At 41.1% G+C, this 57,671-nt stretch carries 33 protein-coding genes (1 of these 33 only partly in view); 18 read left to right on the forward strand and 15 right to left on the reverse strand.

Features of this window, described 5'->3' with window-relative positions:
• The 5 genes from V7K85_RS35390 to V7K85_RS35410 all read left to right on the forward strand — a co-directional run.
• Positions 1 to 548, forward strand: partial view of a sigma-70 family RNA polymerase sigma factor gene (locus V7K85_RS35390; protein ID WP_334821237.1) — the 3' portion only. 106 nt of this gene lie to the left of the window's left edge; the window shows 548 of its 654 coding nt (coding positions 107–654); the start codon falls outside the window, past its left edge; the stop codon is at positions 546 to 548.
• A 50-nt stretch (positions 549 to 598) separates the two neighbouring features.
• A complete protein-coding gene (locus V7K85_RS35395) occupies positions 599 to 1,516 on the forward strand; it encodes a DUF1822 family protein (protein WP_334821239.1) in 918 nt (305 codons plus the stop codon).
• A gap of 26 nt (positions 1,517 to 1,542) precedes the next feature.
• Entirely contained in the window at positions 1,543 to 3,915 is a 2,373-nt protein-coding gene (locus V7K85_RS35400) for a CHASE2 domain-containing protein (RefSeq protein WP_334821241.1), read from the forward strand.
• Positions 3,916 to 4,342: 427 nt separating this feature from the next.
• A complete protein-coding gene (locus tag V7K85_RS35405) occupies positions 4,343 to 5,122 on the forward strand; it encodes a DUF928 domain-containing protein (protein WP_334821243.1) in 780 nt (259 codons plus the stop codon).
• 14 nt (positions 5,123 to 5,136) lie between these two features.
• A complete protein-coding gene (locus tag V7K85_RS35410; RefSeq protein WP_334821245.1) occupies positions 5,137 to 7,845 on the forward strand; it encodes a CHAT domain-containing protein in 2,709 nt (902 codons plus the stop codon).
• Between the two features lie 118 nt (positions 7,846 to 7,963).
• Here V7K85_RS35410 and V7K85_RS35415 read toward each other — a convergent pair whose 3' ends face one another.
• Positions 7,964 to 11,965, reverse strand: coding sequence for a two-partner secretion domain-containing protein (locus V7K85_RS35415; RefSeq protein WP_334821247.1), 4,002 nt, complete (start codon positions 11,963 to 11,965; stop codon positions 7,964 to 7,966).
• Between the two features lie 1,038 nt (positions 11,966 to 13,003).
• On the opposite strand from V7K85_RS35415, the gene V7K85_RS35420 reads away from it, so the two are divergent.
• Together V7K85_RS35420 and V7K85_RS35425 are read left to right on the forward strand one after the other, a co-directional pair.
• Positions 13,004 to 13,408 carry a response regulator gene (locus tag V7K85_RS35420; RefSeq protein WP_334821249.1) on the forward strand — a complete coding sequence of 135 codons (405 nt, stop codon included), beginning with the start codon at positions 13,004 to 13,006 and terminating at the stop codon, positions 13,406 to 13,408.
• A gap of 8 nt (positions 13,409 to 13,416) precedes the next feature.
• Positions 13,417 to 13,590: a hypothetical protein gene (locus V7K85_RS35425; RefSeq protein WP_334821251.1), complete on the forward strand. Its 174-nt coding sequence runs from the start codon at positions 13,417 to 13,419 to the stop codon at positions 13,588 to 13,590.
• Positions 13,591 to 13,733: 143 nt separating this feature from the next.
• On the opposite strand, the gene V7K85_RS35430 is transcribed toward V7K85_RS35425, so the two are convergent.
• Positions 13,734 to 14,225, reverse strand: coding sequence for a DNA/RNA non-specific endonuclease (locus V7K85_RS35430; protein ID WP_334821253.1), 492 nt, complete (start codon positions 14,223 to 14,225; stop codon positions 13,734 to 13,736).
• A gap of 177 nt (positions 14,226 to 14,402) precedes the next feature.
• Between V7K85_RS35430 and V7K85_RS35435 the strand changes: the two genes are divergently transcribed.
• Complete coding sequence (locus V7K85_RS35435; protein WP_334821255.1) at positions 14,403 to 14,564, forward strand: hypothetical protein; 162 nt, start codon at positions 14,403 to 14,405, stop codon at positions 14,562 to 14,564.
• A gap of 168 nt (positions 14,565 to 14,732) precedes the next feature.
• Here V7K85_RS35435 and V7K85_RS35440 read toward each other — a convergent pair whose 3' ends face one another.
• Both V7K85_RS35440 and V7K85_RS35445 read right to left on the reverse strand, forming a co-directional pair.
• Entirely contained in the window at positions 14,733 to 14,921 is a 189-nt protein-coding gene (locus V7K85_RS35440; RefSeq protein ID WP_334821257.1) for a hypothetical protein, read from the reverse strand.
• Between the two features lie 592 nt (positions 14,922 to 15,513).
• On the reverse strand, positions 15,514 to 16,863 hold the full coding sequence (locus V7K85_RS35445) for an FAD-dependent oxidoreductase (RefSeq protein ID WP_334821259.1): 1,350 nt from the start codon (positions 16,861 to 16,863) through the stop codon (positions 15,514 to 15,516).
• A gap of 1,067 nt (positions 16,864 to 17,930) precedes the next feature.
• On the opposite strand from V7K85_RS35445, the gene V7K85_RS35450 reads away from it, so the two are divergent.
• From V7K85_RS35450 to V7K85_RS35460, 3 genes are all read left to right on the forward strand, one after another.
• On the forward strand, positions 17,931 to 21,644 hold the full coding sequence (locus tag V7K85_RS35450) for a two-partner secretion domain-containing protein (protein ID WP_334821261.1): 3,714 nt from the start codon (positions 17,931 to 17,933) through the stop codon (positions 21,642 to 21,644).
• A 70-nt stretch (positions 21,645 to 21,714) separates the two neighbouring features.
• Positions 21,715 to 23,697: a ShlB/FhaC/HecB family hemolysin secretion/activation protein gene (locus tag V7K85_RS35455; protein ID WP_334821263.1), complete on the forward strand. Its 1,983-nt coding sequence runs from the start codon at positions 21,715 to 21,717 to the stop codon at positions 23,695 to 23,697.
• Positions 23,682 to 26,537, forward strand: coding sequence for a CHAT domain-containing protein (locus tag V7K85_RS35460; RefSeq protein WP_334821265.1), 2,856 nt, complete (start codon positions 23,682 to 23,684; stop codon positions 26,535 to 26,537). The genes V7K85_RS35455 and V7K85_RS35460 overlap by 16 nt, the downstream gene beginning before the upstream one ends.
• A gap of 22 nt (positions 26,538 to 26,559) precedes the next feature.
• Here V7K85_RS35460 and V7K85_RS35465 read toward each other — a convergent pair whose 3' ends face one another.
• The 11 genes from V7K85_RS35465 to V7K85_RS35515 form a co-directional block, all read right to left on the reverse strand.
• Positions 26,560 to 27,528, reverse strand: coding sequence for a DUF928 domain-containing protein (locus tag V7K85_RS35465; protein ID WP_334821267.1), 969 nt, complete (start codon positions 27,526 to 27,528; stop codon positions 26,560 to 26,562).
• A gap of 29 nt (positions 27,529 to 27,557) precedes the next feature.
• Positions 27,558 to 29,216 carry a CHASE2 domain-containing protein gene (locus V7K85_RS35470; protein WP_334821269.1) on the reverse strand — a complete coding sequence of 553 codons (1,659 nt, stop codon included), beginning with the start codon at positions 29,214 to 29,216 and terminating at the stop codon, positions 27,558 to 27,560.
• A 143-nt stretch (positions 29,217 to 29,359) separates the two neighbouring features.
• Positions 29,360 to 30,268, reverse strand: coding sequence for an effector-associated domain EAD1-containing protein (locus V7K85_RS35475; protein ID WP_334821271.1), 909 nt, complete (start codon positions 30,266 to 30,268; stop codon positions 29,360 to 29,362).
• A gap of 130 nt (positions 30,269 to 30,398) precedes the next feature.
• A complete protein-coding gene (locus tag V7K85_RS35480) occupies positions 30,399 to 30,533 on the reverse strand; it encodes a hypothetical protein (RefSeq protein ID WP_334821273.1) in 135 nt (44 codons plus the stop codon).
• Between the two features lie 560 nt (positions 30,534 to 31,093).
• Positions 31,094 to 32,371: a glycosyltransferase gene (locus V7K85_RS35485; RefSeq protein WP_334821275.1), complete on the reverse strand. Its 1,278-nt coding sequence runs from the start codon at positions 32,369 to 32,371 to the stop codon at positions 31,094 to 31,096.
• 509 nt (positions 32,372 to 32,880) lie between these two features.
• Positions 32,881 to 34,140, reverse strand: coding sequence for a glycosyltransferase (locus V7K85_RS35490; protein WP_334821277.1), 1,260 nt, complete (start codon positions 34,138 to 34,140; stop codon positions 32,881 to 32,883).
• Between the two features lie 102 nt (positions 34,141 to 34,242).
• The gene (locus tag V7K85_RS35495) at positions 34,243 to 34,710 is read right to left on the reverse strand and encodes a DUF2141 domain-containing protein (protein ID WP_334821279.1); all 468 of its coding nucleotides are present in this window, start codon (positions 34,708 to 34,710) and stop codon (positions 34,243 to 34,245) included.
• Between the two features lie 78 nt (positions 34,711 to 34,788).
• Entirely contained in the window at positions 34,789 to 35,772 is a 984-nt protein-coding gene (locus tag V7K85_RS35500) for a glycosyltransferase family 2 protein (protein WP_334821281.1), read from the reverse strand.
• A gap of 275 nt (positions 35,773 to 36,047) precedes the next feature.
• The gene (locus tag V7K85_RS35505) at positions 36,048 to 37,052 is read right to left on the reverse strand and encodes an NAD-dependent epimerase/dehydratase family protein (RefSeq protein ID WP_334821283.1); all 1,005 of its coding nucleotides are present in this window, start codon (positions 37,050 to 37,052) and stop codon (positions 36,048 to 36,050) included.
• A gap of 202 nt (positions 37,053 to 37,254) precedes the next feature.
• A complete protein-coding gene (gene devC, locus V7K85_RS35510; RefSeq protein ID WP_334821285.1) occupies positions 37,255 to 38,433 on the reverse strand; it encodes an ABC transporter permease DevC in 1,179 nt (392 codons plus the stop codon).
• Positions 38,434 to 38,486: 53 nt separating this feature from the next.
• Positions 38,487 to 39,695, reverse strand: a complete 1,209-nt coding sequence (locus V7K85_RS35515; RefSeq protein ID WP_334821287.1) for an efflux RND transporter periplasmic adaptor subunit — start codon at positions 39,693 to 39,695, stop codon at positions 38,487 to 38,489.
• Between the two features lie 551 nt (positions 39,696 to 40,246).
• Between V7K85_RS35515 and V7K85_RS35520 the strand changes: the two genes are divergently transcribed.
• The 7 genes from V7K85_RS35520 to V7K85_RS35550 all read left to right on the forward strand — a co-directional run bounded on the left by V7K85_RS35520 (position 40,247) and on the right by V7K85_RS35550 (position 57,578).
• Entirely contained in the window at positions 40,247 to 40,510 is a 264-nt protein-coding gene (locus V7K85_RS35520) for a hypothetical protein (protein ID WP_334821289.1), read from the forward strand.
• 699 nt (positions 40,511 to 41,209) lie between these two features.
• The gene (locus V7K85_RS35525) at positions 41,210 to 41,488 is read left to right on the forward strand and encodes a hypothetical protein (RefSeq protein ID WP_334821291.1); all 279 of its coding nucleotides are present in this window, start codon (positions 41,210 to 41,212) and stop codon (positions 41,486 to 41,488) included.
• A 203-nt stretch (positions 41,489 to 41,691) separates the two neighbouring features.
• Complete coding sequence (locus tag V7K85_RS35530) at positions 41,692 to 47,172, forward strand: beta-ketoacyl synthase N-terminal-like domain-containing protein (RefSeq protein ID WP_334821293.1); 5,481 nt, start codon at positions 41,692 to 41,694, stop codon at positions 47,170 to 47,172.
• Positions 47,173 to 47,452: 280 nt separating this feature from the next.
• Positions 47,453 to 49,180, forward strand: coding sequence for an SDR family NAD(P)-dependent oxidoreductase (locus V7K85_RS35535; RefSeq protein WP_334821295.1), 1,728 nt, complete (start codon positions 47,453 to 47,455; stop codon positions 49,178 to 49,180).
• Positions 49,181 to 49,376: 196 nt separating this feature from the next.
• Positions 49,377 to 54,143 carry a PfaB family protein gene (locus V7K85_RS35540; RefSeq protein WP_334821297.1) on the forward strand — a complete coding sequence of 1,589 codons (4,767 nt, stop codon included), beginning with the start codon at positions 49,377 to 49,379 and terminating at the stop codon, positions 54,141 to 54,143.
• Positions 54,144 to 54,378: 235 nt separating this feature from the next.
• Positions 54,379 to 56,052 carry a PfaD family polyunsaturated fatty acid/polyketide biosynthesis protein gene (locus V7K85_RS35545; RefSeq protein ID WP_334821299.1) on the forward strand — a complete coding sequence of 558 codons (1,674 nt, stop codon included), beginning with the start codon at positions 54,379 to 54,381 and terminating at the stop codon, positions 56,050 to 56,052.
• Positions 56,053 to 56,054: 2 nt separating this feature from the next.
• A complete protein-coding gene (locus tag V7K85_RS35550) occupies positions 56,055 to 57,578 on the forward strand; it encodes a thioester reductase domain-containing protein (protein ID WP_334821301.1) in 1,524 nt (507 codons plus the stop codon).
• Positions 57,579 to 57,671 lie beyond the last annotated feature (93 nt).

A 57,671-nucleotide genomic window follows, 5' to 3' on the forward strand; every position in this document is an offset into this window, starting at 1 on the left:
GTGAGATAGTTAGAGTTGTGATGAAATCCGGCAAACTATGGAAGGAGAACACAGCTTACTATAATGATGCTCTGCAACAAACTTGGTTATATTTCTGCCGAAACCCAGAGCAGTATAACCCCCAAAGTTGTAGTGTTATCACTTGGCTAGACAATTGTCTTAAATGGCGACTGCAAGATTTCCGTTCGTCGGAAGCGGAAAATCTAGCCAGAACTGTTCCTGTCTCTATGCTAGGAATTGAAGAAATAACTAAAACAATTGAAAGCTTGCCAGCTGCTGCCGAAATTCCACCAATTTTGGAAGAAACTTACCAATGGGCCTTTACAGATCCAGAGAAGGACTTAGCCAGCACTTATATTAAAGGACGCCCTGACGTAACTTGCCAAATCCTGATCCTGCGACGCTTGCCTCCAGAAACCTCCTGGAAAGACATCGCTAAGAAATTCAACTTACCCCCATCAACTGCACCCAACTTCTATAAACGTGAATGCTTACCCCGGTTGCGAAATTTTGCTCTCAAGCAAGGATATCACGAAATTTTGGATTAAGGCAGAGATATCTAAAATAGAGGATTATCTATAAAGTGGAAGGACAACTTATGATTCATAGCATCAAGAACCTAGAAGAAAAATCCATTCCGGTGGCTATTACCCAAGCAGCGCTAAAAATAGCATACAAGTTTGCCGATGAACAGTTGACATTAGAAAAGAAAAAGCAGGTTTATCTTAATACGTTGGCTGTATGTGCGGTAAATGATTACATGGAAATGATGAACATTCCCACAGATCCAAAGGCTAGCGATAGTTGGAATTCAGCCATGCGCTATTATGCAGATGTGGCAGACCTAAAGTTGAGTGGATTGGGTCACTTAGAATGTCGCCCCGTCACCTCTGGTAGTGTCTGCTATATTCCACCAGAAGTACTGGATGACAGAATCGGCGTAGTTGTAGTTGAGCTAGACATAGAGCATCAGCAAGCAACTCTAGTGGGGTTTGCTAAAACAATAAAAGCTGGTGAACTTTTTTTTAATGAGTTACAGACTATTGAGAACTTACTTGCATATCTTGATTCACTCGAAAGTAACCCGAAGGAAGTCAAGTTGAGCTATTGGTTGGAAAATATTTTTGAGGCAGGTTGGCAGCCGATATCAGAAATTTTAGCACCAAAAATACCACAATTTGCTTTTCGCTATAGTAACGGAGTGACGCGGGGTAAGCTGATTGACATGGGTATACAACTCCCTAGACAATCGCTGGCACTAGTTGTTACACTCACACCAAAAAATTCGGTAGAAATCCAACTAAAATTGCAGGTGCATCCATCCGGTGAGCAAGCCTACTTACCCAACAATCTGATCGTCAAAGTGCTAGATCAAAAAGGCGTTACTGTTATGGAAGCTCATGTTATAAGTGGCAGTACTCATGTAACACTAGAGTTTAATGTTCAAAAAGGAGAGCGTTTTAGCGTTAACTTAGAGTTGGGAGATACTAATATTACTGAGAAGTTTGTTGTTTAAGCACATATACTTGTCAATTGCTAACCATGCAAAAGTTGGTTGTTTTAAATCTAGATGGTGATTTGAATCAGGGGGTAAAAGTCACGCTGGAGATTGGCGCAGAAGGCGATCGCGCCAGTATAGAAGTTCAAGGCTATCTGACCCCAAAGCCAGAGATAATTGCAGATTATAAGCTTTGGCGAACAACCTATCGCAGTTTAGCAAATTTTCGCCTTACACCTGTGAGTATTAATGTCGGAAGTTCTCTTAATGAGCATCTGAACAACTGCCGCAAGTTAAATAACAAGTTAAGTCAGCAAATGAATAGTTGGCTCAACTGTAACTCGTTTCGTCCACTGAAGGAGAAATTACTCAAACAGCTAACGTTAAATGATACAGTCCGCGTACTAATTAAAACGAGTGACACTTGGCTACGTCGTCTTCCGTGGCATTTATGGGATTTTTTTGAGGATTACTCTCAAGCAGAAGTTGCCTTAAGCGCCCCAGAGTATGAATATCTGCCAAAATCAAAAACAGATATTATTAAAGGGAAGGTAAAAATCTTAGCAATTCTGGGTAATAGTCAAGGAATCTTGATTGAGAAAGATAGAAACCTATTGGAGATGTTACCAGATGCAGAAACCACTTTTCTAGTAGAACCACAGCGCAGCCAGTTAAATGAACAACTTTGGGAACAAGACTGGGACATTTTATTTTTTGCCGGACATAGTTCTAGCCTTGAGGATGGTAAGAGCGGTAATATTTTTATTAATGAAACAGATTGCTTGACAATTTATGAGCTAAAGTATGCTCTGAAAAAAGCTGTAAGCAAGGGGTTGCAGTTAGCTATTTTGAATTCTTGTGATGGCTTAGGACTAGCACATCAGCTAGAAGACTTGCACATTCCACAAATCATCGTTATGCGGGAGCCAGTGCAAGACTTGGTGGCACAAGAATTCTTAAAAAATTTCCTCAAAAAATTTTCCAGTGGCGAGTCTATGTACTTAGCAGTACGAGAATCAAGGGAAAAATTACATGGCATTGAAGATCAATATCCTTGTGCGGTTTGCTTACCTATAATTTGTCAAAATCCAGCGGCAGTGCCACCAGCTTGGAAAGATTTTTTTATAAACCCACAAATAGAAACTAGCAAGCTTCAAGTAAATAAATATAGAACTCCAGTGCAGTTTTGGTGGCGTAGTGTTCAAGTAGTGCTGTTATCCAGTTTGATTATTACTGGTTTGGTAATGGGGGTGCGATCGCTTGGTTTATTGCAGCCATCTGAACTAAAAGCTTTCGACCAGATGATGGGGCTGCGCTGGGAGGAAAAACCAGATTCGCGTTTTTTGATAATTACTATTGATGAAGCGGATATTCAGTATCAGAACCGCATGAAGATGAATATGCGATGGTCACTATCAGACCAAGCACTCGCACAATTATTAAAAAAACTAGATCAGTATCAGCCAAGATCAATCGGCTTAGACATCTATCGTGATTTCCCTGTAGACTCCAATAATGCAGATTTAGCAAATAGACTACAAAAAGATAAACGCCTTTTTGCCGTATGTAAAGTTTCTGCACCTCTTGATGGTGCGCCAGAAGGCACTCCTCCAGCTCCTGAAATCCCAGAACAACGCTTAAGCTTTAGTGATTTTGTTGCAGATGATAATGACGTAGCCCGCCGTCAGCTTTTGCATTTAACACCTCCTTTAACATCTCCCTGTGCCGCAGAATATGCTTTTAGCCTCCAAATAGCGCTTGATTATTTGGAGGCTAAAGGTATCAAATCATATATCAACCCAGAAGGGAACTTGCAGATTGGCAATGTTGTATTTAAGCAATTAAAATCTCATACTAGCGGCTACCAACAAGTAGATGCATCGGGTTATCAAGTCTTGGTCAATTACCGTTCGCTTTCTTATCCTCAAAACATTGCTCAACAAGTATCTCTCAGAGATGTTCTTAATGACCGGATTAACTCCGAATTAGTCGAGTTGTTGAAAGGGCGAATTATTTTGATTGGTGTTATTGCTCCAACAACTACTGATTATTGGAAAACTCCTTATAGTGCTAAAGTCGTTCCTAATCAAAAGCTGATACCAGGGGTCTTTGTCCAAGCTCATATGATCAGCCAGATCCTTAGCGCGGTTCTAGATCATCGACCTTTGCTTTGGTGGTGGCCTACTTGGGTTGAAGGACTCTGGGTATGGGGATGGTCACTATTAGGAGGAATTTTAGCATGGTATATACGGTCTCCACTGCGTCTTGGGGTGGCTGGAATGATAATGCTATTGTCATTATCTAGTATATGTTTTGGTATTTTTACGCAGGCAGGGTGGATACCACTTATTCCAGCAGCATTGGCATTAATGGCTACACAAGTAGCGGTTGTGTTCAGAGATGTTCGTAATCGTTAACTTTCGTAAGCAACTTTCTATATATTTTAGATTCATAATATTATATCAGTATTTACACAGCTAAAAAAATTACAAGGACTCATGTTGTGTTGCAAACAAATATATAAGTTGTCATTCCCAGCCGATTAAAGGATTTCTAGAATTATTTACTTCACTCCAAATTATATCTTTCTTTGAGCGCTAATTAAATTAAGCATTTTTAAGTTTATGTTTTCCGTAATCTGATAACTTTTTATTGTAGTTAACATTAGGAGATTGCTAGAAATATAGTAAATCAATGAAATGTCTTTCATAGCTAGTTATAAGAGTTTAGTGTGTTCCGAACTTATGATGATCACTGCAAAGCTAAAGTTAGTTTCTTCTCTGTGATTGACGTTTATATTCCTTTTGCAAAAGGACTATTTTTTTGATGAAACTTACTTGCATAGTGACTTTAGCACTTCTTGGACTCATAAATTGCCCTTCATTAGTTTTGGCATATATCGCTCAATCAGTTAACAAACACCTTGTTAATATGCGTAGCCAATCTGAGCGTCCAAAATTTCCAGATAACGGCGCACCTACAGGTCGCCGTAAAGGAGGTACAAGCCGTGATGGTTGTACCCCTTTAAATATGCCTATTACTGCCTTAGTGCCTGGTGAAGAAATTGCAGAGGAATCAAAATCCTTTTTGACTTTTACAATTTTTGAATATCCAACTTTTTGGGTGTATGTGCCGGAATTACCTCTAAATGCTCACTTTGGCGAGTTCTTACTTCAAGATGAAAATGACGAAAATATCTATCGAATATCTCTATCATTACCAGAAAAGGCTAGTGTTGTTGGCATTCCCTTACCGCAAATTCCAGAATACGCTTTAAAAACAAACAAAAACTATCAATGGTATTTTAAACTTTTTTGTGGTGATCCCCGAAAAACACCAGATTATTTTTATGTGAAAGCATGGGTACAACGTGTCCCACTAACTTCTAAACTTCAAAGTCAATTGAATATAGGACAATCAAATTCCTATACTACTTATGCTGCCAACCAGCTTTGGCAAGACGCCATAACAAATTTAGCTAATCTCCGTCTGACTAATCCAGACTCACACATCTTTCTAAAGGATTGGACGCTTTTATTAAAAGATATTGGCTTATCAGAACTTGCACCAGTACCGATTATGAAACTTGATAAACTACAAAAAGGTGTTCGGCAATCAAATTAATATTTAAAATCAATATGACAAAAAAATACTGGATGTTTTTCCGCTGGTTACGATGGGTTTTTAAATTTTTTAAATTTTCTTCTTTAGCGCTAGTAACATCTCTACTATGTAATCTTGTCCCACCTGTTTTAGCAAACCTTATTTACCCCAATCTCAAACATCCACAAACTCAAATTCAACACTTAGTAACTCACACTCAAAGCTTGGTAGAGCAGGGTAAAGCTTTCTATGAAGCAGGACAATTTGCAGAAGCGCTCAAGGTCTTGGAAGAGGCTGCTATCGATTTTAGAAATACTGGAGATCAACTCAACCAAGCTATGGTGCTGAGTAATCTTTCCCTCACTTATCAGCAACTTGGTCAGGTAACAGAAGCAGAAAAAGCAATTACCCAAAGCCTCAATCTGTTACAAAGTTTGGATACTTCAAAAGACTATTTTGCAATTATGGCACAAGCCTTGGATGTACAAGGAAAGTTACAATTAATCCAAGGACAAACTGAGGCGGCATTGTCTACTTGGCAAAAAGCTGCTGAAATTTATCAGCAAATAGGTGATAAAGAAACATTAATTCGTAATCGGATTAACTCTGCTCAAGCTATGCAGGCTTTAGGTCTTTACCATCAAGCACAAAAGACCTTAATAGAAGTTGAGCAAACCCTTACTAGTCTGACAAATTTATCCACCAAGGCGGCTGGGTTGCTTGGTTTGGGAAATGTCCTGCGATCTGTTGGTGATTTAGATAAATCTAGAACTATTTTAGAGCAAAGTTTGGTTGTAGCAAAGCAAGTACAATCTTCAAAGGCTATAGCTGATACGCTACTTAGCTTAGGTAACACAGCCTTTACTCAAGGCAAAAGTCAATTAACCATAGGCAACACAGAATTTGCTCAACAACAGATTCAAGCTGCCTTAAGATTTTATCAGCAAACAGCTACAATTGCACCACCTACTACACGGCTTCAAGCACAGCTAAATCAGCTAAGTCTAATTTTAGAGGTTCTTAACAACAAGTCAGACGAAAATACGTTAAAAGAAGCTTTGGACTTGTCTTCTCAAATCCAATCAGAAATTAACAAATTACTTCCTAGCCGAAATTCAGTATATGCTCGGATTCAGTTTGCATCCATTTTAAAAAAATTAAGACATCAAACAAGCATAAGTGGTCTCTCGAATTTGGATATCGCTCAACTTTTATCTACTGCTGTACAGCAAGCCAAAAATTTGAGAGATCAGCGAGCTGAATCTTATGCCCTTGGGTTTCTTGGTGGGCTATATGAAAATAATAAACAGTTATCTGATGCCCTAGCATTAACTGAAAAAGCTTTGTTTATAGCGCAGAGGATTAATGCATCGGATATTATTTATCAATGGCAATGGCAGCAGGGGCGTTTACTCAAGCAACAAGGAGATGTAAAAGGTGCAATTTTTGCATACGATGCGGCTTACAAAACTCTAGAATCTCTGCGCGGTGATTTAGTTACTGCTAGCCAAGACGTTCAGTTTTCTTTTCGTGAGAGTGTGGAACCAGTGTATCGAGAGTTAGTTGAATTGCAATTACGAACAGAAAACTTAGAACAGGGCACACCAGAGAGCAGTCAATACAAGCTCAAACAAGCTCGTCAGGTAATTGAATCACTTCAGCTAGCAGAACTGAACAACTTCTTTCGTTCACCTTGTTTAGAACCAATTGTTGAGATTGACAAAGTGGTTACCCAGGACAAAAAAGCCGCAATTATCTATCCAATTATTTTGCCAAACAGCTTAGAGGTTATTTTAACCTTGCCAAACCAACAATTACGTCATTATACAAGCAATGTATCCCAAGAGAAGGTGGAGAGTACTATAGCTTTGCTGAGTAAATATTTACCTGATGTGGCTGCGACTGCTGAAGTCAAGCAACAATCACAGAAGATATATGATTGGTTAATCAAACCAGCCCAAGTAGAATTGTCTAATAATGGTATTACCACCTTAGTTTTTGTGCTAGATGGTGAATTACGAAATATTCCAATGGGGGTTCTCTACGATCAACAGAACAAGAAATATTTAATGGAGAAATATGCCATTGCTCTAACTGCTGGGTTACAACTCCTTGACCCTAAACCTTTGCAAAAGGTGCAGTTAAATGCTTTAATTGCTGGAGTAGGAGAAGCACGTTCGATAGAAGGGCGAAAATTTTCATCACTGAAAAATGTCGCAGGGGAATTAAAAGAAATTCAGATGGAAATTCCTAATAGTCAAGAATTTTTAAATCAAAACTTTATTGACAATAATCTCCGAAAAAAACTGCAAACATCTGCTTTTTCTGTAGTTCACTTAGCAACTCATGGAGAATTTAGTTCTGATCCAGAAAGAACTTTTCTTCTGACTTGGGATAAGTTATTGAAAGTTAAACAATTTGATACATTACTGCGGGTTAGTGATAAGAGGTCTAGCAGTATAGAGTTACTTGTCTTGAGTGCTTGCAAAACTGCTCTTGGTGATAAGCGAGCTGCTTTGGGATTAGCTGGAATCGCCGTGCGAGCAGGCGCACGCAGTACATTAGCAAGCTTATGGTCAGTGGACGACCAGTCTACTGCCCAACTCATGAGTGAGTTTTATCGAGAGTTAAAAACTGGAATCAATAAAGCACAAGCACTCCAGCGTGCTCAATTAGCTGTATTTGCTAAAGAAAAAAGCCCTTATTTCTGGGCATCTTATGTCCTAGTGGGGAATTGGCTTTGATAAGAGGCAGGGGGACTCGTGGCCCCCTCTGGGGATAGGGGGAAGAGGGGGCAGGGGGATAAGGTACAAACCTCGCCCTTCTCTACGAGACCCGTATTTGAGCGATCGCAACGCGCATCTACTGATGAGATCCAGAAGCACTGCAAGATACAGCGTTTTGCCATGAACTACTAGCGGTTTTATTGACTTGGGATGTAAGTACCACCTCTCCCTTTTCGTTTACCGCCCATCCACTTGCTTCTACAATAGGTTCTGGTGTTGTTGTTACTGGCCTAATAGTAACAGGGGGAGTGTGGCGATCGCTGCTAGAGTTGAGCGATACCCAAGCTACCTCCACTGTGTCAGGAGTGAGAACATCCTTGGTGGGATTGGGAGGCAAACCACCGCGTCCGGTGATCACAAAACTGCTTTGAGCATAACCTGGACTATCGCAAACTTGTGCTACCTCAGTGTCAACTGGTATTGTTGGTAACTGTACTAAACTCCTGCTGGGGTCAACGTCAGGTGTGTTAAGTTGGATAGTGCCATTGAATTGAGAACTTGCTCCTGTGGCAGTGATGTCGCTTTTTGCAGTTGGTGCATTCCTCGGCTGAATGCCAAAGATCCCTTGAGCGCTGATTTCGACTTTTCCACCCCGAAAGTCAGCAGAATTAGCACTGATATCACTATTTTCTTCAGGAATAGCAATGATAAAGCCATCTTTTGCATCAATTTCGATGTTGCCGCCAGGAATACCAGAACCTTTGGCATTGGTGGTGATAGAACTTTGATTGCGTAAGAACAACAAGGGCGATCGCATAAAGATATTTCCGCCTCCTCCTGTAGTGTCAGCAGTAATTTTGGCAGCGTTGTTGAGATATATCGAGTTAGCGTTAACTTTTAAATCACCCGCACGCCCTGAGCCTGCGCTATTTACAGTTATTTTCGCTCCATCCTGAACTGCCAATTTTCCTGTTGTCAGTGTCAAGTCACCGCCTGCTCCTTGTCTTGTCGTCTCAGCCGAAATCACTGAGCCGTTACCAGTGAGATTAATAGATTCAGGAGCATTGACATTTAGGGTTCCTCCTTTACCACTACCAGAGCTAGCAGCCGATACTGTTGCTCCTCCAGTAAAATTTACAGCTAAGGTTTGCCCATTGTTATTGGGTTGAATTGTCAAGTTCCCGCCTGGTGCAGTTCCTGTCGTCCCAGCTTCTAATCTGCTGCCGTCTGTCAAGTTCAATTGTGCAGCTTGCACAGTTAGATTGCCACCATTAGCTGCGGGGTTAGTAGAATTAGTAGCGGCTGAAACGCGCATTCCATTGGCGATAGTTAGTTTTTCAGTCCCAAGAAGCACATCTCCAGCTTGTCCACTACCATCACCTTCAGATGTGGCTGCCAAAGTTCCACTACCACTAAGAGTTATAGATTCAGGTGCAAGGACTGTAAGATTTCCTCCCTTACCACTACTTGAAGTGGATACTGATATCTGCGCTCCGTCAAGAAAATTAGCCGTTAAGCTTTGTCCTTGCTTTCCAGGTTGGAGAGCTATATCTCCAGATAAACCTGTACCAGTTGATTGCGCGAATAAACCGCTTGAAGAGCCACTGAGATGGATTTCTGAAACATTTGCTGTAATCTTACCTGCTTGACCACTGGCAGAGGTAGAGGTGCGGAGTTGCCCGCCATTAAAAGCACTTAAACTATTTGCATTAAAGGTAACGTTACCCGCATCTCCCTGTCCACTTGTGCTGGCACTGACTTGAGCGCCATCAGCTACAGTTAAGTTAGTTGTATTCAATTCTATAGTCCCGCCATTGCCAGTGGAGTTTGTAAATGTATTGGAGAACAGTCCACTAGCAGGACTAACTGGATCAACAGTAAAACTATCAAATTCAGCTAGTCGTTCAAAGTAGGTAGGGTCACTGCCAGAGAGGGTAATGCTGTCAGTAGCATTGACATTAATGCTGCCTGCATTGCCACCACTCAAGGCAGTTGCGAGTATTTGCCCACCACCACTAATCTTAAGGGTGTTTACGTCAACTGTGATATCTCCGCCCTCAAAGTCACTTCTGCTTTTAGCACTCAAAACTGCTCCATCTAATATATTTAATGCACCTGTGCGGATTGTTATATTACCACCGCGATCGCTTGCTCCTTCTTCGGTGTTTGTAAGCAAGCCACTAGAGAATCCTTCTAGGCTAACTCCAGAGATAGTAACAAAATCTTTTGCTTCAATTTGAATATTCCCAGCGCTTTTGCTCCCTTGTGTTGTGGCTAAAAATTCAGCACCGTCATTAAGAGAAAGTGATTGTGCCAAAATTTGGATATCACCTGCCTTGCCCTTTCCTTCAGTGGTGCTGAAGATATAGCTATCATTTCTGAAAGAAACATTATTATTTGTTTGAATCGAGACGTTGCCAGCATTTCCCTCTCCAGTAGTGGAGTTCTGGATATAGCTATTATTTCCGAAAGAAACATTATTGTTTGCTTGAATAAAGACGCTGCCAGCATTCCCCTTTCCAGGGGTGGAGCTTTGAATATAGCTACCATCTACAAAAGAAAGATTACCATTTGCTTGAATGAAGACGTTGCCGGCATCTCCGTCTCCAGTGGTAGAGTTATCAATACTGCTACTATCTGCAAAAGAAATATTACCATTTGCTTGAATTGAAATACTAGCAGCATTTCCTTGTCTAGGAATACCTCTGCCAAATTTATCTGTTCCAGAGGTTCCGCTTTCAATTAATGTATTAGCAAAAGAAATATCACCATTAGCATACATTAAGATGTTTCCAGCATTTCCTTTTCCAACAGTACCAGCGGAGATAAAATTTCCTATCAAAAATAAATCGCTATTATTGCTATTATTTAGAAAAGAAAGGTCGCCGTTCACTTGGAATGAAATATTTCCGGAGTTTCCTTGTATGGCAGCACTAAAAATGGAGTTATTTGTAAAAGAACTATTTCCATTTGCCTGAACTGATATCTTGCCAGCATTCCCCTGCCCAAAGTTTTCGATTAGCAGTACAGCCGAATCCATTACCAAAAATGACCCAGATTTAAGATTGATATCACCCGTATTACCAGTACTACCAGAATTAACCTTATTAATAAATTGAGTCGTTCTAATCGGATTTGTTTGCCCGATTCTCATGGCTTCTGTAGTATTAAGTGTAATATCTCCAGCTTGAGAATCAACTGTCCCTTCTCCCACGATTCCAGTTGCAAGGATACTATTAAAAATTTCTAGGTTCCGGGCGTTAATGGTAATATTACCTCCATCTTGAGCTAATACATCAACTATTGCTTCCTTAGTAAGAGAAACGTCAGATCTGCCTAGATCATTAGGAAAGCTTAAATATAAATTGTTGTCATCTCTATTCAAATCTATTGCTCCAGAACCTAAAGCTCCTCCCAACTCCACGCGACCACCTGGAGCTTGTAAAACTCCACCATCTAAGCTCACATTGCCGCCCACGAGTAATAAACTTCGACCATTAGAAACTTTTAGACCCTGATAAGCAGGCTCTAAAAAATCTGGATCTGGAGAAGTAAGAGAAGGAGCAAGTCCTATAGCTCTACGTGATCTGACAGTGATCGGAGCAGCAGCAATCTGATTAAACAAAAAAGCAGAAGGATTTACATTCAGAAGTCCTTTTGGAATAGGCTCAACCGGGTTAGCGCTGAAAATTTCACCATTAGCCAATCCAATGGCATTTGCTGTTGTGACGACAAATGAACCATTTATATTTAAACTAGCGTTCGGTCCGAAAATGATCCCATTAGGATTAATCAGGAATAAGTTGGCTGTACCATTAGCTCGGATTAATCCATCGACATCAGAAATAGACTTGCCTGTTACTCTACTAATAATGTTCTGAATATTCCCAATATTATTAAAGGAAGCAGTATCGCCAGTCGGGACAGAGAATTCTTGAAAGCTGTGAAACAGGTTGCCGCCGACTTGTGTTCCACCATTGATGTTAAAGGTGTTACCTTCTTTTATAATGTTAGAGTTAGTGGGTAAGGTGCGATCCGAGCTAATTTGAGCGATCGCACAATTTCCAGACAAAGCGCTGACACTGATCGCAATACCTAGCGCTGCACCCCAATAATTAAAATCCCAACTACCAGACATTGCAATCCTCCACAAGTATTACCAACACCAAAGTTTAGTTAAGCACATATAGGACTCCTATTTGATTTTTGAATAACTAAGCTGCCTATAAGCTAATACGCTTGGGTTAAGGAAATTTATCCGTTAAGGCAGGCTGTTCTTGAGCAGGGGGAGCAGGGAAAGCAGGGGAAGCAGGGAGAGAGAAAAAAGGCTTAAGTGAACTGTATTGGCCTATAGCTTGACATACAAAGCTTTACTTCTCAGTATACTGAGCAAGATTCAAGTAGGATTCCTATATCAAGATAATTGCTACTTATTGCTTAATAACAAGACATAGCCCAATCACGCCATCTAGCGCTGTTAAAGTTTGAGTAAGCAGTGTCTGCATAAAAAATTGCAAGTTAGTAAAGGGAGTTCTTAAATAAGCCGTTATTGCCACATCATCTCAAAACACAAATTTTTCGCAATAATTTCAAATTATTACAAAAGTTTGCATTTATAATCTTTAAATCACCGCGATAGCCCAAAGAATAGTATCGGCGCAATCGTACTCAAACGGGACAAACTTAACCCAATCTTGCTTAATAACTGGGGGTTCGCCCATTTTTTTTGAAGTTAGAGAAATTGGTAAATAATGTAGTCATAAGGGTTTGTCAGAAATCAGGTTTTTGGATGGTGGCGAGTGGTGAACCAATACCCAAAATTAATTAGCTCTCTCGCAGCGATAGCGTTCGCGTAAGCGTTTGCTCTGCAAAAGCGCCGACCTATCGGTTCGCAATCTGGGACAAAGGCTATAACCGAATGGCGCTCTTGTAAAGGTGAAAATTTGTGCGAAGTGGTCTTGCAGTAGGAAAATGGATGAAGCGGTAGTGGTCACCAAGCTATATTTTTGGAATTATGGTGTTGAATCATTTCTTGTTAAAAGAGCCAGCTTCGGTATCTCATGAACACTCAGAGTAGATCAATCTACTTTTGTCAACCCAAAATCTGCTCTAAAAAAGCTCTAAATGGGGTAAAAGACTGACGCCTTTATTCTTTTCGGATAAAAAGTCATTTATTATGCAACCTTCTGGAACTCTTGCTGGTTTAGATATCCTAGTAGTTGAGGATGATAATGATACTCGTTTTTTCATCACTACTGTATTGGAAATGGATGGAGCAAAAGTTATAGCAGTGATGTCAGCAACGGAGGCACGCAAAGTATTATCCGAATTGCAACCCGATGTTTTAGTTTGTGATATTGGGTTGCCTGAGGAGGATGGCTACACTTTCATCTCCAAAATCCGTGCGCTCAAACCAAAGAATGGTGGACGAGTCCCGGCTATTGCTTTAACAGCCTATGCTGATAGTGAAGCTCGGATTCGTGCCTTGGAAGCTGGCTTTGACACTCATGTATCTAAACCGATTGGTCCAGAAGAACTAGTTGAGATAGTTGCTAGTTTGGTTGCTTCTTGTAATTGGTAATTATTGTAGTGCTTGATGTAAACCCAGAAGTGCGATCAGCTTTTATGGGTGTCTTTGATGCCTGGGTCGCTGAAGTTGCCGTTGAAGGTAATGGCAGTCCCTTAATTTGTTGTGATGTCTGCACCAGCATTGACTTTGGGAGCGACGTTTTTAACATCCAGCAAAAGTGTTTCTACGGTTGACACGCCTTTTGTATCGGTGAAGGTGAGGATGGCAGTGTAAGTGCCGTTGTCGGCGAAGACGTAATTTATGGTTTGTCTTGTAACTAGATTGCTATTTTTCGATTTTTCGATTGGTTGACCCTTAACCGTGACGTATTCGCTGCTTATAAAGCCAGTTTGGGCTTGATTTGGGCTTGATTTTTGTTTACGTTAGGCAAATAAAGAGCAAGAGCAAAAGCAAGAGTATCGTTAGTTACATCTGAGATGCCTTGACCTGGCTTATCTAGAACTAATACAACCTTCCAAACATTTTTGGTAACTATAATCTTGTTACTAAGTGGTGTAATGGGAACACCATATTTGTCAACAGCTTGCCCATCTCCACCCGCAACAATGTATATTTCCTTATTTTCATCCTTGACCAAATTAGTTAAAAAGGTCTCTAATCCTCCCCATCGCTTGTTTATATTTTCTGGCTGAGGAATAATATTAGATGTTAAAAACGTTGCCAAATAATCTTGTTGATTACGATTGCGGTGTTCCCCAGTGCCCATGTGTCCTCTAGTATAACCAGTGGAATCAGTCGCAAAATCATCATGCTGAACTTTTTCATTAAAAGGTAGTTTTGGATCTTCTAAAAAGTGCAGGAATAGCAACCTGTGCTGGGATTAGGAGATTATAACAAGATCGCATTGCTCCGGATCAGCTTTGCTGCTGCGCTTTGCACAATCGCACTTGTTCGGAGGCTAGTGATTGAGTCGGGGAAAGCAAAGCTTTAGACAAAACTATAATCGCGCTTTCTTCTTAATACTAGAAGCGATCGCACCCCCCCTTTGTCGGGTGTAGTACTGCTGTTCACCCAAAGGCAGGGGAGAGCGTGTGTTGCTCTAGGTGGAGTAGCAGGGGAGATTGCTGGGGAGGAACTCGACAATTCCTTCGACAATTCCTTCGAGATGCGGTTGTCCAAAGCCGTGGTGTTGGGAGTGATGGTATAGTTATGTGAACTTGGCTGTGCTGATGATTGCTAATGTTTGGTGAGAGCAACCGCAGTATCTATGATGGAAGTGCGATGTCTCTTGAGCTACCGCTTGGAGCGTCTACCCATTGTCAAAGGAGAGCATTGACCTGGCGACGATTAATCGAATCAATTTTATAAAAAGCTATTAGCCAGTCAACTTAATCACACCTTGGTTCACTAGAGATTCAAGCTGAGAATGGTGCTGTGTTTGCTCTCGCAGCAACTTGAGTTGCTCGTAGGTGAGAATGTGTAATCCTGGACGGACAACATAACCTTTAATGGTAATGCTTTGCGGCTGCTGGCTGTCGGTGCGATTGTAGGTAATAGAAGGCATATTTGCAATCATACAAGTGAGAACTGATCACTAGAAGAGAGTTTAACTCTTCACTCTATTACAGCACACAAGTTCCTCATAAAGGGTGAGTATAGTATGAGCGAATGCCGAAGCGCATAGGAGATTCCCAAAAGAAGCGATGCTTGTAGGGTGCGGGTTTTGTGAATAGGGAGGAGCAAAGGATTACGTTACGATAGATGGGAGCAACAAAGCCGGATGCTCACAACAACGCTGGCATTTACTGGCATTTAATACAGCAGTTTGCTTTTTAAGTGAGGTACAAAATGCAGGACTCACGCATCAGATATAAAGAGTTTCTACCTTCTGCCGCAAGCTCGAACTGCCTATTGCCCATTTGCTGAACCGAAGCTGCCATCACGTCCAAGTCCTGCACTGGCTGCTTGGGGTCGGTAGACTGCTGCATACAAAAATGTGATCCAATGGATCACATTTCAAAAGCAAATCAGTGAATGGTACAAAGCATTTGTTGGGGCGGTAGATAAAACTACTGAGGATTTGTAATGGTGTACGCCCGCAAGGGCAGTGCATCAAGGGCAATCGCATGATTCATATTCTGATTCAGCAACGCCAATTATTCAATAAATAACCGTGCAAGACTGGGCAATGCTTCGCCATAAGTAGGATGGATGTGAACAGATTTTTCCAATAATTGCCAAGTTGCTTTTGCTTCCATAAGCGACAGAAATACATGCACGATCTCAGCCGCTTCATAACCAACCAATGTTGCTCCTAAAATCTGATCAGTTTCTGTATCTATTACCATTCGGTAAAAGCCTAAATCATGCCCCCACTCAATAGCACGAGCAATATCGGACATTGGCAGGGTCACGTAGCGAGCATTAATCCCCTTTTCATGAGCGTTTGCAATTGTCATTCCAACCCGTCCAACTTGTGGCTCAGTATATATGGCATAACCTAACACACGGTCGTTGCGAGTCCGGTTCTCACCACGCAAGATAGCCTTTAGACGCCGATAATCTTCCCAAGAAACATGGGTGAAGGCAGGCTGTTGAGCAACATCTGCGATCGCATATATATCTGAGCATGTTGTCCGAAATTGCTCGTCAACTTTAACATAACCTTGTTCATTTAGCTCAACACCTGTGGCCACCACATTCAAAGCACTGGTGTTCGGCTTGCGTCCAGTTGCAATTAACAGTGCCTCACCTTGGAGTTTCTGACCATTATCTAATTCCAGGGTAAACACATTATTGTCGTAAATAACTTTCTGAGTGTTGGTATGAAAGTGAATTTGAATGCCATCTCGCTTTAGAGCTTCTGCTAAAGTTTCACTCACATCAGGTTCTTCATGATCGAGGAGGTGTGAGCCTCGCACAATTATGTCTGTTTCACTACCCAAACGTGCTAATCCCTGTCCAAGTTCCAAACTAATGTAACCAGCACCAATGACAAGCAGCCCTGGTGGCAACTTTTGTAAGTCAAAGAAATTGCGGTTTGTTAAGTAAGGTGTGCCTGCTAAACCGGGAATGTTAGGGATGGCAGCCGATGTCCCTGTATTAATAACGATTAGTGGTGCTTGAACGGTGACATTACTGCCTGTAACTGTTCGCTCTCCAGTAAAGGATGCTTCTGCATACACCACCCTCACTCCTGCTTCATCCAAGCGTTTCTGAACTCCTTGATGCCAGCTATTGCGAATTGAACGTACCCGCTCCATCACAGCTGGAAAATCAACCTCAACTTCAGCATATATCCCTAAATCTTTAGCTTGACGAGCACGACCCGCAGCATGAGCGGCTGCTAAAAACGCTTTAGAAGGGGTGCAGCCATAATTGATACAACTCCCACCCAGTAAGTCTTTTTCAAACAAAACAACCTTACGGCCTTCTTTGGCAAAGTCAGCGGCCAGAGGCACACCTCCCTGACCACTACCGATGATAATCACATCTGCTGTTTCCATACTTGACTCCCTGTAAAATCAAACGGTGGAATTAAACCAGAGTATTTATTTGCCCGGTGGAATATCTACTAACTGAGTTACTTTGCTGTAACCTTTAGATTAAGCACTTACCAATAATAAAAGCAAGAGCCGTCGATGTAAGCCCTTCCCTACGGACGCTGCGCGAACGGGCGAAAGCGCTAAAGATATAACAGTGTGCAAATATCCCTGATCCGGTGAGGCAGCGCAGGAACATTTTAGCTTGACGATGAAGACCAAAGAAAGCCAAAGCCAACTATGGAGTTCCCAACTGGAAAGAGTACGATGCAGCACGTAAAGCTTCGAGGCAGTATTACTTTCTGGGTAAGTGAGGAGGTGGTCGAGCAATGGTGCAACAAAAAGAAAACCAGACGGAAGGAAGCTTCCAACTAGGGGAAACGCATCTTATTTTTTACTAAGAATTAATCAGAATCTCAAAATTATCTATATAAACCGCGTCTACCTTGAAAACTGTAGTTTTTTGGAATTAGAGTAAAACTCACAACTCAAGCCACGACCGAATAAAAACTCTATGTTTCCAAATGGACGGGGTTTAATTGCAATTTTTAATGAAATTATAAACAAAGTCGCAATCACAACTTTATATAGTTCTTATGTACTAATTAAAATAAAGAATAGCTGTAACTGATATTTGCAGCTTGATTCTTAGAGAAGTCCATGTTATTATCCGTAATGTTACGTAAAAGCTTAACCTGATTAGTTTGGCGTAAATAGAAATTATAGTCATAATTAGGCACTTTTTCTAAAACTGCCTAAGTGCAACATAAAACTTTATCAGCTTCAACTTTCAATTCTTTTGGAAGTTTATCCTTAAGATATCGTGCATTTAACTTTCATATCTTTTCGTTTAGGTTGTCAAGAGTCATGAGTCCAGATTCACCTTGACTCTTGACAACCCTGATGAGTAACTATGCAATTTAAAAGCAGAATAGCTTAGTTGTGGTGAAGGCATGTGTACAACGTTAATGTTCTTTCCCTAAGTGGTTGGAGCTAAAAAATTTGTGTACCTAAATAATGGCGGCTAGACCATGAAAATCACAGGAAAATCACGTTGCTTACAGACAGCGTACAGCTTTTGGGAAGTGACAAACATTCGACCAGAAAAGTTGGTTAGCCGTAGGGGCGATCGCAGCAATATATTCCAGTTTTGGCAGATAGGGATTGCTCTGGTTGCAACTAGTGGAGTTATTTTTTCTGGGAATAATGCCATAGCTCAAATTGTTCCTGATCGCACTCTAGGCAAAGAAAGTTCTGTTGTCACACCCAATGTTGATATAAAAGGTGTGCCGAGCGATCGCATTGATGGAGGGGCAATTCGCGGTTCTGGTTTGTTCCATAGTTTTCAGGAATTCAATGTGCGGGAAGGGCGAGGAGCCTATTTCAATAATCCAGCAGGAATTGAAAATATTTTCAGTCGGGTGACGGGGACAAATGCCTCAAATATTTTTGGAAAACTGGGTGTTCTGGGGAATGCTAATTTGTTCTTGCTCAACCCCAACGGAATTATTTTTGGCCCCAACGCTTCGTTAGATATTGCTGGTTCATTTTCAGCGAGTACAGCGAACAGTTTAAATTTTGGTGATGCTAAATTTAGCGCCACAAATCCCACAGGTGCGCCATTACTATCAGTAAAAGTGCCATTGGGAGTGCAATTTAATCAAAATCAGCCAAGTGCGATCGCTAATTCCGGGAATCTCTCAGTGGGGGGGCAAAACCTGAACCTGATGGGAGGAACGGTAGTTAGTACCGGGCAGTTGTCAGCACCGGGAGGGCAGGTTGCTGTTGCATCTGTGCCAGGTGGGAGTGTAGTGAATTTGAGTCCATCAGCACAATTTTTAAATATTGAAACTCCATCACCTGTAGCGAGTGTAGGTTCATCTTCTCTGACTAAGTTACTGACAAGCGTTGATGAGCGTCAGCGTCCAGGGTTAACGGTGAACAGCAACGGACAAGTTGAATTGACGCGATCGGGTTTGCCTGTGGTGGATGGTGATCTGGTGGCGCAAAACGTCATAGCGCAGACTGCAACACTCACAGCGAATAATAATCTGACGTTGGTGGAGAGTCAGTTAGGTACAACTGGTGATTTGAATTTATTGGCGCGGGATACAGTGCGGGTGCGGGATAGTGTGGCGAATCCCTTTGTCGCGCAAGCCGGAGGAAAGTTATTAGTTCAGGGTAGGCAAGGAGTTGATATTTTTGCCTTAAATAATTCCTCCAGTGGACTTGTTTCGGGGGGGGATATGGTGTTGCGATCGCTTAACACTGTGGGAGGCGATGCTCACTATTGGGCTGGAGGTAATTTTCGGATTGAAAAACTGGATGGTAGTTTAGGAGGTTTATTCAGTCCTTATGATCCAATTATTTACGCCAATAGAGATGTTAGTTTTGGCAAGTACACAGGAGGTTCGCTGCACATTCTCGCTGGAGGGAGTGTGACTATTGATAGTGTAACCATTACTAATGACAATACAGCTACAGTTTCAAACACAATCAATCCGACAAATACACCTCAACTTGCTAATCTCACTTTGTTTGATGGTAGACCGCTAGTGATTGATGGTAGTAATGTACCAACCTTGGATATTCGAGCGGGAATTGATTGGACTCAGTTGGGTGGACAACCAGGAAACGTTGGTATTGGTATTACAGTACCTCCATCTGTCTTTGGCTCTGAAGCAACTAGTGCGGACATTACTATACGTAGCATCGATAACGATTATCTCAATTCAGTGGTCTTGTTGACCAATCGCTTTTATCCCAATCGAGCGTTGCCAACTGCTTCAATTACAACTGGTCCTATAAGTGCATTTGGTTTAGTTGCGATCGACGCGCGTAACAACATCAAAGCTTTAGGAAATATTGATGTCAGCATTAATAGGGGTACTGGTGGAAATATCAAGCTCTTGAGTGAGGCAGGTGGAATTGATACACGTGGATTCACCCTACGAACTAAGAGTGATAATGGTGTGGCTGGAGATGTTACTCTCCAAGCTCGTGACGACATTCGATCTGGCAGTATACAAGCTTCTAGTAATAGTAGTAGTGGTGATCCGCAAACCTTCAGCACAATTAAACTTGAATCATCACAAGGGTCAGTATTTGTAGATAGAGCTAGATTAAGTACTACTAACACTGGCACTGATTATGCAGGAGATATCTACATTAATGGCAAGTATATTCAGATTACTAATACTGGGCGTGGTCAGGATGAAGGTATTCAGAGCCAAGGTGTAGCTGGGCGTATCTTTATAGGAACTAATGATCAAGGTAATGTAACTGCTGACAATGTAACTATTAGTAATAGTCAATTAGATGCTATTAGAAATGTAAACAGTAGTTTCTTGCCTGATAATGAGAATAATGGGATTCAGATAGCTTCTAATGGACGAATTCAAATTGAAACATCTTCTGTGTTTGCGTCAACTGAATCTACAGCACCTCCTGGATCTATATCTTTGAAAGCTGGAGGCTCTATTGATATCAAAAACAATAGCAATATCATCAGTAGAGTATTAGTTGGAGCTGAAAGTCCACAACAACAAATTGGTTTTACTCCCAGCATTACCATCCAAGGCAGTTCTATTAATATTACGAATTTGCCAGATTTCGATCAAACTCAAATAAGTGCGACCACCAATAGTCGTTCAGGAAAGGCTGGGGATGTGACTGTAAAAGCTGATTCTGTACTTGTTAGTGGCAATGTTGAAAGTAAAAATCCAACAGGTATATTTGCTCAAGCACAGAACGGAGGTCGAATAGCCGGAAACATAACTATTAATACAAATAATCTCACGGTTGAGAATGAAGCTGAAGTTAGTGTAAGAAGCCTAACTAGCAACGGACAAGCAGGCAATCTGAAAATCTTTGCAGATAATATCTCTATTAATAATGGAGCTGAAGTTAGTGTAAGTGCTCCCGATGGACAGGCAGGTAATTTAACAGCTTCTGCAAAGAGCATCTCCTTAAATAATGGGATACTCCGTGCTACAACTGGACTCGAGACAAGTGAGACACCAGGCGCAAATATTTTCCTGCAAGGATTAGAAGACAATTCTCCGCTTGACTTTCTGCTTTTGCGGAATGAAAGCTTAATAGAAGCTAATGCCAACAACTCTGCTACAGGAGGCAATGTCAACATCAATACTGAATTACTCATTGCTCTCCCACCAACAGGAGAACGAGGTAGTGACATCACTGCTAATGCAGAACTAGGTAAGGGTGGTCAAGTCAATATTAGATCATCAGATCGTCTTGGTATTTATGGTATTGAGTTCCGACGAGATTTAAAACCATCAGATACTTTATCGAATCGACTAAATGATATCACTGCAAGCTCACAGTTAGGACAACCGGGGACTGTGACAACTGCTCAACCTGATGTAGACCCAAGACGTGGGTTCCTTCAGTTGCCAGAAGATTTAGGTGATTCTTCCAGATTAATTACGCAGAGTTGTCCCGTGGGTAGAACGCAGGCTGCAAGCAGCTTTACTGTCACCGGACGCGGTGGTTTACCGCCAAGCCCAAGTTCAGCACTTAGCAGTGATGCTTTGATGGGAACAACGATAAATGCCTCGCCAAGAGAAACTCGCTTGATGCAAAGCAGTTCCCTAAGTTCCACTTTTGTTGAAGCCAAAGGTATGAACATTGGACCCAAAGGCGAAATTATTTTCACCGCCAACCCATCCAAACCTACTTCTGATAATTCTTGGCAAAGAAACGCAGGTTGCAATGCACAATAATTCTCCTGTTGAATCACCAGTTATAAACCCCTGGCTAAGAGCTACTGTTTTCTCAAGAGGACTAAAATCCTTGTTGAGCAATACTTTTAATCCGTTTAAACGCACTTTATCTATTAGCCCGGAAATTAATTTCCCGACGGTCGAGGGTTTGAAAACACGCTATAGGCTGCTACTACCTGTAGCAACACTAGCACTGAGTCTACCTGTATCATTCAGCATACATACGGCTGCGTTAGCACAAGTCCCGATCAATGCACCTTCAGCGCAGAACTTACCGCCCAATTTGCCCCCTCCCCGTGATGTAGTACCTCCACTATCTCCACCCCCGCAACCGCAGCTAGTTCCCTCACCTCTTCCAGAAGACCCGTTACGCAACCAACCTCCCCCACAACCACAGAACGGATCTATTCAAGTGGTTCCTGACACATTTTTTGTCACGAAGTTTCAATTTGAGGGGAGTACGGTTTTCAAAGACGAAGAACTACTCCAAGCAATGGAAGTGGTTCTCTATAGCCCTGAAGAATTAGATGAAAAGTCCAGATGTGAGCAACTTTCAGGTAAATTGGTTAAACAGCCTCCCCTTCGGAGACTGCCAAGAACTGAAAAAGAAGCTCCTCGACAACTGTCCTTTGCCCAATTGCTAAAGGCACGTTCGGCAATTACCCAGCTTTATATTTGTAAAGGCTACATTACCTCCGGAGCAATTATTCCAGCAGAACAAGAGCTGCCACCGGGCGGAGGTGTTGTGAAAATTCAGTTGGTTGAAGGTAGCTTAGAAGGTATCAAAATTACTGGTACTCGGCGATTAAATCGTAGTTACATTCGCAGTCGGTTAGAAAGGGCAAATCAAAAACCCCTAAATCGCGATCGCTTACTCGAAGCATTGAACCTAATTCAACAAAATCCCCGCATTGAAAGTTTATCAGCAGAATTGTCTGCGGGAACCCGTTTTGGTACCAACTTGCTCGAAGTCAATGTAAAAGAAGCCAATACTTTTCACGGTCAAATCAACCTTGATAATAGCCGTTCGCCGAGCGTGGGTAGCTTCCAACGCAGCGCTCGACTGTGGGAAGATAACTTGTTTGGCATCGGAGACACAATTAGCCTGTTCTACGCCAATACTGACGGTAGTAACGAAGTCAATGTCAGCTACACCTTACCCCTCACTCCCCAAGACACTACCCTGACCTTCGACTATGATCACACCTCCAACAATATCATTGAGAAACCCTTTAACCAACTAGATATTGTATCGAATTCGGATAGATACCAACTGACCCTACGCCATCCATTTATTCAAACTCCGACGAAAGAATTAGCCATAGGATTAACCCTTTCGCAGCAGCGATCGCAGACTTTTCTCGGATTTAAGGATAGTGAAGGCAAGGATATTGGAGGCTTTCCACTATCACCAGGGGCTGACAATCAAGGACGCACTCGTATCACCACCTTGCGGTTCTTTCAGGAATGGACGCAACGGGGGAATCGCTCGGTTTTGGCATTGCGATCGCAGTTCAGTTTTGGACTTCCTATATTCGATGCCACAATTAACGATCTTGGTAACGATGTTGCTCCTGACAGTGAATTTTTTGCTTGGAGAGGACAAGGGCAATGGGTGCGAAGTCTTGCTCCAGATACGTTCTTAGTCCTGCGGGGTGATATCCAACTTGCAGATCGCAGGCTAGTATCCTTAGAGCAATTTGGAGTTGGTGGAATATTTAGTGTTAGAGGATACCGTCAGGATCAACTGCTGGCAGATAACGGAGTCTTTGGTTCAATAGAACTTCGCGTACCCATACTACGCATTCGTGAAGCACGAGCATTGTTGCAAGTAGTACCTTTTTTTGATGTTGGTACAGCCTGGAATAACTTTGAAGGTGCAGACCCCGATCCTAGCTGGCTTGCATCTGTTGGTTTGGGGTTGCGGTTTGAAATGAGCGATCGTCTCGATGCTCGCTTGAACTGGGGAATTCCCCTCATCTCAGCAGATTCTAACGGAAACACTTTACAAGAACAAGGTTTATATTTTTCTGTCCTATGGAACCCTTTCTGAAACATTATCTCCTAAAACTCTGCCGTTATATCCCCGTGCAGAAGGTAAATCACCGGATCATTTACCTATTCATCCTAGCTCTTGTTTCGCTTATTTCAGTGTTTGGTATTCATAAGTTGTTGGTAGAAAGGGCTATTGGTAGCGAACCAGCAGCAGCGCAACTGATTTGCACAAAAACACCAAACCTTAGCCCAGAACAGTTAAGTACTCAAGGTAGAGAAAGTTACGAGAATGGTAGCTTTAATGATGCAATAGATTGCTGGCAAAAAGCCGTTGCTGGCTATCAGAAGCTAGGAAATGAAACTGAAACGGTCAATAACCAAATTAATCAGGCACAAGCCGAACAAGCACTAGGGTTTTTCCCACGCGCCTGTAGTACACTACTGCAAATTTATGGCGAGGAAAGTTGTAAAACACTCCTACAAGAGGAAGAGAAGCGTAAAGAGTTCCAGGGAAAACTGGCAGAACGTGCAAATTCTCCTAGCAAGATAGCAGGTTTACGCAGCTTTGGCAACGTCCTACAAGGACTAGGCGAACTCAACTGGTCACATGAAGTTTTATTACTAACTCTGGAGAAAAGTCAACCTCAAGAAAAGGCGGCAATTTGGCTCGATTTAGGAAACACTAGGCGTGCTTTAAGTAATAAAGAACAGGATTTATACTACCGTTCACAAGACCAGCAAAATCTTATTTGTGCAATTATAGATGGTTACGCAACTACAGAAGCATACAAAATGGCTGAAGGCGAAATAGGTTCAACCTCACCCTCTCAATTCAATACTAAACTTCAGTCACAACTAAATCAGTTGAGCCTGGTATTAGATTTACAAGATTGGCACAACGGCAGATTAAATAAACAAACGAAAGGTGAACAAGATGTTTTAAATCAGTTGTTTAGTCCAAGTGGTTTATTTCTGCGTAATAATAAAGCAGAAGATTGCTGGAAGCAGTTGGGATTAGATCCATCTAAATACAAGTTGACAAATCAAATTAGTTTATGGTTAATTAATCAATTATCAAAACAAAATCCACTGATTCAGTTACCGCAAATTGATAAACTTCAACAGCAAATAGAAAAACTACCACTAACTCATGCAGCACTATTTACTAGGTTAAATTTTGCTAAAAACTTGATTCGGATTGACAATGATGACAATGTGCTTACTACAAAAATCAAGCAACTTCTGGAAACTTCAATTGAACAAGCCAAACGTCTCCGTGACTCAAAAATAGAATCTTATGGTTACGGGTATCTTGGTGAGCTATATGAAAAACGTAGGGAATTTGAATTAGCTAAAGAAAATACTGAGAAAGCTTTGTTCATCGCTCAATCACTTGAACTAGCCTCAGAAACTGAATATCTATGGGAATGGCAACTGGGACGCATTTACAAACCTAAACGTTCAGCAATAACACAAGCTCAAACTAAAGAGATACAGCAAAAAGGTGTGAAAAATTTGAATGCTGCACGGGAAATGTATCAACGTGCATACCTAACTTTGCAATCACTGCGTCAAGAGTTAGCAGCTGGTAATCCTGATGCCCAATTTTCATTTCTAAATGATATTGACAGCATCTATCGAGACTACGTTAATCTGCTGTTATGGGATGCTAATCCTTCCCCACAATATCTCTCCAAAGCACGGGAAGTAATTGCTTCTTTGCAAGCAGTAGAACTAGAAAATTTTCTGCGAGTAGCCTGTCCAGAGTATAACCTAGAAGAAATTGACACAATTGTTGATGAAAAAGCTCCAAATACGGCTTTTCTCCATCCAATTATTTTAGAAGATAGAATTGAAGTTATTGTCAAACTACCTAATAATGTTACTAATAAAAGTTCAGGGAAGGGAGAACTAAAACATTATAGAGAATCAATAACAGCTAATTTTGAAGATGAAATTAGACAGTTTCAGAGAGATTTGGAACAAGAGTATACCTTTGATAAGGTTATCAAAGAAGGTAAAAAAGTGTATGATTTGCTTTTGAAAGGAACAGAGAAATTTATTAAAAATGACAAAAATATTAATACATTGGTGTTTGCGCTAGATACAAATTTGCGAAATATTCCCTTGGGTGCATTGGTGGTTGATGACACAACAAATCCACCCACTTATCTAATAGATAAGTATGCTGTGGCGCTAGCCCCACGATTGAGAATTCCCAACCGTAAAAACATCCAAGATAAAAAACTAAGTGTTTTGGCTGCTGGACTAACTGAACCCGATGCTGAAAAATACCGACAACAATTTCCAGAATACCTACAAACATTTGGTAAGTTGCGTTTTGCTACAAAAGAGATAGAAGAAATTGAAAAGATAGGTAGTTCCAAAATTTCATTTTCCAAACTCCTTAATAAGGATTTTAATACTGACAACTTTGAAAAAAAGGTCAATACTTCTATTTTTAAAATTCTTCATTTAGCTACACATGGCGAGTTTAGTTCAAGTCCGGAAAAGACATTTATATTAACTTCCGATCAGCCAATTGTAGTTAACGAACTGGGTAATATATTCCGCAGACAAGCTCAAAATCAGCCAGAACCTATAGAACTAATTGTGTTGAGTGCATGTGAAACCGCAGCAGGAGACCAGCGAGCAACTTTAGGAATTTCTGGTGTAATTGTACGTGCAGGTGCGCGTAGTGCGATCGCTTCGCTGTGGACATTGGATGATGAAATCAGTGTTGAGTTCACTAAAAACTTATATGAGCAACTGCTTAAACCAGAGTTGACGAAAGCTCAAGCTTTGCAAAACGCTCAACAAGAACTGAGAAAAAAGTTCCCCGATCGCCAACATCCGAGATATTGGGCACCTTACATTTTACTAGGGAATTGGCTGTAAGGTGTATACTCGCTGCCCAAACTTATTGATACGGTACCTCTGTTTCTGGAACAGGGGTTAGTTCAACGATGGGAGCATTTGCAATCTCATCGATTAGCTTCTCATTAAGCTTAATAGACCAGGAAACAGACCGTACAAGGCTGACCCAATCCTCTTGAATTTGAGGCTGTGGAGTTGCGATCGACTTCTCTGTGCTAGGAGACACAACTTCGACTTGAGCCTGTAGAGCAGTCCTGCGGCTCTCAACAAGACGCGTCACCGCATCATACCAAATTCCAGACCTGGCGTAATACAGATAATTTTGTGGTGCTAGGACAGGCAAAGCTTCTCTTTGAATCCAGCCTGTGACACTAGGATTTCGGGAAGGTTTTCTTTCATCACAAATAATAGAGAAAAACCAGTTGTATTGCTTATTGATTTCTAAAGGTTTCAGATTTGCTGGTAGAGTCAATTTGGCAATACTAGGTTTCCCCATAACATCTTTATTAGGTAGTCGGAAAAATATTGGTTCGACCACAATATGCCTGTCCTCATCGAGCATTACAAATTTTGCATACTCAAGTTCTGATTCTTTATAAACAAAAGGGATGTAGAACCAGAAGCTTGGATTTGCTTCGAGAGTCTTACCCCAGACAACCTGAGATAAAGCCGGTTTTGGTAGCTGTTCCACTCGATTTAGAGACTTCTTTATCGGGGGTATGAGAGCAGTAAGTGTGAATTCACTGATGTCAAATTGATTGCTAGGCAAAGTTGCGATCGCAGAACACCGCCCTCTACCTGCTGCTCCTCGCGTGCGACCAACTGGTGCCCCCAGTTTTGTTCGTGGTACAAACAAAGACTGTATCCGTTCTAACGCAACTTGAAAAAGGGTTTGATTTTGTTGACTTTGCGCTTGAGCTTGTGAGGGATAGCCGAAAACGAGGATGATCGTAAGAATTAAACTGACAATTGCTCTAAGCAACTGGGCTATAGATAATCGAGTTATAAACATAACTAAAACTTAGGATCTTAAGAGTATTTCTAAATTTTTAACTTGATAAACACTACAATTCCTTCAGTACCTAGCAAAGCTAAAGTTGGTGGTACAAATGGCACCCACCACTTAATTGAGCTGATGAAGAAGAAAAAGCAGCAACTGCACAAACCTATGAAGGCAATCCCTCCATATATAATTAAATATCGCTTAGAAGGGCACAAATTTGAAGGGTACAAACAAGCTATAGTTCCTCCAACTAACGACCAAAACATAATCCAAAGCATCTCATACCAAATAGACCAAACTTTTAGTAAAGGGCGCTTATCTAAAACTGCACTCAAAATCTGACTTACCATCTGTGCTTGCATGACTACTCCTGAGATTGGTTGGTTGCCTGCTGACGAAAAGGGAGTAAACCAAGGAGCTTCATAAGAAACATCAGTCACTCCAATTAAAACTATTCTGTCTTTTAAAGAATATTTTTCAAGCAAGTCTGTCTTCAAAACATCCTCAACGCTAACTTTTTTTGCAATAAATTCAGGAGAGCAATTATTTTTATTTTTTTCAGAACATGAGCGACGGTAGTTAAGTAGCAGCTGATAACCATATAAATCAGTCCATATTGAATATCCGCCTCGATAGGGGCCATAAAGTTGCTCAAAAGCAGTGTTACCTAGTGGTAAATGTATCTTTTCATCCTTAAATGGTTCCTCATACGGTTTATTTAAGTAATGTCGAGCTAACTCAAGACTTAAGGCAGTGTTTACTGGTTTCTTATCAGAAGACCAACAGGGAGAGTTTTCAAGAGTTTGCATACTTAGAATTTGGCGACGAACAAGCCCCTCGCTATCTGATAGGGAATCACTGAATCCTAACCGCTCCCTAGGGATTTCGGGTGGCGGTTTTACACCATCATTATTTTGAGTCAAATCTCCAACGTTACAAACAGCAAATATAGGTGAGTTACTTTTTAAAAGATTAAATAATTTCGGTGTTTGAGTTGGAAAATCACGGTGAATGTCTAGACCAATAGCGCGTGGCTGGTTTTGAAGTAGTTTATTGAGAAGATTCAATAGAGTCTCATCCGTCAGTGAGCCTTGTCGAAATCCTTTCTGGTTATCAATATCTTTTTTAGTGACTTCAACAACCAACAAACGCTGATCTTGCTCCTCAATTGGTTGAAGTTGCATCATCTGATCGAAAAACCAAAGCTCAGCTCCCTGAAGGATTCCGAATAAGCGCATAACTGCAACTAAGGCAGTTACCCCTACGCTTACAGTAGTTATCCTCTTACTTACCGGGAGTAACTTACGCAGGCGATCACTGAATGTAATTGGTACATTATCAAACGTAAGGTTTCCAGGTTTTGAGGCATTTGGAAGTAGTTTCTGTTTAATTGCTTTTAACTGTTGATTACTAGATTTGTCATTATATAGTGCTACAATCAGGGTTTCTAATTTTCCTTCTGCGTTTGCCCATTTAATCAGTCGATAGACGACATCCCCATGTGTTCCTGTTCCAGCAATTACATCTAGATTTTCATTTAATTTATAGTCGATCACCCTTTCCAACGCAGCGTGGTCAGGATAAGCACTAATAATAGCTTTGTACAATTCTTCGCGTTCATCGCCAGAGCGCTTATCTTTTAATTCGCGTTCATCAGCAAGTGGCTCATCTTTTGAATTTGGTATTTGCTCACTCATATAACTAAACTTTTATAAGTTGGCTTACTTTTTAAATTTTCTAATCCATCAGAATTATTGAGATTTAGACATTTTTCATGTTCTCAAACACTCTATGGATTAAGGAATATCTAAAAAAGCTGCATCAGGATTATGCCAATGAGTTATAGGTTTGGCATCAGTTTCTGTTTAATTGCTTTTAACTGTTGATTACTAGGTTTTTCCTTACATAGTGTTACAATTAGGGTTTCTAATTTTCCTTCTGCGTTTGCCCATTTAATCAGTTGATAGACGACATCCCCATGTCTTCCCGTTCCAGCAATTACATCTAGATTTTCATTTAATTTATAGTCGATCACCCTTTGCAACTCAGCATGGTCAGGATAAGCATTAATAATAGCTTTATGTAATTCTTCGCGTTCATCGCCAGTTATACTCAAGCCTGCCTTTGGAGGCGATTCTACAAAGGAAATATTTTGAACTACGGTGTCAGCTATTTGTAGCTTTTTGAGCAACACTGGCGTCAAGTGTTCTTCAATTCCTGCCAATTGGATAGCAGCGCAACCTAGATTGTAAGAAAACTCTATCGATTCTCCTGCTCCTAAAGCATCATAGAAACCCACTGCAAATTCAATAGCAGCTCTGTCGCCGATCGCCTTTCTCATACCAATGACATAGTTAATATCTTGAGCGATCGCCTTTGCCTGCTCCTCAGAATAGCAACCATTCAACACTACACACTCAATCTGATTGGCAAATAGTTTAAACAAGCCAGCTAGGGCGGCTCCACTTACTAACTTGGATTGGCCAATCTCATCCTCAAAGACTAATCCCTCTTCTGCTGCACCATGTCCTGAAAAATGAATAATTTGCGGTTTGATATCTAACAACGCCCGTTGGATATCCCTTGGACGGACTGCTAACTTTTGCTCTAGACTAAATTGGTCACGCTTTTGGGCACGCCGCAATCCTTCCTCAATGTCTCGTAGCTCTTCATCTAGACGCAGAGGCGGGGTATTTTTAGGATTGGCTGCTAGAATCAGTATTTTTTTCACTGGAGTTTTATTTTCCATACTTTTGGTTCCTCAGACTAATTGCGCTTATCCTTTTTAGAATTCAGTGCGGAGGGACGCTGATCTGACCATGTTTGCAAAAGTGGCTGCCACTTAGGAAGAAAAGGACGCAAAGAACGTAAGCCATTATTCAACACTGCGATGGCGTACCGCCCACCGTAGGTGATCGCAATCGGAAAACGCAGGCTGCATAGAACTGTTTCTTCAGTCCGTCTGCAATACTAATATGCATAGCTGCTACAGAAGATGGTATGATGAATAGCATTATTTACAATCTGTACAAACCTACAAATGCACAGAAGCCTATTCCAGAATATCTTACCAGATCAGCTAGATATTTGATAGCTTTTTTATCCTCTGCAAAAATAAAAATAAGCTTCTCTTGTGAATGCCTCTTCAATAGAAGATTTCGAGTTGGAGCTATACATCAATTTTATTTCTTCAATAAAAAATCAAAGTATTAAAAATTAAGAGTTTCGTATTTTTCTGTAAAAAAATATTAGTTGTAAATCAAGACTCGATTGCATGTATACAGTGAGCAAATATGCTTAAATATCGTAAATCCATTGTCAATCGACTTGTAGCCACTTTTTGAGTGTTGCGTAGGCTAGCAATAACCGCAGGCATCGCTTTACTGCTGGTTACTGCTTTTAGCCAAATATAGCTGTTGGATTTAGATTTTCTTAAAGAAAATTCTCATAACGATACAGACGGCAAGCTAATTCATGCTGCTTTTCAACACCCGAAGAGTTTCTTGGCACGAAACAATTAGCGATCGCTAGTACTATAAATACTAGCGATCGCTATAGGATAAGTTTGTTATCGTTATGGTCTTATATTGCCTGTACCTACCTTCACCTTCTGCGATCCTTCAACGATTTGGTAGAGTTTGTCTTCTAATTTTTGCATACATGCCGACCAATCAAAGTCAAGTATGGAAGGGCGAGCTTGCCGAGTCAAATCTGCTTTAAAGCTGGAATTTTCCAAAATCGCAATCACCTTGTGGGCCAAATCCGTTGGATTATTGGGTTCGGCTAAAAAACCGTTGATCGCATGAAAAACCTGTTCGGGATTTCCTCCAGCGTTGGCTGCTACAACAGGGGTTCCAGATGCTAAAGCTTCCATATTAGTCGTACAGAAGTTTTCGGTGACAGAGGGGTTGACAAATACATCTGCTCGTGCATATAAACCTAGAAGTTCTGTTCCGTGGGACTCACCCCAGACAGTAATACCGGACTCAAACTTTTGGGTGCGCCGACGGATCTCCTCATCCAAGGGGCCACTACCGACGATGATTAAATGGACATCAGGAATTTTGGCAGCAATGATTGGAAATGCATCTATAAGTTGGGTGACATTTTTTTCTGGGGTAATGCGTCCGACAAAAAGGATAGTTGGTCGATAGTCGTTAACAATGGGATTGTAATCTATATTTTGAGGGTGAAATTTTTCGCAATCAATCCCTTGATATGGCACGTATTCACTGCGTTGGCATTTCAGTCGGTTGTACTTAGCAAGCAGTTCTTGAGACGGAAATAAGTTGAGATCATAAGCATCACTGAACTGCTTGACTAAAAGGGGAACAATCGGACGTAGCAAGCTGAAGAACAGATTTCCTAAGTAATATCGAATATAGGCAACGATATCAGTATGGAAAATTGAGATGATTGGGGTATGAGTTTGTTTAGCGTACTCAACTCCTATGGGGCGACCATAACCTTGTAAGAAAAGTGAGTATAATCCTCTCATTTGCGCCGCTTCTTCAACCAGTATAATATCGGGCTGGAAGTTCTCAAGTAACTTAGTATCACTCCAATAGCGAGAGTTTAATGGTTGAGGAAGAGATTTGTAAAAGATTAGCGGTTTGGTGGGGAATGCATAAGCAGAAAAGTTGGGGAAGCGCTGTAGTTCATCCAATCCTGACATTGGACGATTTCCAACCTTTCTGGGGTACTGGCTATTAATTTCTGGGTGGATAAGAAAGACCTCATGCCCTTGTTGCAGTAACCATTTAACCCGTTGGTGGACTGCAACGGAAACTCCAGTCAAGAAAGGAGGGTACAATGCTGTAAACAGTGCAATGCGAAGTGGTTGCTTAGTCATAAAAAGGGGAATATTACACTAAAATGCTGGTTTTGAATTTAGGATTTACGTAGCAAATGCTTCATGAACATCCTGATTCTTTGGTTCAGAAATTACCACTAATACAGCTAGGCTAAGGATTTACACATTTACAAATTGTCTAAATTGTCGATTCTGAAGAGGATGTTTCTACTTTGTTAGAAACTATCAAAATATTCAAAATACTCAGTCAAAATTCCCCTTAATATATTTCCCTAAACCCTTGCCATAAATGTAAATAAAATTTGGAGATTAACAAGCGGAAGCGTGTATTTTGACAAGGGTTATAGCTAATTTAATTCGACTAGATATAAGATTATATAATTTGAAGACTAGGGAATGTTTAGTGTAATAACTTTCATGCCCTAGTTTATATAGCAGTCCTAAATGATTTATGAACTTTTCTGTTTCTCCTCTTGGCGCTCTTGGCGGCTTGGCGGTTCAAATAATTTTCATGACTCAAATAGCATTGCTATATCTAGCTACTTAGTTCAAAGAGAAACCTTGCTATCAATAGGCTGATCCAACCATTGATAAGGGCGATATTCGACTAGCCGGACATTCCAGGGCCCTTGAACCCGATAGCTGACACCACGCCAAGTGACTGTTGAAATCCACAGTGACGATAGCATCGCTAACCCATAAACCCACTGTGTCAGGGGAATCCCAATTAACATTTTGATGATTATAGCAGCTGATAATTTTGCGATCGCCTGGTCATTAGAGCGAACCACTCGCTGTATCTCTAATTCCAACACCAGCATTATCAAAAGTAATCCGACAGTATAAACTCCATAGCAGCCTAACAAGAGAGCCGCAGCTTCCCATTTTGTCTCTAACAACGACTCTATAATTAACAGGATGACTATAGTCGGAAACAAAATGCTAGAAACAGCTTCACTAACTATAGCTAACCAACGTGGGTGATACAGTCGAGAATAAAGGATGAGGCGCTTAAGATAATCTATTAAGTTGAATAAATCAGTCTCTTCACGATTTACTATCAGCAGCGAAGGCACAAACTTTACTTGCAACCCATGTTTTTTGAGGATGTCGTGCATCATAAAATCTTCGCCTAAAGCTTGTCCCCACTTATCTAGCAGTTCTGTTTGGCGAAGCACTTCTGTTTTCACAGCCAAAGTCCCACCCCAAGGAATTTGGAAGAGAAACATTTGCACTACTGTGGATACATTGCCTGTATATCGCACTAAAGATCCCCAATACTTACCTGTAGGTACGTACCAACGATTACCTGTTGTCGCCCCCACTTTGGCATCACCTAAAGGACTAACTAATTCTCGCAGCCAATTCACATGGACTATAGTATCAGCATCTACTAAGGCAACCACCTTGTAAGAATCGTCCAACTCATGGATAGCTTGCACTAAAGAACTACATTTGAGACTACAATTGTTGCGTACTATTCTCAAAGGGCTAATTTGAACGTTAGTCGCTTCTTGCTCTGTGATCGTTTCACTGGCAATTTTCCAAGCGGGATCTTCGTGACTATCAACGATTAACTTTAAATCATACTGTGGATAGTTCTGATTTAAGAGCGATCGCAAACATCTAGGCAAAAACGGATCGGCCCCACGTAGGCAAAGAATTACTGCTGTCTTGGGTAACTGATCATCTGGTAATAAGTTTTTTTTGGATGAGCGCAGATACCATATAAAGACAAGCGTCAAACATACCTGAATAACTAGCCAACTCATCAAAGACTTAGACAGAAATATCGCCAAATCTTCCATTAAATTTTTAATCTCCGGTAGGATTAGGGATTGGGGACTGGGGATTAGGGATTGGAAATCAGAAGTATCTTTTAGAGAAACAGTACCCAGTCCCCAGGCCCTTTAGGAATCAAGCGAATATTTCATGATGATGTTGACTGTTGTATTTTTGTTTACAACAAAACTGGCGTCACGAAACTTTGGCGCACCTGTTTGTATAGACACTGTTGGATTTTTAGAAATCCCAAAACCTTCTTTGGGAATACCGAAAAAGTCTTTGTTGAGTTTGCGATCGCCATTCTGATCATCAACTACGGCGACAGCATAAGTTCCAGGCTTCAAACCGGAAAATTCTTTTTTTACAGAACTTCCAGTAATCTTAACGCAGCCACTTTGATCTCCACTAGAATTACTCATCGGAAATCCTCGTTCACTTGGGTAAACTCTCAAGCAAATCTCACCTTTTTGGTGATGTATTCCATTTACCACAACAGTTAGTGTTTCAGTTGGCTCTGCATTCACTGTTTTAGCAAAGCTGATGCTCACTAAAGTAGCAAGCAAAACATGACAAATTTGAGATAGTTTCAGCATAGTTTTGGAGTGAAAATAGGTGATTGTGTGCCTCATAAAAAGCTGCGTTCGCGAGCTTTTATTTTTAAACCGATTTATTCAAAGCGTGACTTGTGTTTTTTTAATTGATGCTTTATACCAACCTTTCCAAAGTACTTGTAGCACTTTTAGCAAATCTTTCAGCAAAAGATATTGTGTCCCTTTTAAATGCTGATATAGACTTATATGACAACATAGCCGCTCATACAAACTCAGGGGACTACGGCATATGGAGAGTATATACTCCCAGAATATTCTCCAATGTGGCAATAAAATTTTTCCCTTCTTTGCTGAATCAAACCATACTGCATATGCATAAAAATCAGGCAGCATACTCAATGAGGGTTTTTTACTGTTGTTAGTAAACAACAAATAATTAGGGAAATACATACTCATTGATTGTTGAGGATGGCTTCTGGCAAAAAACAGGTATTCAGGGATTTCATAAAACCTACCGAGAATACCAAGTCTTAACAAGAGAATTCCATCTGCATTCCCGTAACCACCCATAGGCGGTATCTTTCTCAAAGCACTGGCGCGAATTACCCCGTAACATTGATAACATAAATGCTTGGTCAGCAATTCGTTAAAACGCTGCTGTGGTTTTAGTGCATCTGCCTTGAGTTTGATATCGTAGTTTTGGAGAAAATTCCCCTGTTCATCAATGAAATATGTCTGGGAGTGACACAAGATGATGGTAGGGTCTTGGTCAAGCACATCAACACACTTTTTGATAAAATCTGGAGCATGTAGATCATCATAAGCTGCCCACTTAAAGTACTCACCCGAAGACAATTTAAAGACGCGATCGAAGTTACGGGCGCAACCAATATTATAGTCATTACGGTAGTAACAGATACGTTGGTCTTGCTCGGCGTATGCTCTACAAATTTCTTCAGTTTTATCTGTAGATGCATTATCTGAAATAATTATCTCAAAATCTTCAAAGGTCTGAGCCAAGAGTGAATCTATGGCTTCTTTGAGAAATTTCTCACCATTGTATACAGGTAATCCGATGCTCAATCGTGGCTGATTCCCAATCATAAAAAACAAGTATTCGGAAAATAGGTGGATTATTTTATGCTTAATTGCAGCTAATTTTAGGCAGATGCAACGTAAGAATTCATAAATCAGAATCCAGAAATCAGAATTAAGAATACTTTGATACTTAATATCTTGTACCAAACTCTAAACTCCAAACTTCTAACTCCTAATTCCTGTACAGACGCGATTAATCGCGTCTGTACTCCTAATTACTAACCCCTAATCCCTAACTCCCAACTCCTTACAATCCAACAATGATTCTGAAAATCTGTGGACTATTTCATCAGCTTTTGAATATCTGTTTTTTGCAGCCATTTATGTGTTTGCTGCATTCCGGATTCTAGGTCAATTGTTGGTTTATAATTTAATAGGCTTTGTGCTTTGACAATCGAACAAGCATAGGGACGAGTCATAAAATCTATAGACTCAGGTAAAATATCAACTTTTTGGCGAAAAAGTTTTTGTCCTTGAACACGTAGCTTTACAAACAACTTGATTTCATCTTTCGATAATGAAAGGGGTGCTGATAAACCTTCCATTGCTGCTAAACGCATAAAATACTCTTTCCAGGAAGTTTCTTGTCCGTCGGTGATATTAAATATTTCACCATAGGTTTCTTTTTCTATCGCTAGAAAGATGCCATCAATCAGGTTATCTATATATACATGATTGATTACTCCTTTACTATCGTTGGCACAGGCAAATAATTTTTGACGCATCATCAGAATTGGTCTGACTATCCAAGGAATACTTCCTGGGCCGTAAACATCTCCGGACCGAATAACGATAATGCCAAAATCTGGCGGATTATTTAGTTCTAAGAGTGCTATTTCGGCTTCTATTTTCGTTTGACAATATGAATTATTTTCGCCAGAGAGCGGCCCGGATTCTGTAACACCATTAGGATAGTTGAAACCGTAAACCATCACACTGGAAAGATGCACAAATGCTTTGATACCAGCCTGTTTAGCGGCTTTAGCTATGTTGACAGTACCGCCAACATTGACATCACGAAAATGGTTAATTGCGCCAGCTTCTTCGGCAATTTGATATGTATGTAAAACGATGTCTACTCCCTGACAAGCCTTTTGGGCAGTGGTAGGATCGGTGATACTACCAATAATTACCTCAACACCTAAATTCTGTAATTGTTTGTTCTGTTCTGTAGAACTTTGCAGTCCACGAACCTTCATTCCTTGCGCTATGGCTAACTCGGCTGCACGCAAACCGACAAGTTCATCAATCCCGGTAATTAGGAGGGTTTTGTTTTTGAGGTTCATAAAGTCGGGATTATTGTTAAATAGGTGAATTGGAGTTGTTAGATAAAAGACTTCAAAGTTATACCAAATTATAATTTTGGTAAAGACTTTTAATCTCAAATTGCTAGAAGGAGCAATTTTTTTGTGGAGAGGCTGCACCAATGCTTAGTTAGGAATCTATATTAAAGCAAAATAATTTGATTATTTTGCTGCTAGGAATCAGCTAGAAAATATCTCCCGGATCTGCGGATCGGAGTTTGTTAATAGCAAGCGCTCCTGATGTTATACACATTAATACTGTTGAAATTAAGACTATCAATGCATTATTAGTGGTCATAAGTATTGGTAATTTAGTTGCTTCTGCTGCAAAACTATATAACAACACAGAAGTAATAAATCCAGGAATATAACCTAAAATTGCCAGAATTAAAGCTTGCTGAAATACCACATTTAATAAATATCCATTGGCATAACCTATGGCTTTTAAAGTGGCGTAAGCAACGAACTGCGTAGCAATATTGCTGTAAAGAATTTGATAAACAATAACCACACCAACAACCGCAGCCATTGTCAACATCAAGTTAAGTATAAAACCAATTGGTGTTCTGATTGCCCAATATTTTTTTTCAAAATCAATAAAGCCTTGGCGTGTAAAAACTTGGACATCATTAGGCAAACTGGCTTGCAAATTTTTCAGTACTGTTTCTACATTACTATTAGGTTTGAGGGAAATCAAACCGATATCTATCATATCTGCCGGACGACTATTGGGATTTATCCTCAGGAAAGTTGAGTCACTGACAATTAAATTTCCGTCTACCCCAAAGGAAGGCCCTAAGCTGAATAAGCCACCAATTCTGACTCTATAGCCAATTAATGAATTGAAGGGAAATATTTCAATTGTCTGTGCAGTATCTCCGGCATTAAATTTTTCAGCTATTGGGCCAAACTCTGGGCGAGAACCCCGGTCAAAAAGCACGACATCAGGAATTTTGAGTTTATCTAAATTTTTCTCAACTTCTGGTAGGTTCATCACAGGGTTACCTGGATCGAAACCAATAACATATATTGAATATTTCTCACTAGTTGCCGGATTTTTCAGTTTGGCAAATTGCAAATACATGGGGCTAACTGACTCTACGCCCTCAAACCCCAGAGATTGGTACAAACGAGTCCGCGAAAAGCTTTGATTTGAAGTCAAAGATTTATATTGCGAACTAACTAAAAATAAATCTCCCTTGAGATTCTGATGCATTGCAGTTGCACTTGAATAGAGAGCATCTTGAAAACCAAGTTGCACAAACATTAGCAGCACAATAAAACCAATCCCGGCTACAGCTACTAGTAAACGAACTTTTTGCTGGGCTAGCTGTAGCCATCCTAAAGGAATTTTGAAAATCATGGATTTATTTGTTAATTATTATTTGTCATTCGTCATTTGTGAATGACTAATGACTAAATATGAATTGCGACATCCACTTGTAAGTTAGTTAAACGAGCTACCCGCTGGCTATCTGCGGGATTATCGATAGAGATTTTCACCTCAACTATTCTGCGGTCTGTATCTGAACCAGGGTTAAGGCTGAAGATGCCTTGCTTGTCAACTTGCCAACCAATCTCTTTCACAGTTCCCTTTAATGTTCCAGTAAATGCAGTGCTGGTAATTGTGGCTTTTTGCCCTACACGCACTTTGCGAACATCGGTTTGATACACCTCTGCAATCACATACATTTGAGATGTCTTACCTATCTCAGCAAATCCTCTGTTGGTGCTGATGACTTCTCCGGTTTTGGCGTGAATTTTTAATATTTTGCCAGCTATGGGAGATTTGATGTAACTTAAATCCAAGTCAGCTTTTGCTTGTTGAACAGAAGTTGTTGCACTGTTGACTTCGGTTTGTGCGACTTGAACATCTACGCTACGCACTTCACTAATACTGGTGAGTTGCGCCTGTGATTGCTTTTTCTGTTCTTGGAATGTGTCTTGAGTCCGCTTGAGAGTGGCTTGGGCTTCTGTTAACTGCTGTTGTGTAGTCTTTAGTTGCAAAGCCTTAGTATCTGCTATAGAAGCTGCGATCGCACCCTGTTTGTATAATTGCTGATAGCGATCGTTCTCGGCTTGAGCATTGTCTACCTCAGCCTGGATGCGGGCGATTGTCGCCTGTTGTGTGGCAACGTCTCCTTTATATTGTGGGTCTAAACGGGCGATCGCTGCCTTTTGAGCATCGACATCTCCGGTTTTAGCTCCAGATTTCACCTGCGCTAGTTTAGCTTTGGCAACTTGCAGTTGGTCTAAAGCTTGTTGCAATGCGGTTCTAGAACGACCATAATTTTCTAGATATGCCAATAATTGCCCTGCTTTAACCGTGTCTCCTTCTTTCACCAACAGTCTTTCTACCCGCACCCCGTTATTGGAAGCCGGAGCAGTCAAAGAAGTAACTTCGCCTTCTGGCTGCAAACGTCCCAAAGCAGTCACAGCAAGTTTCACAGGAGTGGCAGCTTTTGGAGGAAACGCTTGCGGTGTCTGAACTTTAGCCCTTGACAAAAACGGGGTCAAACTATAAAGAGCTATTAATCCGGCCGCTAAAGTCAAAGAAGCTGCTAAAATTGCTTGCGATCGGCCTACGGGTTTTGTGAAGAATCGGCTTTCTTTATTTACTGCCATATTTTCATTCCAATTCTGCTTTTTTAGGGGATAACCTGGTTATATTTAGTCGAGTAGAATGGACTCATCCGCAAATTACCAAGAGGGCTTTTCCTCTAGAGTTTCTACCTTAATAAAGTGGATGAGTCTAAATTGGTTTTATATGAATTGTTGTACGCTTTTGCCGCCCAAAGTCACTATTGTGGCGTGAAAATTAATGGCGTGTTACTTCAAAGCTTCCTAAGTTATATCCTAATTTGACATCTAATCCAGTAGCGTAAAATACAATACTGCTAACCAGAAAACTTAACTCTCAATCACAACGAAGCGCTAAAAAAAATCAACTAAAAAATTGGATAAACTTGTCATTAAGTATGGCGTAGAAATGGAATTTTGTCAACTAATTGACTTTTCATAAGTCCTGATTCTCTCACTATAATATTTCATTACAGTAAGATTAGAGACTGAAGAAATTTACTCATCACTAATCCTTAATCTGCTAATTGAATACCAACAGATGCTTAATTGTTAAGCAGATTTGATATTACTAACAGACTATTGTTACCAAGGTTGTGTCATATAAGACATTCTTATCAGCTTTGTTGATAGTAATTAAAAGGCGGTTAGAAACCGCGTCTACACGAGGCTTTACTCACGCAGGTGGGTTTCAAACACCCAATTTTCCTAGTCCGCGGAGGCGGACGAGAGTTTGTGTAGCCAAGCCAGTACGGTCTTCTCCCTACAGCCCTTTGGGCATCCTACGGCAGGCGTTAGCCTCTCCCTTTGGGAGAAGGGGAGACGCCAAGGGCGATAGCGCAGCGGTAGCGAACCTGTGAGCGTCTGGGGGTTTCCCCCATGAGCAACTGGCGTGCGAATTCCATTGCCCTGGCTTTCTAATCGCCCTTTTAACTGATGCAATCATGATTATGTTTATCAAGCAACATAATAAAAATTAACATTTGCTTTATAAATAACCGCTTTGCTTCTTAACTTGACTTATATTGAAAAATAACCAAGAACTTTGGCTCAATTATCATGTTTCTCTGAGAAAACATACTTATGGTTATTCAATTTATCTATGTATTAGCTGAATTGCTACTTACTAGATAACAGATTTGCATTGTTAACTTAATCCAGTGCAAATTTCTGGCTAACTCGTAGATAAAAAAATATTTCACCCAGTTATCTAGTTATGAATTATACTTTTATACTAAATTTCATTCCAAATTCACATCAGTAATAATGGAGGTTTATTTATAAAATCACTTTAAAGAAATAATTTAGTTTCTGTAAAGTATGCTAGTGTTTTTATTAATTCAATGCTTTAAAGTGGTTATAGAAACTAGTTATTTAATTGATATTTTAAAACTGAAAATATCAATTAAATAACTGCTTTGTCATCAGCTTATGATCGTTTAATTACTTTTTTAACTTGCATAAACTCGGATTAAAGGTGGTGTCTTTTCTGTAACGAACTTGTCAACTTTGCTGGGTCAAATCCCATAAACTAATTATCCTGGACATTGAAACTGGCTATGACATTTATCAAGATACAGAACGTTGTGATAAACTCCAGCTGCGTTGCTGCAATTAAGCTAAATAATCAAACGGTTTCGGGCGAAAAAAGCGTTTCTGTTCCCTTAGATACTCCTCAGTTTTCATTGTTCCAGTGGGATACCATTGCTGAAAATCTCTACCATTACAAATGGATTGAATTCACTGGTCAAGCAGTTATTACACTCCAAGACTATTTTACCAGTTTTAACAACGTCATCGAGCGATTGCCACAATATCAAGAGTCTAGCGTTGTATAACATTCTTGTGCGATCGCTGTGTGCCAAAATCGCCTCTAAACTTAAGGTTTTCTCAGGGCAGTATGTGTTGTGTGGTGTCGATTTGGAGACAAGCATTTAGCGCAGATAGGATAGCTAGCTGCTTAGAAAACGAGAGATTTGCATTATTTAGTAGGCAACAGAAATTACTGTAGCTACACAATCCACAGTACTCACTATGCCCTATGTCTGCTTATTCAATTGATACTGCCTTAGCGGAGTTAGAGAGCCTGATCAATAATTGCGAAAAGGCTGTGAAGAGGTCTATAGAGGAAAAAAAAATGAAGTCAGAAAAATCAGTGTCAATCAACAAAATTAATAGACAATTACAACACAATCCTATAGCCATTGTTGGGATGGCATCTCTATTGCCAAAAGCCAGAAACTTGCGGGAATACTGGCAAAATATAGTAAATAAAATTGACTGCATTACCGATGTTCCTTCTACTCACTGGAGCGTCGAAGATTATTACGATCCGAATCCCAGAACCTCTGAAGATAAAACCTATTGCAAAAGAGGTGGGTTTCTTCCAGAGGTTGATTTTAACCCGATAGAATTCGGCATACCGCCCAGCATTTTGGAAGTAACAGATGTATCGCAACTGTTGAGTTTAGTAGTTGCGAAAGAGGCGATGGAAGATGCAGGTTATGGCGAAAAACGTGAGTTTAGCCGCGAGACTGTTGGGGTAATCTTAGGCGTGGCTATGGCCAAGCAATTAGGAATGCCACTTTCTGCGAGGTTGGAATATCCGATTTGGGAAAAAGCACTTAAAAGTAGTGGTTTATCCGATGAGGATACGCAAAAAATCGTTGAAAAAATCAAAAGCGCCTATGTGAAGTGGGATGAAAACGCTTTCCCTGGAATGTTAGCTAATGTAGTCGCGGGTAGAATTGCCAACCGTCTAAATTTTGGCGGGATGAACTGCGTAGTTGATGCCGCTTGCGCTAGTTCCTTTGGTGCTTTAAAGATGGCAATTAGTGAGCTAGTTGAGCATCGTTCTGATATGATGCTAACTGGTGGTGTTGATACTGATAACACGATCATGGCTTTCATATCGTTCAGCAAAACACCGGCTGTTTCTCCCAGTGAAAATGTCAAACCTTTCGATGCTAAATCTGATGGGATGATGCTGGGTGAAGGTATCGGCATGATTGTCCTCAGACGCCTGGAAGATGCCGAACGCGACAACGATAAAATCTATGCCGTAATTAAAGGCATTGGTACCTCCAGCGATGGGCGCTACAAGAGCATTTATGCTCCCCGCAAAGAAGGTCAAATCAAAGCCTTAGAACGTGCTTATGAAGATGCTGGCTTTTCTCCCGCCACTGTTGGTTTAATGGAAGCACATGGCACCGGCACAATGGCTGGAGATCCGACAGAATTCGGATCTTTAAAAGACTTCTTTGGGGAACACGATCACAAAAAACAGCACATCGCTTTGGGTAGTGTAAAATCGCAGATTGGACACACAAAAGCGGCTGCGGGTGCGGCGAGTTTAATTAAAACTGCTTTGGCATTACATCACAAAGTATTACCGCCCACAATTAACATTACCGAGCCAAACCCCAAACTCAACATTAAAAATTCCGCCTTTTATTTGAATACCGAAACCAGACCTTGGATTCGGGCTGAAGGGGAAGCGCCAAGACGTGCGGGTGTGAGTTCTTTTGGCTTTGGCGGCACCAATTATCACGTCGTTTTGGAAGAATATGAAGCCGACCAGAACCACGCTTACCGCTTACATAGTGGTGCTAGTGAAGTGCTGTTGTATGCTCCGACAGTAGACCAATTGTTGAGCAAATCTGAAGAGATTTTAGGTAAGTTGCGTTCACGAAGTGACTCCGCAGGAGTATCGCCTGAAGCCAGATCATATTATGCGCAATTAGTCAAGGAATGCAAATCGCCACAGATTCCCCTCTCTGCTGCCAGATTTGGGTTTGTAGCTGAGAATCTCGAAGAAGCTTGCAAGTTGCTGCAAACTAGCATTGACTGGCTGAAACACAAAGGGTCAGCAGCATCTTGGGAGCATCCTCAAGGAATTTATTACCGCGCCTCTGGTATGGAGTTGGGTGGAAAAGTTGTCGCTCTATTTTCTGGTCAAGGTTCGCAATACTTGGAGATGGGCCGGGAACTGGTAATGAATTTTCCTTTGATGCGGCGTCTTCATGGCTATATGGATAGCCTGTTACTCAAAGATAATTTACAGCCGCTTTCAGAAATCGTTTTTCCTCATCCGGTGTTTGAGGAAGCAGAAAAAAATGCCCAAATTGCTGCCTTACAACGCACAGAATACGCTCAACCAGCTATTGGGGTATTAAGTGCAGGGATGTACAGCATACTGCAACAAGCTGGGTTCAAGTCAGATTTTGTGGCGGGACATAGCTTCGGGGAATTGACAGCGCTTTGGGCTGCGGGAGTTTTGAGTACAGAAGATTACTTGTTCTTAGTGAAAGCTAGGGGTCAAGCAATGGCGGCTCCAGAAGACCCTGATCATGATGCGGGTAGTATGTTGGCTGTCAAAGAAGACATCAGCAAAGTCGAAGCAGTGCTGAAACATTTTCCCTTAGTTGCGATCGCTAATCAAAATTCTCCAACTCAATTTGTCTTGGCTGGGCCTACCGCAGAAATCGCCAAAGTCAGAGAGGCTTTACACGAGAAAGGATATACGGCTGTATTGTTACCTGTTTCAGCAGCTTTCCATACACCGTTAATTGCCTTTGCTCAAAAATCCTTTGCGATCGCTACTAAGTCTGTCAAGTTCCAAAGTCCCAAAATCCCTGTTTACAGCAACGTTACCAGTAAGCAGTATCCCAAGGAACCCCAAGGTATTCAAAAAATCCTGGAAACGCACCTTTCCAACTCAGTGCTGTTTAAACAGGAAATTGAAAATATCTATGCAGCCGGTGGTACTTGCTTTGTGGAATTTGGGCCGCGGAGAATTCTCACCAACTTGGTAAAAGATATCCTTGGCGATCGCCCACACCTGACTGTATCTTTAAACCCCAGCACTCAAAAGAATAGCGATCGCTCTTTGCGAGAAGCAGTTGTGCAGTTGCGGGTAATTGGTCTGGCTTTGAATAACCTCGATCCTTATCAACTTCCTCAAACTCTACCCTCAATTGAGACGAAGAAGACATTAAATGTCCGTTTGAACGGGATCAACTACAGATCCGAAAAAACGAAAAACGCCTTCGCTCTAGCTTTGCAGGATGGGTACAAAGTTACATTACCCACCCCCGAACATTCTGATGCGGCTCCCTTATTCACCAGCCCAGGTGTAACTCCACCTCTAGCAGTGATAGAGACTAACGGACATAAAAAAATACCTGCGATCGCCAACAGTGTGACTTCTAATATCATCACCCAAACAGAGCAACAAATGAATCCTGTGACCCTTTCAAGTCAACCAGCCCAGGAATCTAAGATGCAACCAACACCAGAAAAACTTACTAATTACCAACAGCTTTTAGAAAGTTTAGAATACCTCCTGACACAGTTTCAGGAAAATCAAGCCGAGAATTTACAAGTTCACGGAACTTATCTCAACCATCAAATGGAATATGCCAAAGCGTTTTTCCAACTGATGCAGCAGCAGAATTCCTTGTTGAGTGAAAGTAAATCAACAGCCGAAACTGCCAAAATGAAGCTAGTTGTCATGGAAAGCTTAGAGCGTAGCATGATGCAGTTTCACTCCCAACAAGGTGAAACCCTACGCATCCATGAGCAATATCTCCAAGAGCAGCTGGAATATACCAAAAACTTTTTCCAACTCATACAGCAAGAGTATTCTCAAATCATCTCTGGTGAGGGAACAACCCTACTAACAGAGAAACTAAGTAACGGGGTACGCCATAATTTCACTCCGTTCACCACAGAAACAACTGTTACTGATGCACCAGTACCCCCTACTACCAAGATAGTAGAAAGCCAGCCATTGCCTGTAACTGAGCCAGTAGCGAAAAATGGCTCAACTGTGACCCAAGCACCTCTCCCGCCCGCTCCCCAGGTGGTACCTGTAGTTGAAACTCCTGTATCCCCCACTTCTAAGAAGGATGAAAATTCCTCTTCTTTGCTCCCTAATCTCTTCTCTCCACTCCCTATCGAGACAGTAGAGCCTGTAGCCGAGCCACCTGTCCCAGTAGTAGAACCTCAAACCGAGGTTGTAGTCAAAATTAGCTCACCCCCAGTCAACGAAGTTATCGCATTCACCCCAGAACCAGCATCCACAACTGCTGCACCTGTATCTGGCGCAACCATCGATATTGTTGACTTGGATAAAAACCTGTTAGCGATCACCAGCGACAAGACCGGCTACCCAGTCGAGATGCTGGAAATGGACATGGACATGGAGGCGGACTTAGGGATTGACTCCATCAAACGGGTGGAAATCCTGGGGGCGCTACAGGAAATGTACCCCAACCTACCCAAGCCAAACGTTGAAGAACTGGCAGAACTCCGCACCATCGGTCAAGTTGTAGAGTATCTGCAATCCCAGGCTTCCAAAAGTATTACTGTAGAAATTGCAGTTCACGAAGTACAACAAGTAACTGAGATTCTAGTAGAGACTGCACCAGTAGTTGAGGTAGTCACTTCACCTGAACCAAGCCTAGTTGTCGCATTCAACACAGAACCTGCTACAACTGATGAATTTGCAAACTTAGGTGAAACCCTGTTAGCCATCACCAGTGATAAGACCGGCTATCCAGTCGAGATGCTGGAATTGGAAATGGACATGGAAGCCGACTTAGGGATTGACTCCATCAAACGGGTAGAAATCTTAGGGGCGATGCAAGAAATGTACCCCAACTTACCCAAACCCAATATCGAAGAACTCGGAGAACTCCGCACCATCGGTCAAATAGTCGATTACCTACAGCAGTTGGCTGGAGGCGAAAAAAAAAAATCTGAGCCTGAGTTTGTCCAACAACAGCCACCAGAATTAGAGCATAATATCCAGCGCCATCCCGTCAAACTCAAAAGCCTACCACAGCCCGATTATTTGGATTTCACGTTACCAGAGGGACACATCGCTTTAATCACCAATGATGGTTCCCTCACCACTTATAAATTAACTGAATCCCTAATCGAGAAAGGCTGGAAGGTAGTAGTTGTCAGCTTCCCCCAATCGCTCATCGCCCAACAAGCGCCCTTACCCACAGGAGTAACCCGCGTCACCTTAGCAAACTTGAGTGAAGAACATCTTCAACAACAATTGCAAGCGATCGCATCTCACTGCGGAGCGATTGGGGCCTTCATCCATCTCCATCCGATATTTGTAGGAAATCACACCGGGACAATTCCCTATCACGAACAAGAAAAGGCGATCGTCAAGCACGTATTTTTGATGGCGAAACACCTCAAACCTTCCCTAAATGAAGCTGCGCGTCATGGACGTAGTTGTTTCTGCACAGTTGCTCACCTTGATGGAGCTTTCGGCTTAGAGTACAAAGTTAACTTTGGGGCGATCGGTGCTGGTTTATTCGGATTAACCAAAACTCTGAGATGGGAATGGCCAAAGGTTTTCGCTCGTGCGATCGACCTAAGCCCCAGACTGGATGCTAAACAGTCAGTACAAAACATCATTGCCGAACTTCACGACCCCAATCTTTATATTAGTGAAGTTGGTTACGGCTCACAAGGACGAGTCACCCTCATCGCCGATTAAAAGGCTGATGTAGCAGTCCTATTTGAATTGTGAAAATTACTGTTTTAACGAACCGCCAAGGACGCAAAGAGCGCATTCGCGCAGCGTCTCGTAGAGAAGAAAAGAAATAAACAGAGAATTTCACAAATCTTTTAGGGCTGCTATTAGTATGTTTTTTACTACAAGAAGACTACTTATTTCTCTTCCTTTGCGTCCTTCTCTGACGAGACGCTGTGCGAAGGCGCTCTTGGCGGTTCGTATATCAAAAAAACCCAATTTATGCAGGTATTTACGAGGATTTATGACACAAACAGCCCAGCTTAGTCCATCATCTGTCTTTGTCGTGAGCGGCGGTGCAAAAGGGATTACGGCTGAGTGTACTATAAAATTAGCACAGCAGCAACCCTGCAAATTTATCCTTCTCGGTCGCTCTGAACTTTTAGAAACCGAGCCAGATTTTGCTCAAGATTGTGATGAATCGGCATTGAAAAAACGCATCATGGAAAATCTTCTTTCCCAAGGAGAAAAGCCCACACCCATGAGTGTGCAAAAGATATATAACAAAATTACCTCCAGCCGCGAAATTAAAAAGACTTTAGCAGCAATTCAAAAAACAGGAGCTAAAGCAGAATATATCAGCGTTGATGTCACAGATACGCAGGCTTTACAGGAAAAACTTGCCACTTCTGTACAACGTATGGGCCCAATTACAGGCATCATCCACGGGGCTGGGAATTTAGCCGATAAATTAATTGAAAAGAAAACAGAACAGGATTTTGAAAAAGTTTACACCGCTAAAGTGCAAGGATTAGAAAATCTACTTACTTGCATTAACCCTAGTCAACTTCAGCATTTAGTTTTGTTTTCTTCTGTAACAGGTTTTCATGGAAATATTGGACAGTCTGATTATGCGATCGCTAATGAAATTCTCAATAAATCAGCCCATCTAATCAAGCAAAACTATCCCTCATGCCATGTAGTTGCGATTAATTGGGGAGCTTGGGATAGTGGTATGGTGACACCGGAATTAAAAAAAGTTTTTCAAGAGCGCAAAATTGAAATAATTCCGATTGCAGCTGGGGCACAAATGCTGGTTCAAGAAATAAATAGCGCTACTGATGCAACTGCACAAGTTGTGATTGGTAGCACACTTGCTCCACTTGCTACAGAACTAGATTCTCAACTGCGAACCCATCATATTCGTCGCCAAATCACACTAGCAGCTAATCCCTTCTTGCTGGATCATACTATCGCTGGTTCTCCCGTTTTACCAGCAACTTGTGCAATGTCATGGATGATCAATGCCTGTGAACAACTTTATCCAGGTTACAGATTGTTCTATCACAAAAACTTTAAAGTTTTGAAGGGAATTACTATTAATAAATCTTTAGCAAAAGAACATATTTTAGAAATAGAAGAAATTTCCAAGGTTAGCTTTGAAAGCATCGAACTTAAAGCGAAAATCTGGAGTAAAAACGCAGAAGGAAAAATTCATTATCATTTTAGCGCTCAACTCAATCTCCGGCAAGAAATCCCCATTTGCCACCCTTATGAATCAATTAATCTTGAACAGGATAACATCATCACCACTACAGGAAAAGCCCTTTACCAAAATGGAGGAAGTACATTATTTCATGGCCCTGCTTTTCAGGAAGTCCAAAAAGTCTTAAATATTAGCCCTGAAAAAATCACCACAGAATGTTTTTGGCAAGAAATCAGCGACAAGCAACAAGGACAATTTCCAGTGCAATGGATCAATCCTTATACGATTGACTTGAGTATGCACGGGTTATGGATTTGGACACAGCACTTTTATCAAGAAGCTTGTTTACCTGGTAGAGTGGAAAAATATGAACAGTTTGTAGCTACACCACATAACAAACCTTTTTACGTTTCTTGTGAAGTGAAAGTGAAAACAGCAACTAGTGCGATCGCTGACTTTATCATACATGACCGTCAAGGACAAATATATTCGCGTATGCTCGGTGCCCACGCAATTATTTGGTCGATGAAATCACTCAAAAGCTAGTAATCTTCAACTTCTTTTCTCTGCGCCACGGACACTTTGCTAAAGTCGGGAAACCCTTCCTGTGCAAGTGTCCTCCTCTTTTGCCTCGCGCGTAATCTATCTCTTTAGCAACCGCCTTTTTAAAGTTTGGGGAACAGCGTAAATCCTGCGTTTTAAATATCTCTTGCCTAATACCCAAACCTTAAGGATATAACTAGTGGAAAAAATAGCTATCATCGGATTATCATGTCTATTTCCCGATGCTAAAAACCCTGAAGAATTTTGGCAAAATATTATTGATCAAAAAAATTCAACATCATCTGCAACTGTCGAGGAAATCGGAGTAGACCCGACAATTTTCCACAATCCAGTTAAAGGCACACCAGATAAAACCTATTCTCTCCAGGGAGGATACATCCGTAACTTTCAGTTTGACCCTGGTGAATACAATCTCCCATCAGAATTGATTGCTGGTTTAGATAATACCTTTAAATGGTCGTTGTATGCTGCTAAACAAGCAATTGTACATAGTGGTTATTGGGGGAATGAAACTGTTCTCTCTAAATGTGGTGTAATTTTAGGTAATCTTTCGCTTCCTACGAAATTATCTAATCAATTATTCTCTCCAATTTACCATAAAGCGATCGCACCTGCTGTCAGAGAACTTTTGCAGTATGAAGACTTTGATTTAGCTGTCTCAACTGCAACTAAAGCATCTTTATACAATGCCATGATATCTGGCTTACCAGCATCTATAATTGCTCAAGCTCTATCTCTATCCCAGATTAATTTCTGTGTAGATGCTGCTTGTTCATCATCATTTTATGCTATTAAAGTAGCATCTCATTACTTATGGTCACACAAAGCTGATGTCATGTTAGCTGGAGCTATAAGTTGTGCAGATTCTCTATTTGTGCGGATGTTATTTTCCGGTGTTCAAGGGTATCCAGAAAACGGCATCAGCCGCCCCTTAGATAAGTCGTCAAGAGGGCTAATTCCTGCCGATGGTGTTGGGATGGTGATGCTGAAAAGATATTCTGATGCCATCAGAGATGGTGATAATATTGTCGCTACCATCTGCGGTAATGGACTTTCAAATGATGGCAAGGGTAAACACTTACTTAGTCCTAATTCTAAAGGACAAATCCTAGCTTTTGAGCGAGCCTATAATGAGGCAAAAATTAATCCAAAATCTATCGATTATTTAGAGTGTCATGTAACTGGCACATTACTGGGAGATTCAACTGAAGTCAATTCTATAGAAACATTTTTTGGTGGAAATCAGGCTGCACCTCTAGTAGGTTCTGTCAAGGCAAATACTGGTCACTTACTAACTGCTGCTGGCATGGTTGGCTTGACTAAAGCGATTTTGAGCATGTCTCATGGTGTAATTCCACCAACCATTAATGTTACTGAGCCTTTACCTTCCGAAAATAGTACAATCTCCGTTGATAAAATTGTTAGAACAGCTACGGCATGGCCTAATAATAATGCACCAATTAAACGGGTAGCCATCAGTGCTTTTGGTTTTGGCGGTACTAATTCTCATCTGATTTTAGAACAAGGAACTACAACACAATCAGTTGATTCAATTGCGCCTGTTCCACCTGTGAAAGTCGCCATTGTCGGCATGGATGCCTTTTTTGGTAATTGCAATGGTTTAGATGCTTTTGAACGCAGTATTTATGATGGAACACAGCATTTTACTTCCCTACCGCCTCAAAGATGGCATGGTATAGAAAATCAAGAAAATGTCCTGAAAGAGTACGGTTTAACAGATGGAAAAGCACCAATAGGGGCATACATCAAAGATTTTGAAATCGATACTTTATCGTGCAAAATTCCACCGAATGAAATCGAAAAATTAAATCCACAACAATTATTACTCTTGAAGGTTGCCGATCGCGCCGTGAAAGATGCGAAACTACAGGAAGGCAGTAATGTGGCGGTTATTATCGCTGCTGAGACAGAGTTTTCTGTGCATCAGCTACAGCAAAGATGGAATCTATCTTGGCAAGTTAAGGATGGCTTACTCAACCAAGGAATTTCTTTACCTGCTGAACAGCTTTCCCAACTGGAAACCATCGTCAAAGATAGCATTCACCAACCAGTAGAAATCGGCGAATATGTAAGTCACATCGCCAACATTATGGCGAGTCGAATTTCTGCTTTGTGGAATTTTACTGGCCCTGCATTCACGATGACGGCTGGCGAAAATTCTGCCCTGAAGGCGTTGGAAGTTGCACAAATGCTACTCGCTACTGGGGAAGTTGATGCCGTGGTTGTAGGTGCAGTCGATTTGGCAGGTGGTGTAGAAAATGTCTTGTTCCGCAGCCAATTTGCACCAATTAATACGGGTGTCAATACGTTGGGTTATGACCAACAAGCTAATGGCTGGACGGTTGGTGAAGGTGCGGGTGCAGTTGTCCTCAAGCGTTATGAAACTGCTAAACAAGACAATGAACGCATCTATGCAGTTATTGATGCCATCAGTTTCGCTCAAGATAATTCTACTGTCAGTAACGCTCTGGTAAAGCCTGATGCTTCAGCTATCAGCAATGTCTGCAAACAAGCCTTCCAAATTGCAGATATTCAACCCACAGATGTTAATTATGTGGAAGTGTTCGGTAGTGGCGTTCCCCAGGAGGATGAAGCCGAAATCACAGGTTTACTCCAAGCTTATCCGAAAGTGGGCAATGGTTTGCACTGTGCATTGGGCAGCGTCAAAGCCAATATCGGTCACACCTATACAGCATCGGGAATCGCTAGCTTAATCAAAACTGCTCTGTGTCTTTATTACAGGTATATTCCCGCCACCCCCAAATGGTCTGGTGTCAAAACACCGCAAGTATGGGAAGGTAGCCCTTTCTATGTCGCAATGGAATCAAGACCTTGGTTTGTCGATAAAGGCGGCACACGCAGAGTAGCAGCAATTAATAGTATGGCTATAGATGGCAGTTACGCCCATTTAATCTTATCGGAAGAACCCAGCCAAGAGGAGCGGGACAACAGATATTTGCAACAAATGCCTTTTCATCTGTTCCCGATCGCAGTTAGCGATCGCTCCAATATACCCGATCTCCTAAACCATCTCCAACATACCATCGAAGCTAGTTCATCATTATCAGTTACCGCTAGCCAAACATTCGCTACCTTTGAAGGACATTCTGAGGCTAAATACGTCTTATCAATCACAGGACGTAACACAAAAGAACTACTCAAAGAAATTGAATCTGCCCGCAAAGGTGTAAATAATGCCTTTGAGAAAGGAACAGATTGGCAAACACCAATAGGAAGTTATTTCACAGCGAAACCATTGGGTAAAACCGGAGCAGTTGCTTATGTTTATCCCGCAGCAGTCAATTCTTATATTGGCATTGGTCGCAGCGTCTTCCGTTTATTTCCTAAAGTTTTCGAGGACTTAAAAAGTAATAATCTCTACAACCGGGCTGCCGATGTTGAAAAACTAGTTTATCCCAGAAGCTTACCTAAATTAACAACCAGGCAACTAGAAACTCTCGAAAAGCAATTGTTAGATGATTCACTGGCAATGTTTGAAAGTGAAATCGCTTTTGCTAGATACATGACAGCAATTTTCCGAGATGATTTTCAAGTTAAGCCGCAATGTGTTTTTGGGTATAGCTTGGGTGAAACTAGCATGATGGTTGCCCAAGGAGTTTGGAGTAATTTTGAGGGCGGAAGTAATACTTTAAACTCATCACCTTTATTTGGCGATAAGTTATCTGGGCCTAAAAATGCTGTGCGTGAATATTGGGGATTAACAGATGCACCAAATCCACAAAACAACAATTTTTGGAATACCTATGTTCTCATGGCGACTCCATCCCAAATTAGAGAATGCCTGAAACAAGAGAATCGCGTCTACTTAACTCAAATCAACACACCAGAAGAAGTATTAATTGCTGGTGATGATGCAGCCTGTAAACGAGTAATTCAAACTTTAGGTTGCAACGCTTTCCCCGCTCCCTTCGACCACGTGATACATTCTGAGGCGATGCGATCGCAGTATGAGGAAATCAAGAAGGTAAACACTTTACCATCACAAACTCTCCCAGGTATTGTTTTTTATTCTGCTGCTGATTATCAACCGCTCGCACTTGAAAGTGAAGCGATCGCTCACAACATTGCCAAAGGATTATGCCAAGAGCTTGATTTTCCACGATTAGTTAATCGTGTCTACGGTGATGGTGTGCGAATATTTTTAGAAGCAGGCGCAGGTAGTGTTTGTTCACGATGGATTGATAAAATTCTTGGCAACCAAGAACACCTCACAGTCTCTCTGAATCGTAGAGGTATGGATGACCATGCTTCTATAGTCAAAGCATTAGCAAAACTACTCAGTCATCAGGTGAATGTGGATTTATCACCACTGTACAGCAAAGTCCAAGAAACCACCAATCAAACTAAAGCAACATTGAGAACAGTTACCTTGGGTGGAAAAGCGATCGCTGCTACAATTTTGAGCGACGAAAATCGTAAATTTGTTAAAGATTGGGCTGAGGATCTTAAGTGCGAACGCTTCAAGAAACAGCATCCAAGTATACCTAATATCCAAGAATCTGAAATCACAGATTCTCTTAATACTTCCAACAAAATAATCCCAGAAGAAAGTTATTCGCCTAACATCTTGCCATCCCTTACTCAGCCAGAAGAAGTCAAACCAAAAAATATCATTGATAACGGTTTTGAACCGAAAGAACAATTACAATCTTCTGAGTCAAGCGCAATTGGGCAGCAAATTCCTTTTTCTTCTCCACCTGTCATCACTCAAAAAATTAGTAGCATCATCAGCATGTTTGATTTAAATAAGACTCAGTATCAAAAGCTCAATGCTAATAATTCAAAGATAACTAAAGCGCACACTGCTTTTTTACAAGCTAGACAAGATTATAGTCAACAAATGAGCGAAATCATTCAATTGCAACTAACTTGCGCCCAAAATTTGCTTAACGACGAATCTTGATAATTCCAAATGTAGACTCCTGTCAATACGGTTCGGATAAGATCCCCCCGCCTATGGCGACCCCCTTAAAAAGGGGGTAAAAGAGGGTTATAAGCCCCCCTTTTTAAGGGGGGTTGGGGGGATCTTCGAGCGATAAATAAGCTAACCAAACCATATTGAAACTCTTTCCAAGAGTTTACATCCTTCAACCTTCAGCTTTTATCATCCATTGCTTGTAATCAGAGGGATAACTGCCGTGATAACCGTAGATACGGTGCTAAATAAACACGATAATGGTCTTAATTTCTCTGCCTGGTCTTATAACAAAAACCAGGTTTGGAAAGGTTCTTTAGAAACTGTATCTTTTGAGCAACAAACCATCAAAGGTAAATTGATGGCGTTAGATAAACCCTGTTACATCGTGAAAGTTGCCGGAAAAATCGGTGTCACTAATGAGGGGTATTTATCCCCTGGTGATAATGGCACAACAGCACAAGTAGAACTGCTGACATTTGCAGCACCAATCCACATCCAACAGTTTGGAGATCCCAATTTTCTCTCTTTTCATGGAGTGAAATATGCCTATGTTACTGGCGCAATGGCTGGCGGAATTGCTTCTGAAGAAATGGTGATTGCACTAGGAAAAGCTCAAATTTTGAGTTCCTTTGGTGCAGGTGGTTTAATTCCAGAACGTTTGGAAGTAGCCATAAATCGCATTCAACAAGCTTTACCTCAAGGACCCTACGCCTTTAATTTAATTCACAGTCCCAATGAACCTGCTATTGAACGTCGGGCAGTGGATTTATATCTCAAATATCAAGTCAGAACAGTAGAAGCATCTGCATTTCTCGACTTGACTCCCAACATTGTTTATTACCGTGTTGCAGGATTGGGGTTGAATAACACCAATCAAATTGAGATTAAAAATAAAGTCATTGCCAAAGTTTCTCGCCGAGAAGTTGCTACTAAATTTCTCCAACCTGCACCAGCCAGAATTCTTAAAGAACTTCTTGAAAAAGGATTAATTACTGAGTTACAAGCAACCCTTGCAGCTAAAGTTCCGATGGCTGATGATATTACCGTCGAGGCTGATTCTGGTGGTCATACAGATAACCGTCCCCTGGTTTGTTTGTTACCTTCCATTATTGCCTTGCGGGATGAAATTCAAGCACAATATCATTACCAAACACCCATTAGAATCGGAGTAGCAGGGGGAATTGGTACACCACAATCAGCATTAGCAGCCTTTATGATGGGTGCTGCTTATGTAATGACCGGCTCAATTAATCAGTCATGCGTTGAATCTGGGGCTTGTGAACATACCAAAAAATTACTAGCTCAAGCAGAAATGGCTGATGTGATGATGGCCCCAGCAGCAGATATGTTTGAAATGGGCGTGAAATTGCAAGTCCTCAAACGGGGTACGATGTTCCCCATGCGAGCGCAGAAATTATTTGAACTATATCGTGCTTATGATTCGATTGAAGAGATTCCTTTGGTAGAAAGAGAGAAATTAGAAAAACAAGTTTTCCGCAAGAGTATTGCTGAAGTATGGGAAGGAACAGCGGCTTATTTGTCCCAGAAAAATCCTGAAAAACTGGGGAAAGCAGTCAATAATCCTAAACTGAAAATGGCGTTGATTTTCCGCTGGTATCTAGGATTATCTTCTCGTTGGTCTAGTTCTGGTGAAAAAGGTAGAGAAGTCGATTATCAAATTTGGTGTGGCCCAGCAATGGGCGGTTTCAATGACTGGGTACGGGGTTCCTACCTATCTGAAGCAAATAATCGTCGGGTAGTTGATGTTGCTAATCAAATTATGACTGGTGCAGCCTTTTTGTATCGTGTTCAAAATTTGAAAATTCAAGGACTGCAAGCTTCCGATTATTACAGTCACTATCACCCTGTCCCTTCTACATTAGTGGAGATTTAAAAATGACTATAAAACAGTCTTTTACAGCAGCCGATATTCAAGTATTTTTGATATCTAGCTTAGCTGAGTTGCTAGGAGTATCAACTGATGAAATAGATGTCAAAGAACATTTAGAAAATTCTGGCTTGGATTCAGCCCAAGCAATGATTCTAGTAAGTAAATTAGAAAAATTGCTAGGATTTCAACCATCGCCGTTGCTCCTGTGGCATTACCCAAGTATTGAAGCTCTTTCACAGCGTTTAGCTGAAGAAGTGCAAGAAGGTTCACCAGTTCAAGACACAAAAGTTGTGCGTCAGACATCTTCTAATGCCAACGCTGCCCCCTTTGTTCTAAATTTAAGTGCCGAGGCTGTTCTTGACCCCACCATCAATCCCGGCGCTGCATCTAATGTGCCTGTAGGTGAACCCAAAAATATCTTTTTAACTGGAGGAACAGGCTTTTTAGGAGCTTTTGTCATCCGGGAATTACTACAGGAAACTAATGCGGATATCTATTGCTTAGTGCGTGCTGCTAATACCGAAGAAGGCAAAAGCAAACTACAAAATAATCTCCAACAGTATGCAATTTGGCAGGAACAATTTAACTCCAGAATTATTCCTATTATCGGCGATTTATCTCAGCCATTGTTAGGTGTTGGCTCTGAACAGTTTCAAATTTTAGCTGCCAATATTGATACTATCTATCATAGTGGTGCTTTGTTGAATTATGTTTTTCCCTACTCTGCACTGAAAGCAGCCAATGTTTTAGGAACGCAGGAAGTTTTGAGGCTGGCATGTCAAATTAAAGTCAAGCCTGTACATTACGTTTCTAGTGTTGCTGTGTTTGAATCGACTGCTTATGCTGGCAAGGTTGTCAAAGAACAGGATGAATTCAATCATTGGGAAGGTATTTATCTTGGTTACTCCCAAACTAAATGGGTAGCTGAAAAGTTAGTCAAGATTGCTCGTGACCGAGGACTTCCTGTAACTATCTACAGACCGCCACTGATTTCAGGAGATAGCAAAACAGGCATTTGTAATACACATGACTTTATCAATTTGATGACCAAGGGCTGTCTACAAATGGGAAGTTTCCCTGATGTAGATTATATGTTAGATATGTCTCCTGTAGACTATGTAAGTAAAGCCATTGTTTATCTATCACGGCAAAAAGAATCCATAGGCAAAGCTTTCAATTTACAACATCCTCAACCTGCCGCTTTGAAAATGCTAGTTGAGTGGATACGCTCATTTGGTTATTCAGTTGAGATGATTCCCTATGAAGAATGGCAATCAGAGCTAATTAATAATGTGTCTTCTGTGGACAATCCTTTATATACTCTGCGACCCTTTTTACTGGAACGCTGGTCTGATGAACAACTGACTATTCCTGATTTCTACCTACAAGCTAGAAGACCCCATATTAGCTGCCAAGATACCCTTCATGCACTAGCAGGCAGTTCTATTGTTTGTCCTCCCATTAACTCTCAATTGTTTATGACTTATACCGCCTACTTGATTCAAAGCGGCTTCTTAAATATCGCTTAGGAATTCACAACTTTCATAGGGTGCGTTAGGAACGTAACGCACCATCCTGGATATTTTCGGTGCGTTACGGAAGCCGTAACACAATCTAAAAAA

Source organism: Nostoc sp., assembly GCF_036917615.1.
Taxonomy (GTDB): Bacteria; Cyanobacteriota; Cyanobacteriia; order Cyanobacteriales; family Nostocaceae; genus Nostoc.

Excerpts from the sequence above, each read along its gene's own strand:
- V7K85_RS35395 (WP_334821239.1), top strand. The coding sequence starts at position 599 with ATGATTCATAGCATCAAGAACCTAGAAGAAAAATCCATTCCGGTGGCT.
- V7K85_RS35400 (WP_334821241.1), top strand. The coding sequence starts at position 1,543 with ATGCAAAAGTTGGTTGTTTTAAATCTAGATGGTGATTTGAATCAGGGG.
- V7K85_RS35410 (WP_334821245.1), top strand. The coding sequence starts at position 5,137 with ATGACAAAAAAATACTGGATGTTTTTCCGCTGGTTACGATGGGTTTTT.
- V7K85_RS35415 (WP_334821247.1), bottom strand. The coding sequence starts at position 11,965 with ATGTCTGGTAGTTGGGATTTTAATTATTGGGGTGCAGCGCTAGGTATT.
- V7K85_RS35420 (WP_334821249.1), top strand. The coding sequence starts at position 13,004 with ATGCAACCTTCTGGAACTCTTGCTGGTTTAGATATCCTAGTAGTTGAG.
- V7K85_RS35440 (WP_334821257.1), bottom strand. The coding sequence starts at position 14,921 with ATGCCTTCTATTACCTACAATCGCACCGACAGCCAGCAGCCGCAAAGC.
- V7K85_RS35445 (WP_334821259.1), bottom strand. The coding sequence starts at position 16,863 with ATGGAAACAGCAGATGTGATTATCATCGGTAGTGGTCAGGGAGGTGTG.
- V7K85_RS35450 (WP_334821261.1), top strand. The coding sequence starts at position 17,931 with ATGAAAATCACAGGAAAATCACGTTGCTTACAGACAGCGTACAGCTTT.
- V7K85_RS35460 (WP_334821265.1), top strand. The coding sequence starts at position 23,682 with ATGGAACCCTTTCTGAAACATTATCTCCTAAAACTCTGCCGTTATATC.
- V7K85_RS35465 (WP_334821267.1), bottom strand. The coding sequence starts at position 27,528 with ATGTTTATAACTCGATTATCTATAGCCCAGTTGCTTAGAGCAATTGTC.
- V7K85_RS35470 (WP_334821269.1), bottom strand. The coding sequence starts at position 29,216 with ATGAGTGAGCAAATACCAAATTCAAAAGATGAGCCACTTGCTGATGAA.
- V7K85_RS35475 (WP_334821271.1), bottom strand. The coding sequence starts at position 30,268 with ATGGAAAATAAAACTCCAGTGAAAAAAATACTGATTCTAGCAGCCAAT.
- V7K85_RS35480 (WP_334821273.1), bottom strand. The coding sequence starts at position 30,533 with ATGCTATTCATCATACCATCTTCTGTAGCAGCTATGCATATTAGTATT.
- V7K85_RS35485 (WP_334821275.1), bottom strand. The coding sequence starts at position 32,371 with ATGACTAAGCAACCACTTCGCATTGCACTGTTTACAGCATTGTACCCT.
- V7K85_RS35490 (WP_334821277.1), bottom strand. The coding sequence starts at position 34,140 with ATGGAAGATTTGGCGATATTTCTGTCTAAGTCTTTGATGAGTTGGCTA.
- V7K85_RS35495 (WP_334821279.1), bottom strand. The coding sequence starts at position 34,710 with ATGCTGAAACTATCTCAAATTTGTCATGTTTTGCTTGCTACTTTAGTG.
- V7K85_RS35500 (WP_334821281.1), bottom strand. The coding sequence starts at position 35,772 with ATGATTGGGAATCAGCCACGATTGAGCATCGGATTACCTGTATACAAT.
- V7K85_RS35505 (WP_334821283.1), bottom strand. The coding sequence starts at position 37,052 with ATGAACCTCAAAAACAAAACCCTCCTAATTACCGGGATTGATGAACTT.
- devC (WP_334821285.1), bottom strand. The coding sequence starts at position 38,433 with ATGATTTTCAAAATTCCTTTAGGATGGCTACAGCTAGCCCAGCAAAAA.
- V7K85_RS35515 (WP_334821287.1), bottom strand. The coding sequence starts at position 39,695 with ATGGCAGTAAATAAAGAAAGCCGATTCTTCACAAAACCCGTAGGCCGA.
- V7K85_RS35525 (WP_334821291.1), top strand. The coding sequence starts at position 41,210 with ATGACATTTATCAAGATACAGAACGTTGTGATAAACTCCAGCTGCGTT.
- V7K85_RS35530 (WP_334821293.1), top strand. The coding sequence starts at position 41,692 with ATGTCTGCTTATTCAATTGATACTGCCTTAGCGGAGTTAGAGAGCCTG.
- V7K85_RS35535 (WP_334821295.1), top strand. The coding sequence starts at position 47,453 with ATGACACAAACAGCCCAGCTTAGTCCATCATCTGTCTTTGTCGTGAGC.
- V7K85_RS35550 (WP_334821301.1), top strand. The coding sequence starts at position 56,055 with ATGACTATAAAACAGTCTTTTACAGCAGCCGATATTCAAGTATTTTTG.